Annotated in this window: 55 protein-coding genes, 1 tRNA gene and 1 pseudogene; 33 read left to right on the forward strand and 24 right to left on the reverse strand. The window is 66.2% G+C overall.

What is annotated here, in order from left to right:
• Window positions 1–269: 269 nt before the first annotated feature.
• Window positions 270–1496 (forward strand): IS110 family transposase, encoded by a 1227-nt coding sequence (locus tag O1Q03_RS23790; RefSeq protein WP_269506476.1) that lies wholly within the window; start codon window positions 270–272, stop codon window positions 1494–1496.
• Window positions 1497–1625: 129 nt separating this feature from the next.
• Here O1Q03_RS23790 and O1Q03_RS23795 read toward each other — a convergent pair whose 3' ends face one another.
• From O1Q03_RS23795 to O1Q03_RS23815, 5 genes are all read right to left on the reverse strand, one after another.
• Window positions 1626–2027, reverse strand: a complete 402-nt coding sequence (locus O1Q03_RS23795) for a YXWGXW repeat-containing protein (protein WP_269506477.1) — start codon at window positions 2025–2027, stop codon at window positions 1626–1628.
• A 161-nt stretch (window positions 2028–2188) separates the two neighbouring features.
• On the reverse strand, window positions 2189–2443 hold the full coding sequence (minE, locus tag O1Q03_RS23800) for a cell division topological specificity factor MinE (protein WP_006400798.1): 255 nt from the start codon (window positions 2441–2443) through the stop codon (window positions 2189–2191).
• A gap of 12 nt (window positions 2444–2455) precedes the next feature.
• Window positions 2456–3271 carry a septum site-determining protein MinD gene (minD, locus tag O1Q03_RS23805; protein WP_269506478.1) on the reverse strand — a complete coding sequence of 272 codons (816 nt, stop codon included), beginning with the start codon at window positions 3269–3271 and terminating at the stop codon, window positions 2456–2458.
• Window positions 3272–3330: 59 nt separating this feature from the next.
• Window positions 3331–4101 carry a septum site-determining protein MinC gene (gene minC, locus O1Q03_RS23810; RefSeq protein ID WP_269506479.1) on the reverse strand — a complete coding sequence of 257 codons (771 nt, stop codon included), beginning with the start codon at window positions 4099–4101 and terminating at the stop codon, window positions 3331–3333.
• Window positions 4102–4253: 152 nt separating this feature from the next.
• On the reverse strand, window positions 4254–4769 hold the full coding sequence (locus tag O1Q03_RS23815; RefSeq protein WP_332112550.1) for a GNAT family N-acetyltransferase: 516 nt from the start codon (window positions 4767–4769) through the stop codon (window positions 4254–4256).
• A 671-nt stretch (window positions 4770–5440) separates the two neighbouring features.
• On the opposite strand from O1Q03_RS23815, the gene O1Q03_RS23820 reads away from it, so the two are divergent.
• On the forward strand, window positions 5441–6601 hold the full coding sequence (locus O1Q03_RS23820) for an alkane 1-monooxygenase (protein ID WP_269506480.1): 1161 nt from the start codon (window positions 5441–5443) through the stop codon (window positions 6599–6601).
• 44 nt (window positions 6602–6645) lie between these two features.
• On the opposite strand, the pseudogene O1Q03_RS23825 reads toward O1Q03_RS23820, so the two are convergent.
• The 3 genes and pseudogenes from O1Q03_RS23825 to serS form a co-directional block, all read right to left on the reverse strand.
• Window positions 6646–8018, reverse strand: a pseudogene (locus O1Q03_RS23825) (methyl-accepting chemotaxis protein).
• Window positions 8019–8217: 199 nt separating this feature from the next.
• Window positions 8218–8308: transfer RNA gene (locus O1Q03_RS23830), tRNA-Ser, on the reverse strand.
• Window positions 8309–8425: 117 nt separating this feature from the next.
• The gene (gene serS, locus O1Q03_RS23835; RefSeq protein ID WP_269506481.1) at window positions 8426–9727 is read right to left on the reverse strand and encodes a serine--tRNA ligase; all 1302 of its coding nucleotides are present in this window, start codon (window positions 9725–9727) and stop codon (window positions 8426–8428) included.
• 254 nt (window positions 9728–9981) lie between these two features.
• On the opposite strand from serS, the gene O1Q03_RS23840 reads away from it, so the two are divergent.
• Complete coding sequence (locus tag O1Q03_RS23840; RefSeq protein ID WP_057928507.1) at window positions 9982–10248, forward strand: DUF2164 domain-containing protein; 267 nt, start codon at window positions 9982–9984, stop codon at window positions 10246–10248.
• A 49-nt stretch (window positions 10249–10297) separates the two neighbouring features.
• On the opposite strand, the gene O1Q03_RS23845 is transcribed toward O1Q03_RS23840, so the two are convergent.
• From O1Q03_RS23845 to O1Q03_RS23855, 3 genes are all read right to left on the reverse strand, one after another.
• Window positions 10298–11608 (reverse strand): replication-associated recombination protein A, encoded by a 1311-nt coding sequence (locus O1Q03_RS23845; RefSeq protein WP_269506482.1) that lies wholly within the window; start codon window positions 11606–11608, stop codon window positions 10298–10300.
• Window positions 11609–11757: 149 nt separating this feature from the next.
• On the reverse strand, window positions 11758–12453 hold the full coding sequence (lolA, locus tag O1Q03_RS23850) for an outer membrane lipoprotein chaperone LolA (RefSeq protein ID WP_269506483.1): 696 nt from the start codon (window positions 12451–12453) through the stop codon (window positions 11758–11760).
• Between the two features lie 46 nt (window positions 12454–12499).
• Window positions 12500–14809, reverse strand: coding sequence for a DNA translocase FtsK (locus tag O1Q03_RS23855; RefSeq protein ID WP_269506484.1), 2310 nt, complete (start codon window positions 14807–14809; stop codon window positions 12500–12502).
• A gap of 387 nt (window positions 14810–15196) precedes the next feature.
• On the opposite strand from O1Q03_RS23855, the gene trxB reads away from it, so the two are divergent.
• From trxB to O1Q03_RS23870, 3 genes are all read left to right on the forward strand, one after another.
• Window positions 15197–16159: a thioredoxin-disulfide reductase gene (gene trxB / locus O1Q03_RS23860; protein ID WP_269506485.1), complete on the forward strand. Its 963-nt coding sequence runs from the start codon at window positions 15197–15199 to the stop codon at window positions 16157–16159.
• A 135-nt stretch (window positions 16160–16294) separates the two neighbouring features.
• Entirely contained in the window at window positions 16295–17074 is a 780-nt protein-coding gene (locus O1Q03_RS23865; RefSeq protein WP_269506486.1) for a Smr/MutS family protein, read from the forward strand.
• Window positions 17061–17684, forward strand: a complete 624-nt coding sequence (locus tag O1Q03_RS23870; RefSeq protein WP_011544829.1) for a trimeric intracellular cation channel family protein — start codon at window positions 17061–17063, stop codon at window positions 17682–17684. The genes O1Q03_RS23865 and O1Q03_RS23870 overlap by 14 nt, the downstream gene beginning before the upstream one ends.
• Window positions 17685–17778: 94 nt before the next feature.
• On the opposite strand, the gene O1Q03_RS23875 is transcribed toward O1Q03_RS23870, so the two are convergent.
• The 4 genes from O1Q03_RS23875 to O1Q03_RS23890 form a co-directional block, all read right to left on the reverse strand.
• Window positions 17779–18897, reverse strand: coding sequence for an ABC transporter ATP-binding protein (locus O1Q03_RS23875; protein ID WP_269506488.1), 1119 nt, complete (start codon window positions 18895–18897; stop codon window positions 17779–17781).
• Window positions 18898–19009: 112 nt separating this feature from the next.
• Complete coding sequence (locus O1Q03_RS23880; RefSeq protein WP_269506489.1) at window positions 19010–19867, reverse strand: carbohydrate ABC transporter permease; 858 nt, start codon at window positions 19865–19867, stop codon at window positions 19010–19012.
• Window positions 19857–20795: a carbohydrate ABC transporter permease gene (locus tag O1Q03_RS23885; protein ID WP_269506490.1), complete on the reverse strand. Its 939-nt coding sequence runs from the start codon at window positions 20793–20795 to the stop codon at window positions 19857–19859. Before O1Q03_RS23885 ends, O1Q03_RS23880 begins: the two co-directional genes overlap by 11 nt.
• Window positions 20796–20932: 137 nt before the next feature.
• Window positions 20933–22180, reverse strand: a complete 1248-nt coding sequence (locus O1Q03_RS23890) for an ABC transporter substrate-binding protein (protein ID WP_269506491.1) — start codon at window positions 22178–22180, stop codon at window positions 20933–20935.
• A 430-nt stretch (window positions 22181–22610) separates the two neighbouring features.
• Here O1Q03_RS23890 and zwf point away from each other — a divergent pair, with 430 nt between their 5' ends.
• The 5 genes from zwf (at window position 22611) to O1Q03_RS23915 (ending at window position 27984) form a co-directional block, all read left to right on the forward strand.
• Window positions 22611–24080: a glucose-6-phosphate dehydrogenase gene (zwf, locus tag O1Q03_RS23895; protein ID WP_269506492.1), complete on the forward strand. Its 1470-nt coding sequence runs from the start codon at window positions 22611–22613 to the stop codon at window positions 24078–24080.
• An 88-nt stretch (window positions 24081–24168) separates the two neighbouring features.
• Window positions 24169–24849, forward strand: a complete 681-nt coding sequence (gene pgl / locus O1Q03_RS23900) for a 6-phosphogluconolactonase (RefSeq protein ID WP_269506494.1) — start codon at window positions 24169–24171, stop codon at window positions 24847–24849.
• Window positions 24827–26755 (forward strand): bifunctional transcriptional regulator/glucokinase, encoded by a 1929-nt coding sequence (locus O1Q03_RS23905; protein ID WP_269506495.1) that lies wholly within the window; start codon window positions 24827–24829, stop codon window positions 26753–26755. The genes pgl and O1Q03_RS23905 overlap by 23 nt, the downstream gene beginning before the upstream one ends.
• Before the next feature lie 337 nt (window positions 26756–27092).
• Window positions 27093–27449, forward strand: a complete 357-nt coding sequence (locus tag O1Q03_RS23910) for a DUF1493 family protein (protein ID WP_269506497.1) — start codon at window positions 27093–27095, stop codon at window positions 27447–27449.
• Window positions 27450–27522: 73 nt separating this feature from the next.
• The gene (locus tag O1Q03_RS23915; protein WP_269506498.1) at window positions 27523–27984 is read left to right on the forward strand and encodes a type VI secretion system amidase immunity protein Tai4; all 462 of its coding nucleotides are present in this window, start codon (window positions 27523–27525) and stop codon (window positions 27982–27984) included.
• 146 nt (window positions 27985–28130) lie between these two features.
• On the opposite strand, the gene O1Q03_RS23920 is transcribed toward O1Q03_RS23915, so the two are convergent.
• A complete protein-coding gene (locus tag O1Q03_RS23920; protein ID WP_269506499.1) occupies window positions 28131–29348 on the reverse strand; it encodes a Bcr/CflA family multidrug efflux MFS transporter in 1218 nt (405 codons plus the stop codon).
• A 235-nt stretch (window positions 29349–29583) separates the two neighbouring features.
• Between O1Q03_RS23920 and O1Q03_RS23925 the strand changes: the two genes are divergently transcribed.
• The 4 genes from O1Q03_RS23925 to O1Q03_RS23940 all read left to right on the forward strand — a co-directional run bounded on the left by O1Q03_RS23925 (window position 29584) and on the right by O1Q03_RS23940 (window position 33261).
• Window positions 29584–30036, forward strand: a complete 453-nt coding sequence (locus tag O1Q03_RS23925) for a hypothetical protein (protein WP_059448147.1) — start codon at window positions 29584–29586, stop codon at window positions 30034–30036.
• A gap of 160 nt (window positions 30037–30196) precedes the next feature.
• Entirely contained in the window at window positions 30197–31480 is a 1284-nt protein-coding gene (gene hemL, locus O1Q03_RS23930) for a glutamate-1-semialdehyde 2,1-aminomutase (RefSeq protein WP_175720514.1), read from the forward strand.
• Between the two features lie 15 nt (window positions 31481–31495).
• Window positions 31496–32617 carry a bifunctional diaminohydroxyphosphoribosylaminopyrimidine deaminase/5-amino-6-(5-phosphoribosylamino)uracil reductase RibD gene (ribD, locus tag O1Q03_RS23935; RefSeq protein WP_269506500.1) on the forward strand — a complete coding sequence of 374 codons (1122 nt, stop codon included), beginning with the start codon at window positions 31496–31498 and terminating at the stop codon, window positions 32615–32617.
• Between the two features lie 14 nt (window positions 32618–32631).
• Window positions 32632–33261: a riboflavin synthase gene (locus tag O1Q03_RS23940; RefSeq protein ID WP_269506501.1), complete on the forward strand. Its 630-nt coding sequence runs from the start codon at window positions 32632–32634 to the stop codon at window positions 33259–33261.
• Between the two features lie 43 nt (window positions 33262–33304).
• Here the strand turns inward: O1Q03_RS23940 and O1Q03_RS23945 are convergent, their stop codons facing one another.
• Window positions 33305–33688, reverse strand: coding sequence for a type II toxin-antitoxin system death-on-curing family toxin (locus O1Q03_RS23945; protein WP_269506502.1), 384 nt, complete (start codon window positions 33686–33688; stop codon window positions 33305–33307).
• The gene (locus O1Q03_RS23950) at window positions 33685–33912 is read right to left on the reverse strand and encodes a transcriptional regulator (protein WP_009889671.1); all 228 of its coding nucleotides are present in this window, start codon (window positions 33910–33912) and stop codon (window positions 33685–33687) included. Before O1Q03_RS23950 ends, O1Q03_RS23945 begins: the two co-directional genes overlap by 4 nt.
• A 56-nt stretch (window positions 33913–33968) precedes the next feature.
• Here O1Q03_RS23950 and O1Q03_RS23955 point away from each other — a divergent pair, with 56 nt between their 5' ends.
• The 7 genes from O1Q03_RS23955 (at window position 33969) to O1Q03_RS23985 (ending at window position 42411) form a co-directional block, all read left to right on the forward strand.
• The gene (locus O1Q03_RS23955) at window positions 33969–36404 is read left to right on the forward strand and encodes a TOTE conflict system archaeo-eukaryotic primase domain-containing protein (RefSeq protein WP_332112548.1); all 2436 of its coding nucleotides are present in this window, start codon (window positions 33969–33971) and stop codon (window positions 36402–36404) included.
• Window positions 36405–36482: 78 nt separating this feature from the next.
• Window positions 36483–37685, forward strand: a complete 1203-nt coding sequence (locus tag O1Q03_RS23960) for a hypothetical protein (RefSeq protein WP_269506503.1) — start codon at window positions 36483–36485, stop codon at window positions 37683–37685.
• A gap of 606 nt (window positions 37686–38291) precedes the next feature.
• Window positions 38292–38810 (forward strand): DUF1993 domain-containing protein, encoded by a 519-nt coding sequence (locus O1Q03_RS23965; RefSeq protein WP_175720516.1) that lies wholly within the window; start codon window positions 38292–38294, stop codon window positions 38808–38810.
• A gap of 190 nt (window positions 38811–39000) precedes the next feature.
• Window positions 39001–40143: a bifunctional 3,4-dihydroxy-2-butanone-4-phosphate synthase/GTP cyclohydrolase II gene (ribBA, locus tag O1Q03_RS23970; protein WP_269506504.1), complete on the forward strand. Its 1143-nt coding sequence runs from the start codon at window positions 39001–39003 to the stop codon at window positions 40141–40143.
• 53 nt (window positions 40144–40196) lie between these two features.
• Entirely contained in the window at window positions 40197–40712 is a 516-nt protein-coding gene (gene ribH / locus O1Q03_RS23975; protein WP_269506505.1) for a 6,7-dimethyl-8-ribityllumazine synthase, read from the forward strand.
• Window positions 40709–41146, forward strand: a complete 438-nt coding sequence (gene nusB / locus O1Q03_RS23980; RefSeq protein ID WP_014897817.1) for a transcription antitermination factor NusB — start codon at window positions 40709–40711, stop codon at window positions 41144–41146. Before ribH ends, nusB begins: the two co-directional genes overlap by 4 nt.
• Window positions 41147–41214: 68 nt before the next feature.
• Window positions 41215–42411 carry a pyridoxal phosphate-dependent aminotransferase gene (locus tag O1Q03_RS23985; RefSeq protein WP_269506506.1) on the forward strand — a complete coding sequence of 399 codons (1197 nt, stop codon included), beginning with the start codon at window positions 41215–41217 and terminating at the stop codon, window positions 42409–42411.
• 118 nt (window positions 42412–42529) lie between these two features.
• Here O1Q03_RS23985 and O1Q03_RS23990 read toward each other — a convergent pair whose 3' ends face one another.
• Window positions 42530–43657 (reverse strand): lytic transglycosylase domain-containing protein, encoded by a 1128-nt coding sequence (locus tag O1Q03_RS23990; protein WP_269506507.1) that lies wholly within the window; start codon window positions 43655–43657, stop codon window positions 42530–42532.
• Between the two features lie 593 nt (window positions 43658–44250).
• On the opposite strand from O1Q03_RS23990, the gene O1Q03_RS23995 reads away from it, so the two are divergent.
• Entirely contained in the window at window positions 44251–45807 is a 1557-nt protein-coding gene (locus tag O1Q03_RS23995) for a UbiD family decarboxylase (protein ID WP_269506508.1), read from the forward strand.
• A gap of 56 nt (window positions 45808–45863) precedes the next feature.
• A complete protein-coding gene (locus O1Q03_RS24000; protein WP_269506509.1) occupies window positions 45864–46535 on the forward strand; it encodes a LysE family translocator in 672 nt (223 codons plus the stop codon).
• A gap of 121 nt (window positions 46536–46656) precedes the next feature.
• On the opposite strand, the gene O1Q03_RS24005 is transcribed toward O1Q03_RS24000, so the two are convergent.
• Entirely contained in the window at window positions 46657–46950 is a 294-nt protein-coding gene (locus O1Q03_RS24005; protein ID WP_269506510.1) for a hypothetical protein, read from the reverse strand.
• Between the two features lie 539 nt (window positions 46951–47489).
• Between O1Q03_RS24005 and O1Q03_RS24010 the strand changes: the two genes are divergently transcribed.
• Both O1Q03_RS24010 and O1Q03_RS24015 read left to right on the forward strand, forming a co-directional pair.
• On the forward strand, window positions 47490–48419 hold the full coding sequence (locus O1Q03_RS24010; RefSeq protein ID WP_269506511.1) for a Rossmann-like and DUF2520 domain-containing protein: 930 nt from the start codon (window positions 47490–47492) through the stop codon (window positions 48417–48419).
• A 76-nt stretch (window positions 48420–48495) separates the two neighbouring features.
• Complete coding sequence (locus O1Q03_RS24015; protein WP_124496850.1) at window positions 48496–49059, forward strand: YggT family protein; 564 nt, start codon at window positions 48496–48498, stop codon at window positions 49057–49059.
• Between the two features lie 7 nt (window positions 49060–49066).
• On the opposite strand, the gene O1Q03_RS24020 is transcribed toward O1Q03_RS24015, so the two are convergent.
• The 4 genes from O1Q03_RS24020 to O1Q03_RS24035 form a co-directional block, all read right to left on the reverse strand.
• On the reverse strand, window positions 49067–49417 hold the full coding sequence (locus O1Q03_RS24020) for a DUF190 domain-containing protein (protein ID WP_269506512.1): 351 nt from the start codon (window positions 49415–49417) through the stop codon (window positions 49067–49069).
• Window positions 49418–49440: 23 nt separating this feature from the next.
• Window positions 49441–49827 (reverse strand): fluoride efflux transporter CrcB, encoded by a 387-nt coding sequence (crcB, locus tag O1Q03_RS24025; RefSeq protein ID WP_098549502.1) that lies wholly within the window; start codon window positions 49825–49827, stop codon window positions 49441–49443.
• A gap of 180 nt (window positions 49828–50007) precedes the next feature.
• On the reverse strand, window positions 50008–50889 hold the full coding sequence (locus O1Q03_RS24030) for an SIR2 family NAD-dependent protein deacylase (protein WP_269506513.1): 882 nt from the start codon (window positions 50887–50889) through the stop codon (window positions 50008–50010).
• An 84-nt stretch (window positions 50890–50973) separates the two neighbouring features.
• The gene (locus O1Q03_RS24035) at window positions 50974–51579 is read right to left on the reverse strand and encodes an NUDIX domain-containing protein (protein WP_269506514.1); all 606 of its coding nucleotides are present in this window, start codon (window positions 51577–51579) and stop codon (window positions 50974–50976) included.
• A gap of 81 nt (window positions 51580–51660) precedes the next feature.
• On the opposite strand from O1Q03_RS24035, the gene O1Q03_RS24040 reads away from it, so the two are divergent.
• From O1Q03_RS24040 to O1Q03_RS24070, 7 genes are all read left to right on the forward strand, one after another.
• Entirely contained in the window at window positions 51661–52416 is a 756-nt protein-coding gene (locus O1Q03_RS24040; RefSeq protein WP_269506515.1) for a DeoR/GlpR family DNA-binding transcription regulator, read from the forward strand.
• 155 nt (window positions 52417–52571) lie between these two features.
• Entirely contained in the window at window positions 52572–53183 is a 612-nt protein-coding gene (locus O1Q03_RS24045; RefSeq protein WP_269506516.1) for a chromate transporter, read from the forward strand.
• Window positions 53180–53716 carry a chromate transporter gene (locus tag O1Q03_RS24050; protein ID WP_269506517.1) on the forward strand — a complete coding sequence of 179 codons (537 nt, stop codon included), beginning with the start codon at window positions 53180–53182 and terminating at the stop codon, window positions 53714–53716. The genes O1Q03_RS24045 and O1Q03_RS24050 overlap by 4 nt, the downstream gene beginning before the upstream one ends.
• Before the next feature lie 466 nt (window positions 53717–54182).
• Window positions 54183–54467 carry a hypothetical protein gene (locus O1Q03_RS24055; RefSeq protein ID WP_269506518.1) on the forward strand — a complete coding sequence of 95 codons (285 nt, stop codon included), beginning with the start codon at window positions 54183–54185 and terminating at the stop codon, window positions 54465–54467.
• A 47-nt stretch (window positions 54468–54514) separates the two neighbouring features.
• Window positions 54515–54724, forward strand: a complete 210-nt coding sequence (locus O1Q03_RS24060) for a hypothetical protein (protein WP_269506519.1) — start codon at window positions 54515–54517, stop codon at window positions 54722–54724.
• Window positions 54725–54758: 34 nt separating this feature from the next.
• A complete protein-coding gene (gene rpsU / locus O1Q03_RS24065; RefSeq protein WP_269506520.1) occupies window positions 54759–54971 on the forward strand; it encodes a 30S ribosomal protein S21 in 213 nt (70 codons plus the stop codon).
• A gap of 9 nt (window positions 54972–54980) precedes the next feature.
• A complete protein-coding gene (locus O1Q03_RS24070) occupies window positions 54981–55187 on the forward strand; it encodes a hypothetical protein (protein WP_269506521.1) in 207 nt (68 codons plus the stop codon).
• Window positions 55188–55280: the final 93 nt, after the last annotated feature.

Consider the following 55280-nt stretch of genomic DNA (forward strand, 5'->3'; position numbering starts at 1 on the left):
CTCAGTAGTTGTCCATCGGGCCTGCCCGACTCCGAAGGATGAAGCGGGCTTACGGCCGGTGCTTTGCTGATTGGCGAAGCATAAGATGTCGGAAGGTATCGGTAACGAGGTCGGCCCGCTCTTGGTGCCCCGAGCCCGTTCAGTAGTTGGACCCGCAGCCCTGCGAGCACCCCGAATTGTGACCACGGGTGGCAACACCCTGGAGCACGCCTAGTAGATTTCGACGACGAGAGCTGCTGCCGGTGCCGTTGACTCTGGCAGGAGGCTCCATGCAAGTTCTCTATCCCCGCTGTGCCGGCCTGGATGTACACAAGGACACTATCGTGGCCTGCGTGCGCTGCGTTTCGGCGCCCACGCATCAGGAAGTACGCAGCTTTGACAGCACGACCGGCGGATTGCTAGCGCTGGCCGATTGGCTGGCCGCGCACGCCTGCACCCACGTCGCCATGGAAGCCACCGGGATCTACTGGAAGCCCGTGTGGCACATCCTTGAGGGCAACTTCGAACTGGTGCTGGCCAACGCCCAACACATCCGCAACGTGCCCGGGCGCAAGACCGATGTCAACGACGCGATGTGGATCGCCGATCTGCTGGCCCACGGGCTGATCCGCGCCAGCTTTGTGCCGCCGGCCGCCATTCAGGAGTTGCGCGATCTGACCCGGACTCGCAAGCAGCTCGTACGCGAGATCTCCCAGCACAGCCTGCGCATCCAGAAGGTGCTCGAAGACGCCAATCTGAAACTCGGCAGCGTGCTCTCGGATGTGCTCGGACAGAGCGGCCGCGCGATGCTCAAGGCGATTGTTGCCGGCGAGAGCGACCCGGAACGGCTCGCCGCGCTCGCCCAAGGCAACGCGCGGAAAAAGAGCGCCGAGTTGCGCGAGGCGCTGCGCGGTCACATCACGGAGCATCACCGCACCATGCTCAGGCTGCACCTGGAGGTAATCGGCGCACTGGAGCACACGCTGGCCGAACTCGACGCCGCGGTGGGAAAAGCGCTGACGCCGATCCGACAGCGTGCCCGCCTGCTGACCACGATCCCCGGGGTTAGCGACCTGACCGCTCAGGTCCTGTTGGCGGAGATCGGCGTCGACATGACGCGCTTCCCCGACGCTGGCCACCTGGTGTCCTGGGCTGGCCTGTGTCCGCGCAACGACGAGAGCGCGGGCAAGCGCCGCAGCACGCGTGTGCGCAAGAGCGGCACCTGGCTCAAGACCGCCTTGGTGACCGCCGCGTGGGCTGCCGTACGCGTGAAGACCACCTATCTGCGCGCCCAGTTCCTGCGCCTCAAGGCCCGACGCGGCCCCAAGAAGGCCATCCTCGCAGTCGCCGCCTCCATGCTCACGGCAGCCTACTTCATGCTCCGCGACGGCGCCGAATACGCCGATCTCGGCGCACACTACTTTGACCACCACGATGCACAGAAAACCATCAATCGGCTGCTCAAGCGCCTGGCCGACCTCGGCTGCCATGTCGAACCGATCGCTGAAATCCCCTAGCGCTTCCTAGTAGATCACCACCGGCGCCGGCCGGTAGTAGACGGGACGGGCCGGCACGATGACACAGCCGGCCAGCGTGATCGCGACGAGCGCGATGGCAATTGCGGTTCGCTTCATCGCACGCCTCCGTCAGGCCCAGTGGCCACGCGTCCAGAACCAGTTCGGGCCGCGCTGATCCCAATGGCCCGGCACCCAGTGCATGCCGATGCGCTCGGCTTCCCAGTGGCCGCCGATCCATACGTAGCGGCCATGATCCCAGCGCCAGTGGCCGCGCTCCCACACATAGCCGACGCGTGTCGCGGGCACGAGCTCGTAGCGCACGGGCGGCGGCGCATTCGGCGCGACGACGACGACTTCCTCGGTGCGCAGGGCGACAGGCTCGGCGACGACCATCCGGGCCGATTGCACCTGCACCGGCGCGCCGACGATGATCTCGTCCGCGCGTGCGGCGAGCGGGGCGGCAACCGCTGCCAGGCCCGCGGCGACCAGTGTGAGCGAAACGATACGACGTTGAACGATAGAGACAGCCATCACAACCTCCTGAGTGAACAATGGACGCGAGCGTATTCGTTCAATGCGGGAGGATGGCTGACGGCCGACAGACGCCGTGTTACGGCGAGCCCGAAAGTGCAACAGGGCGTAAGACGCGCACGGCGACACATGCCGCCGCGCGGTGGGACACCTTCAGAGGATCACGCTTGCGGGATCTCGATCTTGACTTCGAGCACTTCGAGATCGTCCTGGCGCTCGAGGCTCACGCGGATGTCATCGTTCGAAATCTGCACGTACTTCGAAATGACCGCGACCAGCTCCTTCTGCAGCGCCGGCAGGTAATCGGCCGGCGGCCGGCCGCCGACCCGCTCGTGCGCGATGATGAGCTGCAGGCGCTCCTTCGCGACCGACGCGGACTTCTTCTTCTCGCCGAGGAGAAACGAAAGGATGGACATGAGCGACCTCCGTTACTTGCTGCCGAAGAGGCGCTGCAGCAGGCCCGGCTTCTGGTATTCGGTGAAACGCAGCGGCTTGTCTTCGCCGACGAAGCGCGCAACGATGTCCTTGTACGCTTCGGCGACGTCGGTGCCGTCGAGGTGCACGGCCGGCAGACCCTGGTTCGATGCGTGCAGCACGGCTTCCGACTCGGGCACCACGCCGATCAGCTTGATGCGCAGGATCTCGCTGATGTCCTCGAGCGACAGCATCTCGCCTTCGCTCACGCGCTTCGGGCTGTAACGCGTGATCAGCAGGTGTTCCTTGATCGGATCCTTGCCTTCGGTCGCGCGCTTGGTCTTCGACGACAGGATGCCGAGAATGCGGTCCGAGTCGCGCACCGACGACACTTCCGGGTTCGTCACGATCAGCGCTTCGTCCGCGAAGTACATCGCGTGCAGCGCGCCCGCCTCGATACCGGCCGGCGAATCGCAGACGATGTATTCGAAGTCCATCGCGACCAGATCGTTCAGCACCTTCTCGACGCCGTCACGCGTGAGCGCATCCTTGTCGCGCGTCTGCGACGCCGGCAGGATGAACAGGTTCTCGCACTTCTTGTCCTTGATCAGCGCCTGGTTCAGGTTCGCTTCGCCCTGGATCACGTTCACGAGGTCATACACGACGCGACGCTCGCAGCCCATGATGAGATCGAGGTTGCGCAGGCCGACGTCGAAGTCGATCACGGCCGTCTTGTGGCCGCGCAGCGCAAGGCCGGACGCGAAGCTCGCGCTCGTCGTCGTCTTGCCCACGCCGCCCTTGCCCGAAGTCACCACGATGATTTTTGCCATTTACCCAATACCCTGTGTTCGTCAATGAGAGCCGATCGATCCGGAGCGTGCCGCGTGAATCACGTCAGGCGCAGCGGTTCGATCATCAGTTTTTCCTCTTCGAGCCGGATCTGCACCGATTTGCCCAGTACGTCGGCGGGCAACGGGTTCTCGGTTGTTCGATAGATACCCGCGATCGAAATCAGTTCCGGTTCGAGACACGTGCAGAAAATGCGCGCGTCGTGATTGCCGTGCACGCCCGCGAGTGCGCGGCCGCGCAACGGCGCGTAGATGTGGATATTGCCTTCCGCGATGATCTCCGCGCCGTGACTGACCGGCGCGAGCACCACGAGGTCTCCTTTCGCGTAAATCTGCTGCCCCGAACGCAGCGGCCGGTCGATCACCAGCGTCTGGCCGCCGGCCTGGGTCGCCGTCGGAGCAGCCTCGGACGTCGATTCGGCTGCCGCGGCAGCGGCGGGCGCCGCGGCGACGGGCGCCGGCTCGGCGTCCTCGGCCGGTTTCGCGGCCGACCCGCGGCGGTCGCGCGCTTCGAGCAACGGCAGGCCGGCAGTGGCCGCCCAGCCCTGCGTCGGCAGTGCGACGACGCCCACCGGGCGCATCCGCACGTCGTTCAGCATCTTGCGGATGTCGGCGAGCGCGACGCGTTCGCCGTCCGCGAGGCGGCGGACGTCGATCGCGACGACATCATCGGCGAAAAACTCGGGAGTCGCTTCGAAGCGCTTGACCAGTTCGGTACGCAACGCGTCGAGATCGGTCGTCTTCACGGTGAACAACAACGTATCGACCGATCCGCTGCGCAGCTCGAAGAATGGCGATTTTTTAAGCGACATGGACACTCTGCAAAAAATTTTTGCGTATTTTACAGGCGTCCACGCGTGCAGCCATTATTTTTGGGACCTCGGTGGCGGCGAGCACGCCACCGGCAGGCGGGCCGGCGCACGGCAACGCGTTCATCGCGCCGGGCGGCCCGCACGTTGTTCCATCAGGGTGTGTTGACGCGCGACACGAACAGCGACTTCATCGCGCCGGGCATCCGCGCGATCGGCGCATGCTCGCCGGTATTGCCGAAACCCGCGCGCTCGTAGAAACGGATCGCGTTGCGGTTCGCGTCGGCGATCCATGCATAGACGTCCTTCGCACCACGTTCGGCCAGCCACTCGGTGGCCGTTTCGAGCAGCAGCACGCCGCCGCGCAGGTGCCGGACCGCGTGCGCGACCCACAGCTCGCTGACGAATGCGCGCCGCTCGGGCGTATTGTCGAAATACGCGCCGATCATGCCGGCCGGATGGCCTTCGGTGTAAAGCAGGAAAGTTGTCGAGTCGTCGGATGCGGCGCGCAGCGCGGCGATGGCCGCCGCCGCGTCGGAATCGACGGTCAGCAATTCGGCCTCCGGCGCTTCGCCGGGCGCGTAGGGCTCACGCAGCGATGCAGCGCGGAGTTCGCGATACACGCCACCCTGGGTGGCAGCGATACGACGAACGGTCAAGGTCGAACTCATGCAGGCACAGCCCCCATCGGACAGCAAGTTACTAGCTTCAACCGAAAGCGGGGCATGAGTCAAATCGTTATTTTCAAATGGCAGCGCGGATCGAAAGACGGCAGGCAACGCGGCACGCGCGCGTGTGCAGGTGCAGCATTCGCGGTCGATCGACTGCAACGCATGCGAGCGCGAAGTGCGATCCGGACAGGTCGCCCCGCTCGCCTTTGTCGTGCATGACATTCGCACGGCGCGTGTCCGGTATTTCGCCGCCGCGATCGTAATGATCCGTAATAGATGTGTCAGCTCGCGCCGCTCAGCAACGCGCTGCTGCGCACGAATTATTGCATTGCAACATTCGTTGCGGTCCGCGCGTGCCGAAAACGAGCATGCATCGCCCGCGCATTCGTCAGACCAGACCGAAGGTCGTGCGAGCCGATCCGGCTCGGGTGGCGCTGTTTCAATCCCCCTCGTCGGCCCCTTCCGACCTGCGTCCCGCGCAGCCCGCCGTTTGGAGCTTCATGCCTAGCGGCGGGGTTTGGAAAGCGTGCGCGACGGTCGTATAACTGGCACTAGCGGACCACCGAGCCGCGGCTGCGCGCAGTGTCGCGCACCGACAACGATTCGAACGACTACCTACATGCGGCCGCCCGACGTCCCGCGCGTCGGAGACGGTACAAAGGAGGGAGACAATGGCAATGACGGACGGATCGGCCTCGAGCTGGTCGGATGGCAAACGTTATCTGTGGCTCCTCGGCGCGCTGACGATCACGCTGCCGATCCTCGCGGCGCAGCTCGCGCTTGCGACGGGACTTCACGTGTTCTGGTGGTTCGGGCCGCTGTTCGCATTCGGCGTGATTCCGGTCCTCGACACGCTGATCGGCGACGATCGGGACAACCCGCCGGAAACCGTCGTTCCGCAGCTCGAACGGGAGCGCTACTACCGCTTCATCGTCTACCTCGCGACGCTCGTCGAATACGTCGCGTTCTTCACCTGCGTGTGGATCGTCGGCACGCATGCGCTCGCGTGGTACGACTACGTCGGCTTCGCGCTGTCGCTCGGCGCCGCGACGGGCATCTCGATCAACACCGCGCACGAACTCGGCCACAAGACCAACCGCTTCGAGCGCTGGCTCGCGAAGATCACGCTCGCGCCCGTCGCGTACGGGCACTTCTTCGTCGAACACAACCGCGGCCATCATGTGCGCGTCGCCACGGCCGAGGACCCCGCGAGCGCGCGCTACGGCGAATCGTTCTGGGCGTTCCTGCCTCGCACGGTGGCGGGCAGCATCCGCTCGGCTTGGCGGCTCGAGAAGGCGCGCCTCGCGCGGCTCGGGCATTCGCCGTGGACCTGGCGCAACGAGGTGCTGCACGCGTGGGCGATGACGGTAGTCGTGTGGGCCATCGCGATCGCGATGGGCGGCAGGATCGTGATCGCGTTCCTCGTGATCCAGGCCGTCTACGGCGCGTCGCTGCTCGAAGTCGTCAATTACGTCGAGCACTACGGCCTCGGTCGCCGCAAGCTGCCGAACGGCCGTTACGAGCGTTGCACGCCGCAGCATTCGTGGAACAGCAATCACGTCGTCACGAACCTGTTCCTGTATCAGTTGCAGCGGCACGCCGACCATCACGCGAATCCGACCCGCTCGTACCAGGCGCTGCGCCACTTCGACGATTCGCCGCAACTGCCGGCCGGCTACGCGACGATGATCCTGTTCGCGTACGTGCCGCCGCTCTGGTATCGCGTGATGAATCCGCGCGTCGTCGCACACTACGGCGGCAACATGGCGCAGTCGAACATCAAGCCGTCGATCCGCGACCGCGTGCTCGCGCAGTATCCGGCCGCGGCATGACGCAACGCGGCACGGCGAGCCGCGCGCCGTCGCCGGCGATGCCGCTACGCGGCTTGCGGCAGCCTGAACACGGCGACCGCCTGCCGCAGCGCACTCGCCTGTTCGGCCAGCGCCTGCGTCGCCGCCGACGCCTGCTCGACCAGCGCGGCGTTGCGCTGCGTCGCTTCATCCATCTGCGTGACCGCGAGGTTCACCTGCTGGATGCCGCCGCTTTGCTCCTGCGCTGCGCGAGCGTGCGCACCTCGGCCGCGACGACCGCGAAGCCGCGACCCTGTTGCCCGGCACGCGCCGCCTCGACCGCCGCGTTCAACGCGAGGATGTTGGTCTGGAACGCAATGCCGTCGATCACCGCGATGATCTCGCCGACCTGCGCCGCGCTGGCGGCAATCCCGCTCATCGTGTCGACCGCCTGCGCCATCACGCTGCCGCCCGCGGAAGCAATGCCCGACGCATCGTGCGCGAGCTGCGCCGCATGCGTCGCGTGCTCGGCCGACTGGCGCACGACGCCCGTCAGCTCGGCCATGCTGGCCGCGGATTCCTCGAGCGATGCAGCCTGCGCCTCGGTACGCGCCGACAGGTCGTGATTGCCCGATGCGATCTGCGCGCTCGCCGTCGCGACGGACTCGGCATGCGAGCGCACTTCGAGCACGACGCCCGACAGGCTCGCCTGCATCGCCTGCAACGCGCGCAGCAGATCGGCGATCTCGTCACGGCCTGCGGCGTCGACGTCGCGCGTCAGGTCGCCGCCCGCCACCGCCTGCGCACAGGCCACCGCACGATCGAGCGGCCGCAGGATCGCGCGACTGAACAGGAACGCGCCGATCATCGCGACGCCGAGCACGATCAGCATCAGCACGACGCTCGCCGTGCTCGCGTGCTGCGCGTCGCGGCTCGCGCGGGCCGATACGGCAGCGCTCTCGTCGGCGATCGCCTTCGCGGCACGCTCGAGCAGCGCGGCCGGCGCGCGATCGACGCCCGCCACGGCCGTATCGCCCGCCGTCGGATCGAAGCCCGCTGCCTTGAACGCGTCGAAACCGCGACGATAGCCGTCGCCCATTGCCGCATGCGCACGCACGAACTGCTCGACGAGCGTGCGGCTTACGCCGGGCGGCAAGCGGTTGACGAGTTGCGCGGCGAGCGTATCGACCATGCGCTCGCGCGTCTGGAATGCCTGCCAGTATTTGTCGAGTTTGTCGGGCTGCTTGCCGCGCAGCAGCGTGTCCTTCCATTCCTGGACCTGCAGCTTGAACTGCACGAGCGTGGCCGACACGAGCCGCTCGTCGGCAACGTGCGTCTGCACGTCGTTCGCGAACGTATCGATCGACCGGTTGAGGATGCGGATGCCGTACAGCGCGCCGCACAACATCAGCAGCAACGCGACGGCGAATGCGAAGGGAATCTTGTAGCTTAGCTTCATGGGCCCTTGAATCGACGGGAAACGGCGCCGGCGCAGGATGGCGCCCGCCGCCGCCCCGTGTTAACGGCGCGCGATACGAAGGCTGAAGCTGAAAAAGTAGCGGCGAATTGCCGCGATCACGTCGGCGGAATGGCGACGCGCGGCGGGCGACCAAAACGAAAAACCCCATGATCCTTTCGAATCACGGGGCTTCGTATTTTGGCGGAGAGGGTGGGATTCGAACCCACGGTACGGGGAAACCGTACGCCTGATTTCGAGTCAGGTACATTCGACCACTCTGCCACCTCTCCTTCCTTGCTGCATTTCGCGGCTGGTCGTTTCCGCGAGAAAAAGATTATAAGACGATCGCTTCGCGGCTGACAAGCCCTTTCTGCAAATTTTTTTGCGAGGGCTTCGAAAGGCCCGCGTTACGACGCCTGTGCAGGCGCGTCGATGCGCTCGATGCCGCCCATGTACGGACGCAGCGCCTCCGGCACCGTGACCGAACCGTCGGCGTTCTGGTAGTTCTCCAGCACCGCGACCAGCGTGCGGCCGACCGCGAGGCCCGAACCGTTCAGCGTGTGCACGAGTTCCGGCTTGCCCTGCGCGTTGCGGAACCGCGCCTGCATCCGGCGCGCCTGGAACGCCTCGGTGTTCGAGCAGCTCGAGATCTCGCGATAGGTGTTCTGCGCCGGCAGCCATACTTCGAGGTCGAACGTCTTCGCGGCGGAGAAACCCATGTCGCCCGTGCACAGCGTGATCACGCGGTACGGCAGGCCGAGCTTCTGCAGGATCGCTTCAGCGTGACCGACCATCTCGTCGAGCGCCGCATACGATGCGTCCGGCGCGACGACCTGCACCATTTCGACCTTGTCGAACTGGTGCTGGCGGATCATCCCGCGCGTGTCGCGGCCGTACGAGCCGGCTTCCGAGCGGAAGCACGGCGAGTGCGCGGTGAGCTTGATCGGCAGCGCGGAGCCTTCGACGATCGATTCGCGCACGGTGTTCGTCAGCGAAATTTCCGACGTGGAGATCAGGTATTGCGTGATCGTGTTCTCGGCGCCGCCCTTCTCGACGCGGAACATGTCGTCCGCGAACTTCGGCAGCTGGCCCGTGCCGTACAGGATTTCGGGGTTCACGATGTACGGCGTATACGTCTCGGTGTAGCCGTGCTGCTGCGTGTGCGTATCGATCATGAACTGCGCGAGCGCGCGGTGCAGACGCGCGATCGCGCCGCGCAGCATCGTGAAGCGCGCGCCGGCGAGCTTCGCGCCGGTTTCGAAATCGAGGCCGAGCGGCGTGCCGACGTCGACGTGATCCTTCACCTCGAAGTCGAACTGGCGCGGCGTGCCCCAGCGGCGCACCTCGACGTTGTCGGCTTCGTCCTTGCCGACCGGCACGCTGTCGTGCGCGATGTTCGGCATGCCCAGCATCAGGTCGGACAGGCGCGTCTGGATTTCGCCGAGCTTGGCTTCGGACGCCTTCATCTCGTCGCCGATCCCGCCGACTTCGGCCATCACGGCCGACGTGTCCTCGCCCTTCCCCTTCATCGCGCCGATCTGCTTCGACAGGCTGTTGCGGCGCGCCTGGAGCTCTTCGGTACGGGTCTGGATCGCGCGGCGTTCCGCTTCGAGAGCGGAGAACGCGGCGACGTCGAGGGTGTAGCCGCGATCGGCGAGGCGCTTGGCGACGCCGTCGAGGTCTTTGCGCAGCAACTGGATGTCGAGCATGGGAGGACTTGGAAAATCGTTGTGTAGGACGGGAATTCTAACGCACCGCGGGGCCGCCACGGCATTGGCCGGACGGACAATGGCGCAACCTCCGGCCGGAGTGGCAGTATCGCGTGAGCGGCCCGTGCGTCGGCCGAGGGTCGATCGGCTCGCGCCGCGCCGCCGCGAAGCGCCGGACAATCGCGCCGGCCCGACGCCCTGCGGCGGGCCACGCACGCGCTTTCGCATCACCGTCACCTTCACCGAGGAACCCGATGGCCATCGAACTGGACAAGGATGTCCGCGACCGCGCAATCGCGTCGCTGCAACGCTATTTCACGGAAAACATGGACGAGCCGATCGGCAACATCCAGGCCGGCGCACTGCTGCATTTCTTCGTCGAGGAGATCGCGCCGGCGATCTACAACCTCGCGATCGCCGATGCGCAGGAGCGCCTGCATGCGCGGGTCGCGGAGCTCGACATCGAATGCCACGAAGAGCCGTTCGAGTACTGGAAGAAACAGCCGGGCCGCAAGCGCTAGCGAACCGCAGGCAGCGCAGGCAGCGCCGGCCGCGCTCATGCGCTGCCGGTCAGCCCTTCTTGCCGGCCTCGCGGTCGAGCTCGCGCAGCCACGCGAGCTTCTCGGCGATCTTCGACTCGAGCCCGCGCGGCACCGGCTTGTACCAGTGCGGCTCGCGCATGCCTTCCGGCAGATACGTCTCGCCGGCCGCATACGCGTTCGGCTCGTCGTGCGCGTAGCGATACGCGTGGCCGTAGCCGAGTTCCTTCATCAGCTTGGTCGGCGCATTGCGCAGATGCACAGGCACCTCGCGCGACTTGTCCTGCTTCACGAACGCCATCGCCTGGTTGAACGCGTTGTAGCCCGCGTTGCTCTTCGCCGCGCACGCGAGATAGATCACCGCCTGCCCGAGCGCGAGTTCGCCTTCGGGCGAGCCGAGCCGCTCGTAGGTCGCGGCGGCGTCGTTCGCCATCTGCAGCGCGCGCGGGTCGGCGAGGCCGATGTCTTCCCACGCCATCCGCACGATCCGCCGCGCCAGATATTTCGGATCCGCGCCGCCGTCGATCATCCGGCAGAACCAGTACAGCGCGCCATCCGGGCTCGACCCGCGCACCGACTTGTGCAGCGCCGAGATCTGGTCGTAGAAATTGTCGCCGCCCTTGTCGAAGCGTCGCGCATTCAACGTCATCGCGCTGCTGACGAAATCGGCATCGATCGTCGTGACGCGGGCGGACGATGCGGCCGTCTGCGCCTGCTCGAGCAGGTTCAGGAAGCGGCGTGCGTCGCCGTCCGCGTAGCCGATCAGCGTGTCGATCGCCTTGTCGTCGAATGCGAGGCCGTCGAGCGCGATTTCCTGCGCGCGCGCGAGCAACTGGCGCATCTCGTCGTCGTTCAGCGACTGCAGCACATAGACCTGCGCCCGCGACAACAGCGCCGAGTTCACTTCGAAGCTCGGGTTCTCGGTCGTCGCGCCGATGAAGGTCACGAGCCCCGACTCGACGAACGGCAGCAATGCATCCTGCTGCCCCTTGTTGAAACGGTGGATCTCGTCGACGAACAGGATCGTGTGGCGGCCGGTGCGGTTCAGCGTGTCCTTCGCCTGCTCCATCGCCTCGCGGATGTCCTTCACGCCGCCGAGCACCGCGGACAGCGCGATGAACTCGCAGTCGAACGCGAGCGCGGTGAGGCGCGCAAGCGTCGTCTTGCCGACGCCGGGCGGCCCCCACAGAATCATCGAATGCGGCTTGCCGGATTCGAACGCGAGCCGCAGCGGCTTGCCTTCGCCCAGCAGATGCGTCTGGCCGATCACCTCGGCGAGCGTCTTCGGCCGCAGCGCCTCGGCGAGCGGCCGGCGCGGCTCGACTTGAAACAGGTCGGACATGAACCCTCGCTCCACATCAAACAATGGCGGCCGACCCGGCCGCCTGACTCCACATTATGACAGCCGCGCGAACCCGCCGCCGCGCCCGAAAGCGACAAGGGCCTGCCGTCGCCGGCAGGCCCTTGTCAGCGAGAACGGCGCGGCGCCGTTCAGCCGGCGATCACGTCGGCGCCCTTCGGCACGACGAACTTGAACGTGTCGCTCTTCAGCGGCGGATTCGTCTGGATGTTGGTGAACGTCAGCAGCGTGACGTTGCCGAACACGTCGTGCAGCTCCATCGCGGCAAGCGTGCCGTTGCGGAAACCGATGCCGATCCGCTGGAACTGCGTGTCCTGCGCCTTCGGCAACATCTCGAGCCACTCGATGCCACCCTTCTCGCCGGCATCGCGCAGCGTGTAGTTCTTGTCGAGATCGTTGCTGCCGAACAGGATCGCGGCCGGGCTCGCGCCGAGCGCGCCGTTCAGCTTGCGCTCGGTGACCTGGTTCAGGTCGCGGTCGTACACGTAGAGCTTGTCGCCGTCGGCCTGCAGGACCTGCTGGTACGGCTTCTGGTACGTCCAGATGAACTTGCCCGGACGCGAGAACACGAACGTGCCGCTCGAATTGTCGTTCGGCTTCGGTGCGGGCTGCGCCGCGCTGGCACTCGCGCCCTTGCTCGGCGCCTTGACGATCTGCTGCGTGAAATCGCCCTTCGCCGAACGCACCTGCGACACGAAGGCCTTCAGTTGCTCGGTGCCGCCCGCGAACGCGTGCGTCGCCGCGAGCATCAGCGATGCGCCGGCGAACGCCGCGCCGAGCCAGCGCCGCGTCGAACGAAGGGAAGGGACGAACGAAAGTTGCTGCATGGTGCGGTTTTCTCCCTGGGTGGCCGGCGCTGCGGGCGCCGCGGACTCATTCCGCGTCGCGCACCGGCACAAGAATTTCGCGGTTGCCGCTCGACGACATCGCCGACACGAGCCCCGACTGCTCCATCTGCTCGAGGAGCCGCGCCGCGCGGTTGTAGCCGATCCGCAGATGGCGCTGCACGAGCGAAATCGACGCGCGGCGGTTCTTGATGACGATCTCGACCGCCTGGTCGTACAGCGGATCAGACTCGTCGCCGCCTTCGCCGGTTCCCGCGCCGGCCGAGCCCTCGTCGCCGTCGACGGTGCCGCCTTCGAGCAGCCCTTCGACGTAGTTCGGCTCGCCCTGCTCCTTGAGCTTCTCGACGACGCGATGCACTTCGTCGTCGGCGACGAACGCGCCGTGCACGCGCACCGGCAACCCGGTGCCGGGCGCCAGGTACAGCATGTCGCCCATCCCGAGCAACGACTCGGCGCCCATCTGGTCCAGAATCGTGCGCGAGTCGATCTTCGACGACACCTGGAACGCGATCCGCGTCGGCACGTTCGCCTTGATCAGGCCGGTGATCACGTCGACGGACGGACGCTGCGTCGCGAGGATCAGGTGGATGCCGGCCGCACGCGCCTTCTGCGCGATCCGCGCGATCAGCTCCTCGACCTTCTTGCCGACGACCATCATCAGGTCGGCCAGCTCGTCGATCACGACGACGATGTTCGGCAGGCGGCCAAGCGGTTCAGGATCGTCCGGCGTCAGGCTGAACGGATTCGGAATCTTTTCCTCGCGCTTCGCCGCGTCGTCGATCTTGTTGTTGTAGCCCGCGAGATTACGCACGCCGAGCTTGCTCATCAGCTTGTAGCGCCGCTCCATCTCGGCGACCGTCCAGTTCAGCGCATGGCCCGCCTGGCGCATGTCGGTGACGACCGGGCACAGCAGGTGCGGAATGCCTTCGTAGACGCTCATTTCGAGCATCTTCGGATCGATCAGGATCAGGCGCACCTGCTCGGCGGTGGCCTTGTACAGCAGCGACAGGATCATCGCGTTGATCCCGACCGACTTGCCCGAGCCGGTCGTGCCGGCCACCAGCAGGTGCGGCATCTTCGCGAGATCCGCGCACACCGGCTTGCCGCCGATGTCCTTGCCGAGGCTCAGCGTGAGCGCCGACGCGGCCGCTGCATAGACCTCGGAACCGATGATCTCGGACAGGTGCACCGTCTGGCGTCGCTGGTTCGGCAGCTCGAGCGCCATGTAATTCTTGCCGGGGATCGTCTCGACCACGCGGATCGACACGAGCGACAGCGATCGCGCGAGATCCTTCGCGAGGTTGACGATCTGGCTGCCCTTCACGCCGGTGGCCGGCTCGATCTCGTAGCGCGTGACGACCGGGCCCGGATACGCGGCCACGACGCTCGCCTCGACGCCGAAGTCCTTCAGCTTCTTCTCGATCAGGCGCGACGTGAATTCGAGCGTGTCGGCGGAGATCGCTTCCTGCGTCTTCGGCGCGGGATCGAGCAGCGCTACCGGCGGCAGCGTCGAGTCGCCCGGCAGGTCGGTGAACAGCGGCACCTGGCGCTCGCGCTCGACGCGCTCGGACTTCGCCGGCGTGACGACCGGCGGCACGATGGTCACCGGTTCGTGATCCTCGATGCGCACGCGCTCCTCTTCGACCTTGCCTTCACGGCGCACGGCAGCGGCCTCGCCCAGCTTGCGATCGCGCTCGGCTTCGCGACGCAGCTTCGCGACCGTGACGGCGGACAGGATCGCGCCGCCGACGCGCTCGCACACCGACAGCCACGAGAAGCGGAAATACAGCGAAAGACCGATCGCGAGCAGGATCAGCAGCAGCAGCGTGCCGCCGGTGAAGCCGAACGCATGCGACATCGCGCCCGCGACGGCCTCGCCGATCACGCCGCCCGGCGCGCGCGGCAGTTGCACCTTCAGCGACCACATCCGCATCGCCTCGATGCCGTCGCACGCGAGCACGACGAGCACGAACGACAGGATTTCGGTGAGCCAGCCGATCGGCCGCTCGGGCTCGTCGGCGACCGCCTCGTGACGCGTGATGCGCCGGTAGTTGACGGCGATGCGCCGCCCGAGCGGCACGATCAGCCAGTAGGCCGACAGGCCGAACAGCAGCAGGATGATGTCGGCCGTCCACGCGCCGACACGCCCGGCCCAGTTCGAGATGTGGTCCACCTGTGCTGCGTGCGTCCAGCTCGGATCGCGCCGGCTGTAGCTCAACAGGGCCATCACCAGAAACGCGCAGAGCGCAACCTGGAGAATCCAGCGGATCTCCGTGAGGAGCTTCGACATCCGGTGCGGCAACGCCTGTGCCTGGGCGGAATAAGGAGCTTTTGCCATGAATCCGTATAAAGAGGACGGGCCGCGCGCCCGCCTGTCGTTCGATCGCGCTTATTGTAAACGCTGCATCGGGCCGTCAAGTGTAAATGACGGTTACATAACGGGGACGGGGCGCCGCACCGGCGCCGCCAGCGGCCGCGAGCCGGCCGGATGCGCGCCCCTGCGACAACGCGCCACCGCATGGCAGACCGCCGCCCGGCCCGCTGCCCCGGTACGGACGGTGCGCCGCGAAACGCTATCGCGACGATTGAAACTCTCGTTCGGCAGCGCAGCAACGGGGCCTTTATAATGCGCGTCTGATACCCATCTATGACGGCATCCCGGTCAACCCGGACCGTCCGGCGAGCCTTATCCCGCCCGCCGCAGCCGCCTTTTACGGATTCGCACATGTCCACGCCCAAACACGCCAAAGTCCTGATTCTCGGTTCCGGCCCCGCCGGCTACACGGCTGCCGTCTATGCGGCACGCGCCAACCTGTCCCCGGTGCTGATCACCGGCATCGCGCAGGGCGGCCAGCTGATGACCACGACCGACGTCGAAAACTGGCCGGCGGACGCAAAGGGCGTGCAAGGCCCGGAACTGATGGCGCGCTTCCAGGAGCACGCCGAGCGCTTCAACACCAAAATCGTGTTCGACCACATCCATACCGCGAAGCTGCACGAGCAGCCGATCCGCCTGATCGGCGACTCGGGCGAATACACGTGCGACTCGCTGATCATCGCGACCGGCGCGTCCGCGCAGTATCTCGGCCTGCCGTCCGAGGAAGCATTCATGGGCAAGGGCGTGTCGGCCTGCGCGACCTGCGACGGCTTCTTCTATCGCAACCAGGAAGTTGCGGTGATCGGCGGCGGCAACACGGCCGTCGAGGAAGCGCTCTACCTGACCGGCATCGCGAAGAAGGTCACGGTGATCCACCGTCGCGACAAGTTCCGCGCGGAGCCGATCCTGATCGACCGCCTGCTGGAGAAGGAAAAGGAAGGCGTCGTCGACATCAAGTGGGATCACGTGCTCGACGAAGTGACGGGCGAGGACTCGGGCGTGACCGGCCTGCGCATCAAAAACGTGAAGACCGGCGAGAAGCAGGACCTCACCGTGCAGGGCGTGTTCGTCGCGATCGGCCACAAGCCGAACACCGACCTGTTCCAGGGCCAGCTCGAGATGAAAGACGGCTACATCCTGACGAAGAGCGGCCTGCAGGGCAACGCGACGTCGACGAGCGTGCCGGGCGTGTTCGCCGCCGGCGACGTGCAGGACAACGTGTACCGCCAGGCGATCACCAGCGCCGGCACGGGCTGCATGGCCGCGCTCGACGCGCAGCGCTACCTCGAAAGCCTGCACGACAAGAAGTAAGCCGGGAGCCTCGCCGCGGCCGGCGCTACAATGGCGTCCGCTGCCGCGCAGCGGGCTCGACCGGAAAGCCGCTGCCGCCGCGCAGCGGCTTTTTTGTGTCCGCGCGCCCGAACGCGCCTGCCCCGTTACCGAATCATGGCGAAGAACCAGCCCCATCCGAGCGATCCCGCGAAGCGGAAGATCGCTGCCCGCCCCGTGACCCCGGCGCCTGAAACGCCGCCGCCCGCGCCCGATGCGGCCGCGTTGCGCGGCCAGGGCCTCGCGGGCCTCGGCGCATTGCGCAAGTCGCTGCAAGGCGAAGCCGAGCGCCGCGAGCGCGCGCGCATCGAAACCGCGAAGGCCGAGCGCAAGGCAGAGGCCGACGCGAATCTGTTCCGCAACGAAATCGGCGCGATCCGGCCGCTGAACGCGCCGCCGCGCGCGAAGTCCGGCCGCACGCCGCCCGATCCGGTACCGAAGCAGACGCAGCGCGACGAGGAAGCCGTGCTGAACGCGACGCTGTCCGACGAATTCGATCCCGAGACGCTGCTCGACAGCGACGACTCGCTGTATTACCACCGCCCCGGCATCAGCCGCGACGTCGTGCGCAAGCTGAGGAGCGGCGCGTGGATCGTGCAGGCGCAGATCGATCTGCACGGCATGCGGCGCGACGAAGCGCGCGATGCGCTCGCGGAATTCATCCGCGAGGCCGGCAAGAAGGGGCTGCGCTGCCTGCGCGTGATCCACGGCAAGGGGCTCGGCTCGATCGGCAAGGAGCCGGTGCTGAAGGGCAAGGTGCGCGCGTGGCTCGTGCAGAAGGAAGAAGTGATCGCATTCTGCGAGGCGCGCGGCCACGACGGCGGCGCGGGCGCGGTGCTCGTGCTGCTGCAGCCGCACGCGGCACCGGCCGACCGGGGGCCGCGTGCCGCATCCTAGGCTGACGCTCGCGATCGCGATACTCGAGGCGATCGCGACGCTGGCCTTCGCGATCTCGGGCTTCATCGAGGCGCGCAAGAACCGGCTCGACTCGGTCGGCACGTTCGTCGTCGCGCTCGCGACCGCGTTCGGCGGCGGCACGCTGCGCGACATCCTGCTCGAGCGCCGGCCGTTCTACTGGGTCGTGCACGACGACTACGTGATCGCGATCTTCGTGCTCGCCTTGTTCGCACCGTTCGTGCTGCGGATGCTGTCGCGGCTGTCGGCCGAACGGCTGCTGCTGATCGCCGATGCGATCGGGCTCGGCATCTTCAGCATCTCGGGCACGTCGATCGCGCTCGACGCCGAAATGCCGCGCTTCATCGCGGTGATGATGGGCGTGATCACCGGCGTGGTCGGCGGGATCGTCCGCGACGTGCTGTGCAACGACATCCCGCTGATCCTGCGCGATTCGCGGCCGTACGCGACCTGCGCGTTCGTCGGCTGCTGGTTCTACCTGCTGCTCGTGTGGCTGCAGTTCGACTCGGTGTACAGCGTGCTGCTCGCGACCGGCTTCATCCTCGTCGCACGGCTCGCGACGTTCAAGTTCGACGTGCGGTTGCCGCACTGACCGGCGCATCGCGGACGCGTCAGCCGCATCGCCGAAACGACAAAGGGGCCGTTCATCGAAACGGCCCCTTCTTTCATTCAGCGCAAGCGCCGCGTCACGCGATCCGCTCTTCCGACGCCGGATCGAACAGCACGGCCTTCGACACGTCGAACAGCAGCGACTGCGTCTGCCCCGGCTGCGGGTTCGCGGCCGGATGCACGCGGCTCACGATCCGCTTGCCGTTCACCTGTGCGAACACGTGCGTGTCCGGCCCGGTCGGCTCGGTCACGTCGACGCGCACGTCGATCGGCTGCAGCTTCGACGCCTCGCCGTTGTGCGCGTTGCGCGCGTCGGTGATGCGCTCCGGGCGCAGCCCGAGGATCACCTCGCGGCCGACGTGCGACTTCAGCTTCACCGCGTCGAACGGCAGGTTCAGCGCGCTGCGCGCGAGGCCCGTGTCGATCTCGAGCGCGATCCCGCTGCCCTGCTCGACCAGCTTGCCATTGATGAAGTTCATCGGCGGCGCGCCGATGAAGCCCGCGACGAACAGGTTCGACGGCGAATCGTAGATCTCCTGCGGCGCGCCGAACTGCTGGACCACGCCATCCTTCATCACCGCGATCCGGTCGCCGAGCGTCATCGCCTCGATCTGGTCGTGCGTCACGTAGACGATCGTCGTGCCGAGGCGTTGGTGCAGCAGCTTGATTTCCGCGCGCATCTCGATGCGCAGCTTCGCGTCGAGGTTCGACAGCGGCTCGTCGAACAGGAACAGCGACGGATCGCGTGCGAGCGCGCGGCCCATCGCGACGCGCTGGCGCTGGCCGCCCGACAGCTGCCCCGGCTTGCGGTCGAGCAGATGCTGGATCTGCAGCATCGCCGACACGCGGTCGACGATCTGCTGCTGTTCGTTCTTCGGCACCTTGCGGATGTTCAGGCCGAACGAGATGTTCTCGCGCACCGTCATCGATGGATACAGCGCGTACGACTGGAACACCATCGCGATGTCGCGATCCTTCGGCGACAGGTTGTTGACGACCTTGCCGTCGATGCAGATCTCGCCGCTCGTGACCGTCTCGAGCCCGGCGATCATGTTGAGCAGCGTCGATTTCCCGCAGCCCGAGCCGCCGACCAGGATCAGGAACTGTCCGTCCTCGATCTCGATGTCGACACCCTTCAGGACCGGCACCCCGTTCGGGTAGGTCTTGTACACGTCACGGATGGAAAGGCTTGCCATGCTGTGAATCCTCTGTCTCGTCTCGCGCGGCGCACGCAGGCGCCGCGTCGGGTTCGTTTCGATGCGCCGCGCGTGCTGCGCGGCCGGTTCGTCGTATCGGATGAAGCCGCGCTTACCCCTTCACCGCGCCCGCCGTCAGCCCGCGCACGAAGTAGCGGCCGGCGACGATGTAGACGAGCAGCGTCGGCAGCGCGGCGATGATCGCGCCGGCCATGTCGACGTTGTATTCCTTCACGCCCGTCGACGTGTTGACGAGGTTGTTCAGCGCAACTGTGATCGGCATCGAATCGACGCCGGAGAACACGATCCCGAACAGGAAGTCGTTCCAGATCTGCGTGAACTGCCAGATCAGGCACACCATGAAGATCGGCAGCGACACCGGCAGCAGGATCTTCGTGAAGATCGTGAAGAAGCCGGCGCCGTCGATGCGCGCGGCCTTCACGAGTTCGGCCGGCACGCTCACGTAGAAGTTGCGGAAGAACATCGTCGTGAACGCGATCCCGTACACGACGTGCACGAACACGAGGCCCGGAATCGTGTTCGCGAGGCCGAGCATCCCCTGCAGGCGCGCCATCGGCAGCAGGATCACCTGGAACGGGATGAAGCAGCCGACCAGCATCATCGTGAACAGCGCGTCCGCGCCGCGAAAGCGCCAGTGCGTGAGCACGTAGCCGTTGAACGCGCCGACCAGCGACGAGATCAGCACGGCCGGAATCACCATCTGCAGCGAGTTCAGGAAGAACGGCTTCATCCCGTCGCAGCGCACGCCGGTACACGCGCCGCTCCACGCCTTCACCCACGGGTCGACGGTCCACGAGGTGGGCGGCGTCAGCAGGTTGCCGGTGCGCAGCTGGTCGAGGTCCTTGAACGACGTCGACAGCATCACGTAGATCGGGAACAGGAAATACAGCGCGAACAGGATCAGTGCCGCATAGATCACGGCCCGGCTGATTGTCATCTTAGGCTGCATTGCGGGTGCTCCTCGATTCCATATACATCAGCGGCACCAGCACCGCGACCACGGTCGCGAGCATCATCACCGACGACGCGGCACCCAGCCCGAGCTGGCCGCGGTTGAACGAAAACGTGTACATGAACATGGCCGGCAGCGACGACGACGTGCCCGGGCCGCCCGCCGTCAGCGCGACGACGAGGTCGAAGGTCTTGATCGTGATGTGGCAGAGGATCAGCAGCACCGAGAAGAACACCGGGCGCATGCTCGGGATCACGATCTTGCGGTAGATGGTCGGCAGCGTCGCGCCGTCGACCTGCGCGGCCTTGAAGATCTCGCCGTCGACGCCGCGCAGCCCCGCGAGGAACAGCGCCATCACGAAGCCGGTCGACTGCCACACGGCCGCGATCACCACGCAGAAGATCGCCTTGTCCGGATCGTCGAGCCAGCCGAACGAGAAGCTCGTCCAGCCCCAGTCGTGCATCACCTTCTCGAGGCCGAGGCCCGGGTTCAGGATCCACTGCCACGCGGTGCCGGTCACGATGAACGACAGCGCCATCGGGTACAGGAAGATCGCGCGCAGCGCGCCTTCGTTGCGAATCTTCTGGTCGAGCAGGATCGCGAGGAACAGGCCGAGCCCGACGCAGATCGCGATGAACGGAATCCCGAACCAGCCGAGGTTCGCGGCGGAGGTCCACCACACGTCGTTCTGGAACAGGTCCGTGTAACGGCCGAAGCCGTCGAATTCGTAGTTCGGCAACAGCCGCGATTTGGTCAGCGACAGATAGCCGGTAATCAGGATGAAGCCGTAGATGAACACCACGGCGATCGCGATGCTCGGCGCGAGCACGAGCTTCGGAATCCAGCGATCGGCGAAGGCCGACATCGGCGACGTGCGCCGCGCGACGGCAGCGCCGGATCCGTTTCCGCTAAGAGGGGCAGCCACTTGATTCGACTCCTGGAACGAGGGCGACGCAGGCCGGGCCGGCGCCGCTACGGCGCGGGCCCGCGGGCGAGCCCGTTTGCTGCACATGCAAGAGCGCCCGGCCGATCGTGCGTGTCCGGCCGGGCGCCCGTCGCGTTTTACTTCACCTTCGCGGCCTTCGCGAGCGCGGCCACCGCGCTCTTCGAATCCTGCTGCGAGTTCATGAACTTCGTCACGACGTCGGTGATCGCGCCGGCCGTCGCGTCGTTCTGCGCCATCCCGTGCGCGAGCGACGGCACGTAGCCGCCGGACTTGATCGCGACCTGCTCGTCGGCGTACGACTTCTTCGCGCAGTCGTCGAACTTGTCCATCTTCACGCCGAGGCGCACCGGGATCGAGCCCTTCAGCAGGCTGAACTGTTCCTGGAACTCCGGCGTCATGATCGTCTTCGCGAGCGCGAGCTGGCCCGGCGTCGCGGCCTTCTGGCCCTTCTGCTCGAAGAACACGAACGAGTCGACGTTGAACGTGTACGCGTTCGCGGTGCCCGGCACCGGCGCGCAGACGTAGTCCTTGCCCGCCTTCTTGCCGGCGGTCTCGAACTCGCCCTTCGCCCAGTCGCCCATGAACTGCATGCCGGCCTTGCCGTTGATGACCATCGCGGTCGCGAGGTTCCAGTCGCGGCCGTTACGGCCCGTGTCGAAGTAGCCCTGGATCTTGCGCACCGTGTCGAACACCGACACCATCTGCGGCGACGTCAGCGTCGCCTGGTCGAGATCGACCAGCGCCTTCTTGTAGAACGCCGAACCCTGCGACAGCACGACGTCTTCCCACAGCGTCAGGTCCTGCCACGGCTGGCCGCCCATCGCGACCGGCTGGATGCCGGCGGCTTTCAGCTTGTCGGCGACCGCGAAGAATTCGGGCCAGGTGGTCGGCACCTTCGCGCCGACCTTGTCGAGCGCGGCCTTGTTGATGTAGAGCCAGTTCACGCGGTGCACCGAGAACGGCGCGGCGACGTAATGGCCCTTGTACTGCACGATCTTGTCGATTTCCGGCGGCAGGTTCTTCTTCCAGTCGCCGGCGACGGAATCGATGTTGACGAGCACGCCCTGGTCGGCCCAGTCCTGGATCAGCGGGCCCTTGATCTGCGCGGCCGACGGTGCGTCGCCGCTGATCACCTTGGTCTTCAGTGCGGTCATGGCCGCCGCGCCCGCGCCGCCCGCGACCGCGAAGTCCTTCCATACGTAGCCCTGCTTCTGCACGTCGTCCTTCAGCACGCCGACGGCTTTCGACTCGCCGCCCGAGGTCCACCAGTGCAGCACCGTCACGTTCTCGGCCGCCTGCGCCGCCCCGGCGCCAGCCATCAGACCCGCGGCGCAGAGCGCGCCCATGATCGAGCGAACTTTCATTACTTATCTCCTCCAGACTGAATCAACTCGTGAGGTTCCCTGGACGGGAACCGGCTTCTTGATAAACGACGGGGAAATCGAGCCGCGGGACGCATGCAGCGTACGGGGCCGATGACCGGCCGGGCTCTTACAGAAAGCGTGAATCGAGATTCAACGGCGTGTCTCCTCTTTGTGTTTCTGGCCCGCCGCGATGCTGCGACGCGAGCCCGGGGCGACGGCGCGCGGACGATGCGCGCCGTCAATGTCCGATAACATTCGGCACAAGGCGTTCCCGAAGGCGAAGCTCGCGCAGCTCATCGACCGCACTTCTTTTTTTCTTCACCCAGGTGCTACCCCTTGCGGCGGATTGTAGTTAAACTACAATTCAGTGTCAAAAATATTTTTATCGCACTACGGATTCGCTTCCCAGCCCCCAACACGGCGGAGACACATGCATACCGATTCCAGTTTTACCTTCGTACTTTTCGGCGGCACCGGCGACCTGTCGATGCGCAAGATCCTGCCCGCGCTGTTCGAAGCGCACCGCGGCCACATGCTCGCGGAAAGCGGCCGGATCGTTGCCGTCGCACGTCACGAATCGGATCGGGCCGGCTATCTCGAATGGGTCGACACGCACGTGAAGCCGCACGCGGCGAAGGCGGCCGGCAACGCATTCGACGACAGCGCGTGGAAATCCTTCCTCGAGCGCATCGAATACGTGAAGCTCGACCTCGGCCGCGCGGAAGACTACGTCGTGCTGCGCGACGCGGTCGCGCAGCTGCCCGGCATCCGCGTGTTCTATCTCGCGACGGGCCCGTCGCTGTTCGTGCCGATCTGCAAGGCGCTTGCATCGGTCGGCCTCAACGAAGGCTCGCGCATCGTGCTCGAGAAGCCGCTCGGCTACGACCTGAAGTCGTCGAATGCGATCAACGACGCGGTCGGCGAGATCTTCGCGGAAGGCCAGATCTACCGGATCGACCACTACCTCGGGAAAGAGCCGGTACAGAACCTGCTCGCGCTGCGCTTCGGCAACGCGTTGTTCGAACCGCTGTGGCGCCGCGAATGGGTCGAGAGCATCCAGATCACGATCGCGGAAGAGCTCGGCGTCGAGGCGCGCGGCGATTTCTACGACAATACGGGCGCGCTGCGCGACATGGTGCAGAACCACCTGTTGCAGCTGCTGTCGATCGTCGCGATGGAGCCGCCGCACTCGATGGATTCCGACTCGGTGCGTGACGAGAAGCTGCGCGTGCTGCGCGCGCTGAAGCCCGTCGATCCGCGCGACATCGGCAAGGTCGCGGTGCGCGGCCAGTATCATGCAGGCGTGATCAAGGGCGCGCAGGTGCCGGCCTACGCAACCGAGCCGGGCGTGAAGCCCGACAGCCAGACCGAAACCTTCGTCGCGCTGAAGGTCGAGATCGAGAACTGGCGCTGGGCCGGCGTGCCGTTCTTCCTGCGCACCGGCAAGCGGCTGGCCGATCGCGTCGCGGAGATCGTCGTCAACTTCCGCCCGGTGCCGCACTCGGCGCTCGGGCCGACCGCGCTGCGCCCCGGTGCGAACCGTCTCGTGATCCGGCTGCAGCCGAACGAGACGATCCGCCTGTACTGCCTCGCGAAGCAGCCGGGCGAAGGGATGAACCTCGCGAGCGTGCACCTCGACCTCGCGTTCGACCAGTTCTTCAAGGAAGGACAGATGGAGGCGTACCAGCGCCTGCTGCTCGACGTGATCAACGGCCGGCTCGCCCTGTTCGTGCGTCGCGACGAACAGGAAGCCGCATGGCAATGGGTCGAGCCGATCCTGAACGAATGGGCGCGCACGCTGAAGCCGCCGAAGCCGTATGCGGCAGGCACGTGGGGACCGGCCGCGTCGAGCGCGATGCTCGCGCAGCACGACACCTGCTGGCTCGAAGAAGAAAACTGATGCAAACCGTTGCCGCGTGCGCGAATGCGCGCGGCAACGTGCCCCACGATTCGCACGAATTGAACAGACAAAGCAGTCCGGAGGAGATGTGATCGAGATCCACGCTTTCGACACCCAGGAAGCGCAAAGCGAAGCGCTCGCGCGCGCCGTCGGCGATGCGCTGCGCGCCGCGGTCGGCGGCCCCGTGCGCCCCACGCTTGCGGTGTCCGGCGGCACGAGCCCGCGCCCGTTCCTGCAAACGCTGTCGCACGCGGCGCTCGACTGGGCCGGCGTCGACGTCACGCTGGTCGACGACCGCTGGGTGCCGGAGGACGACGCGGCCAGCAATGCGCACCTCGTGCGCGACACGCTGCTGCAGCACGCGGCGGCCCCCGCCCGCTTCCTGCCGCTCGTCGACACGCGCGTGTCGCTCGACGCGCACGTCGCCGCGCTCAACGCGAACGCCGACTACCGCGTGCCGACCGTCGCGGTGCTCGGCATGGGCGAAGACGGCCATACCGCGTCGATCTTCGCCGACGCGCCCGAATGGGACCACGCGATCACGACGCCCGAACGCTTCGTCGCCGTGCATCCCGGCACCGCGCCGCATGCGCGCGTGAGCTATTCGCTCGATGCGCTGAAGCGCGTCGACTGGCTGTTCCTGCTGATCGCGGGTGCCCGCAAACGCGACGTGCTCGACGCCGCGGCCGCGTCGCTGCAGAAGAACGCGATTTCCCAACTGGCCAACGACAAGGGGACCCAGCTCGATGTCTACTGGTGCGCAAAGTAAGGCGGTCGTCGCGGGTCAGCATGCCGACGGCCCGCGCCTGCTCGCGGACGTCGGCGGCACCAACGCGCGCTTCGCGCTGGAAACCGCCCCGGGCGAGATCACGCAGATCCGCGTCTATCCTGGCGCCGACTATCCGACGATCACCGACGCGATCCGCAAGTATCTGAAGGACGTGAAGATCAGCCGCGTGAACCACGCGGCGATCGCGATCGCGAACCCGGTCGACGGCGACCAGGTCACGATGACCAACCACGACTGGAGCTTCTCGATCGAGGCGACGCGCCGCGCGCTCGGCTTCGACACGCTGCTCGTCGTCAACGACTTCACCGCGCTCGCGATGGCGCTGCCCGGCCTGACCGATGCGCAACGCGTGCAGGTCGGCGGCGGCGCGCGCCGCCAGAACAGCGTGATCGGGTTGCTCGGGCCCGGCACCGGGCTCGGCGTGTCGGGGCTGATTCCGGCCGACGACCGCTGGATCGCGCTCGGCAGCGAAGGCGGTCACGCGTCGTTCGCGCCGCAGGACGAGCGTGAAGACCTCGTGCTGCAGTACGCGCGCAAGAAGTTTCCGCACGTGTCGTTCGAGCGTGTGTGCGCCGGCCCCGGCATGGAGATCATCTATCGTGCGCTCGCCGCGCGCGACAAGAAGCGCGTGGCCGCGACCGTCGACACGGTCGAGATCGTCGAGCGCGCGCATGCGGGCGACGCACTCGCGCTCGAAACGGTCGAATGCTTCTGCGGGATTCTCGGCGCGTTCGCGGGCAGCGTCGCGCTGACGCTCGGCGCGCTCGGCGGCGTGTACATCGGCGGCGGCGTCGCGCTGAAGCTCGGCGAATTGTTCACGCGCTCGTCGTTCCGCGCGCGCTTCGAGGCGAAGGGCCGCTTCACGCACTATCTCGAGAACATCCCGACCTACCTGATCACCGCCGAATACCCGGCGTTCCTCGGCGTGTCGGCGATTCTCGCGGAGCAGTTGTCGAACCGTTCGGGCGGTGCATCGTCGGCCGTGTTCGAGCGGATCCGCCAGATGCGCGACGCGCTGACGCCGGCCGAGCGCCGCGTGGCCGATCTCGCATTGAACCATCCGCGCTCGATCATCAACGACCCGATCGTCGACATCGCGCGCAAGGCCGACGTGAGCCAGCCGACCGTGATCCGGTTCTGCCGCTCGCTCGGCTGCCAGGGGCTGTCGGACTTCAAGCTGAAGCTCGCGACCGGCCTCACCGGCACGATCCCGATGAGCCACAGCCAGGTGCATCTCGGCGACACGGCCACCGACTTCGGCGCGAAGGTGCTCGACAACACGGTGTCCGCGATCCTGCAACTGCGCGAGCATCTGCATTTCGAGAACGTCGAGAACGCGATCGAGATCCTGAACAGTGCGCGCCGCATCGAGTTCTACGGGCTCGGCAATTCGAACATCGTCGCGCAGGACGCGCACTACAAGTTCTTCCGCTTCGGGATTCCGACGATCGCGTACGGCGACCTGTACATGCAGGCCGCGTCGGCCGCGCTGCTCGGCAAGGGCGACGTGATCGTCGCGGTGTCGAAGTCGGGACGCGCGCCCGAGCTGCTGCGCGTGCTCGACGTCGCGATGCAGGCCGGCGCGAAGGTGATCGCGATCACGTCGAGCAACACGCCGCTCGCGAAGCGCGCGACCGTCGCGCTCGAGACCGATCACATCGAGATGCGCGAATCGCAGTTGTCGATGATCTCGCGGATCCTGCATCTGCTGATGATCGACATCCTCGCGGTCGGCGTCGCGATCCGGCGTGCGTCGACCAACGGCGAGCTGCCGGAGGCCGTTGCGCAGGCGCGGGCACGTGCCAGCGACGACGAAACGGCCGACGTGCTCGACTGGTTGAGCCACGGTGCGTCGTCGGGGGCGAAGGACGTCGCGCGGGATTGACGCTTCGGCGAAAATCCGTCGATCCACGGCACCCCGAACGCTGGTTTCAAGCCCGGCGTTCGGGGTGTTTTGCATGAGCGGCCCCGCCCCGAACAACAGCGGCCCGGCAATCGTCGATGAGCATTCCATCCATCGCGGCACGTGACGTCATACGTTCGTACACGCTCACATTTTCGAACAAGTCCGATTGTCAGTGGATGTCCAGACTCGGTAACTTCCTTCACTCCGAGTGATGCCGCCGTCTCGGTCCGACGCGATACATGACGCGTTTCTCACAGAACTCCGATTGGTATCGACGGCATCACGTTCAAACAGTTTGCGGAGAGGGGGTGCTCCGATGAGCCAGCTTACATGGAACGAGTTTGAGGATTTCGTGAAAAGGGAGGCCGGTGTGAGTCCCGAAAAAATTCTCACAAAAGGCCATGCCGTCGAAGGCGAATTGGATATCACTGACGACGATGCGGTCGAGTTCATGGAGAGCTTCTTCGATAAATTTCCGGTGCAAGTTGAAGACTTCGAGCTCAATCGCTACTTCTCAGGAGAGGGCTTCAGCCTGATTGAAGTGGCACTGATGGCTTTCTCCAGAAAACGCCGAGAAAAATATGACAAAGTGCCACTGACTCTAGGCATGCTCTATCAGGCTATTTTGGATGGAGAGTGGAACAATCAGCGCTTGGAAAGTCTGCCGCGGTGATTGCACCTCGCCAAATAGACCGGTTTATTTTTTAGGCGATGTGTTCGCTCCGTACACACCTGTGGAATCTGCCATGAGACAAAATCCGCTGCTCCGGTGTGTGATGTTTGGGGTACTGACGTTAGCGGCACAACCGGGCCACGCAATGGACGCAACGCCGTCGCCGCAGGCCGGCACCCGAACCTACGCGCAGAACGACAAGGACATGGTGCTCGCCGAATGCATCGCGACCGCTTATCGGAGTGAACCGTCCGCTGCGATGGACGCGGGAAGCAGCGCCAGCGCACTGATGGACTGGACCGACTTCGATCTGGAACGGAACCCCGACGCGGGCAAATCGCTGGTCAATCGTTTTCTTGCACGCGACTATCGCAATCCGGTCGTCGAGTCCGAAATCAAAGGCATCCGGTTTGATTTCTTGAAATGCCTGGACCTGTACCACAGCCAGGAACTCGATGCGCAGGTCAAACGGTTCGTGATCAACCCGAAGCGCAGCTATCGACTCGACAATCGCTCGTCAGACCGCTCCAAGTGACGCAGACGTCGAAATCAATGCATGACGCGCATTGCCGGTTGGCGGGGTTCCATCGACGTGGTGTTCGCTTGTGTTATCGCTTCGGCGAATACCGTCGATATACGCCCGCCCTATCAGCCGCCCCTCCGCCAGCTCCGCCGCGCCGCTCAAGCGTCGGCGCTCACCGGCCGTCCATGCCAGCGCAGCACGAGATAGCGCCCGACGAAGCACAGCACGCCGGTAACGCCGATCGTCACGCCCATCGCGAACGGCGTGCCGTCGGCCAGTGCACCGATCGCGACGCTCGCGATTGCGCCGAGCGCAAGCTGCATCGCACCGAACACCGCCGCCGACGCGCCCGCGTTGTGCGGATAGCGATGCATCAGGTCGGTCGTGCAGTTCGCGGACAGGATCCCGACCACGCCGACCACGAAGAACAGGCACACGACGATCGACCACAGCCCGCCCCACCCTGTCAGCGCGACGAGCGCGACCGCGAGCGACGCGATGCCGCTGACGAGCGATGCCGCCGAGATGATACGGAGCGAGCCGAGGCGGCCGACGAGCCGCGTGTTGGTGAAGTTGCCGATCATGATCCCGACGACGTTCAGCCCGAACAGCAGCCCGTAGTGTTGCGGCGACACGTGGAAATATTCGATGTACACGAACGGCGTCGCGGTGATGTACGAGAACATCGACGCGAACGCCATCCCGCCGCACAGCATGTGCCCCCATGCGACGGGATCGGACAGGATGCGCCCGTACGACGCGAATGACGCGAGCACGGCCGCGCTCTTGCGACGCTCCTTCGGCCAGGTTTCGGGTACGCGCAGATACGCGGTCGCCGCGCACAGCGCGCCGAACACGGCGAGCACGACGAACACGCCGCGCCAGCCGGCAAAGCGCAGGATCTGGCCGCCGATCAGCGGCGCGAGCAGCGGCCCGACGGCGGTGACGATCGCGACCATCGACAGCACCTTCGCCGCATCGGTCGGCTCGTGCGCGTCGCGCGCGATCGCGCGGGCGAGCACCGACGCGGCGCCCGCGCCGAGCGCCTGCAGAAAGCGCACGAAGATCAGCATGTCGATCGAGCCCGACACGAAGCAGCCGATGCTGGCGAGCGTGAACAGCGCGATGCCGCCGAGCAGCACCGGGCGGCGCCCCCACGTGTCGGACAACGGGCCGTACAAGAGCATGCCGATCGAGAAGCCGGCCATGAAGCTCGTCAGCGTGCGCTGCGCGGCGCCGGGGCTCACGGAGAAACCTGCGGCAATCGACGGCAGGCTCGGCAGGTACATGTCGGTAGCGATCGGCCCGCAGGCGGCGAGTGCGCCGAGCAACAGGATCAGCCGGGCATCGGGCCGGCGCCGGACGACGTGGGACATGGGTATCCGGATTGGGGCCCGCGCGCATCGGGGCACGCGTGGCGGTGAAGACGGGAGGCCGCGCCGCAGGCGGCACGATCAGGCCCATGATTGTACGCGCAACTTTCTCGCATGCCGCCGGGCCTATGCGGCGCAAGGCGGGCGAGCGCCTCGCATGCGGGTCGCGAGCGGATTCGATTAAGCTTGCTGCTCTACCGCGCTTTCGTCTGACCAATTCAACCGCACGACCGAACCGATGACCGCTTTCCTGCTGATCTGGAGCCCCAAGAAATGGCCGTGGCCCGAGCTCCCCGACGTCGCCGCGCGCGTGAAGGCCGGCGAGGCCGTGCATGACGTGTGGGGCTGCGGCTTCGCGCGCGGCATTCTGCCGGGCGACCGCGTGTTCCTGCATCGCGTCGCGAAGGAGCCGAAGGGCGTGTTCGGCTCGGGCTACGTGACGCGCGCGCCCTATGAAGTGCCCGATCCGGCGACCAAACGCGGCTACCGGCTCTGCATCGACTTCGTGTACGACTGGCTGGTCGACGCGCATCAGGACGTCGTGATCCCGCGCGACGCGCTGCGCGTGCATCCGTACTCGGTGCAGACGTGGGACGCGCAGAGTTCCGGCACGTCGATCAAGCCGATGGTCGAAGGGCCGCTCGAGAAGCGCTGGGCCGAGCTGACCGGCAAGCGCAAGCCGCCAAGATAAACGGGCCGAATCGACACACCACTCGTTTCCTCACGCGCCGAAAGGCCGCAGACCCCGCCGCGGGCCCGCCGCGCGCGTCTCCGGTACAATCGGACGATCGTTCCGCAGGCGCCGCGGCCCGTGCACAGGCCCCCGCGCCCTTCTCTCGCAGGTTTCGCTCATGTCCAACAATCAGATCCTCTTCGAACGCGCCCAGAAGACCATTCCGGGCGGCGTCAACTCGCCGGTGCGCGCCTTCCGTTCGGTCGGCGGCACGCCGCGCTTCGTGTCGCGCGCGCAAGGCCCGTATTTCTGGGATGCCGACGGCAAGCAGTACATCGACTACATCGGCTCGTGGGGCCCGATGATCGTCGGCCACGTCCATCCGGAGGTGCTGTCGGCCGTGCAGAACGTGCTCGCCGACGGCTTCTCGTTCGGCGCGCCGACCGAGGCCGAGATCGAGATCGCCGAGGAAATCTGCAAGCTCGTGCCGTCGATCGAGCAGGTGCGGATGGTGTCGAGCGGCACCGAAGCGACGATGAGCGCGCTGCGTCTCGCGCGCGGCTTCACGGGCCGCAGCCGCATCGTGAAGTTCGAGGGCTGCTACCACGGCCACGCGGACAGCCTGCTGGTCAAGGCCGGCTCGGGCCTGCTGACGTTCGGCAACCCGACGTCGGCCGGCGTGCCCGCCGACATCGCGAAGCACACGACCGTCCTCGAATACAACAACGTCGCCGCGCTGGAAGAAGCGTTCGGCGCGTTCGGCGACGAGATCGCCGCGGTGATCGTCGAGCCGGTCGCCGGCAACATGAACCTCGTGCGCGGCACGCCGGAATTCCTGAACGCGCTGCGCGCGCTGTGCACGAAGCACGGCGCCGTGCTGATCTTCGACGAAGTGATGTGCGGCTTCCGCGTCGCGCTCGGCGGCGCGCAGGCGTATTACGGGATCACGGCCGACCTCACCTGCCTCGGCAAGGTGATCGGCGGCGGGATGCCGGCTGCCGCGTTCGGCGGCCGCCGCGACATCATGGCCCACCTCGCGCCGCTCGGCGGCGTGTACCAGGCCGGCACGCTGTCAGGCAACCCGATCGCGGTCGCCGCGGGCCTGAAGACGCTGCAGCTGATCCAGGCGCCGGGCTTCTACGACGCGCTCACCGCGCAGACGAAGCGCCTCGCCGACGGCCTCGCGGCCGAAGCGCGCGCGGCCGGCGTGCCGTTCGCGGCCGACTCGATCGGCGCGATGTTCGGCCTGTACTTCGCCGAGCGCGTGCCGACCAGCTTCGCGGAAGTCACGAAGAGCGACATCGAGCGCTTCAACCGCTTCTTCCATCTGATGCTCGACGAAGGCGTGTACTTCGCGCCGTCCGCGTACGAGGCCGGTTTCGTGTCGAGCACGCACGACGACGCGGTGATCGACGCGACGCTCGCGGCCGCGCGCCGCGCGTTCGCGGCACTCGCCGCCTGACCCGGGTCCGCGCGCATGTTCTCGGATACCGATTTCGCCCACATGGAGCGTGCGCTCGCACTGGCGGCGCGCGGCATGTATACGACGGCGCCGAATCCGCGCGTCGGCTGCGTGATCGTCAAGGACGGTGTCGTGATCGGCGAAGGCTTCACGCAGCCGGCCGGCCAGGACCACGCGGAAGTGCAGGCGCTGAAGGATGCGCGTGCGCGCGGCCATGACGTCGCGGGCTCCACCGCGTACGTGACGCTCGAGCCGTGCAGCCACTTCGGCCGCACGCCGCCGTGCGCGAACGCGCTGATCGAAGCGCGCGTCGCGAAGGTCGTCGCGGCGATGGAAGACCCGAACCCGCAGGTGTCGGGGCGCGGCCTCGGAATGCTGCGCGATGCCGGCATCGACGTGCGCTGCGGGCTGCTGGCGAGCGAAGCGGGCGAACTGAACATCGGTTTCGTATCGCGGATGACGCGCGGCCGCCCGTGGGTGCGGATGAAGACGGCCGCGTCGCTCGACGCGCGCACCGCGCTGCCGTCCGGCGAAAGCCAGTGGATCACCGGCGAGGCCGCGCGCCTCGACGGTCACGCGTGGCGCGCACGCGCGTGCGCGATCCTCACCGGTATCGGCACCGTGCGCGAGGACAATCCGCTGCTGACCGTGCGCGGCATCGACACGCCGCGCCAGCCGCAACGCATTCTGGTGGACAGCCGCCTCGACTTGCCGCTCGATGCACGCCTGCTCGAAGGCGCGCCGCTGCTGATCTTCTGCGGCCGGCTCGATGCGGCCGGCGAGGTCCGCGCGAACGTGCTGAAGTCGCGCGGCGCCGAAATCGTGCCGCTCGCGAACGCGCACGGCAAGGTCGACCTGCCCGCGATGCTGGCGGCGCTCGGCGCGCGCGGCGTCAACGAACTGCACGTCGAAGCCGGCCACAAGCTGAACGGCTCGCTGCTGCGCGAACAGTGCGTCGACGAGCTGCTCGTGTATCTCGCGCCGAGCCTGCTCGGCAGCGACGCGGCCGGCATGTTCGACCTCGCCGCGCCGGCGAACCTCGACGCCAGGACGCGGCTCGCGTTCCACAGCGTCGAGCGGATCGGCGACGATCTGCGGATCCTGGCGCGTATCGCGCCGTCCCCCGCCACTCACTGAACGGGATCGCCACGATGTTTACCGGAATTGTCGCGGCCGTCGGCCGCATCGAATCGATCAATCCGCTGGGCGCGTCGGCCGACGCGGGCGTGCGCCTGACCGTGCAGGCGGGCGGCCTCGACCTCGCCGATGTCGCGCTCGGCGACAGCATCGCGATCCAGGGCGCGTGCATGACGGTGATCGAAAAGACCGCCACCGGCTTCGACGTCGACGTGTCGCGCGAAAGCCTGAACCGCACGGTCGGCCTCGCGCAACCGGGCGAAGTGAACCTCGAGAAGGCGCTGCGCGCGCACGACCGGCTCGGCGGGCACATCGTGTCGGGCCACGTCGACGGCCTCGGCACCGTGACGCGCTTCGCGCCGATCGGCGAATCGCACGAACTGCGGATCGTCGCGCCGCGCGAGCTCGGCCGCTATCTCGCGTACAAGGGTTCGATCACGGTCAACGGCGTGAGCCTGACGGTCAACACGGTCGACGATCGCGCGGACGGCTGCGAATTCTCGATCAACCTGATTCCGCATACGGTCGACGTCACGACGCTGCGGCACGTAAAGGTTGGCGACAAGGTCAATCTCGAAGTCGACATGATTGCGCGGTATGTCGAAAGGATGCTGTCATCGACGTCGCTTATGGGACGCTCGTAATTGGTTCAACCAGCGCGAGTTTGGAATGTGATTGCTCGCCGACTTACTCGGCGATCCGCTGGCGGAACCACTCTGCCAGGGCGGCTTCGTCGAGCGCACCAGCAGCAACCGTTTCCATGGTCCTGACGGCATCGGCCGGGTCAAACTTCAGCCGATAGCCATTGTCTGCCAGGAAAAGGCGCGCAACGACCCAGGCGGTTCTCTTGTTGCCGTCTGTAAAGCCGTGGTTCCGCGCTAACCCATAGGCATACGCAGCGGCCAGCGCCGCCGCGTCCGCACTTGCATAGACATCGAGATTCTGCGGCCGCGCCAGTGCCGACTCCACCGCGCCTTTGTCACGCACGCCATCAAGCCCGCCATGCTCAGCAAGCTGGCGATCGTGGATTGCGTAGGTTAGATCCGCACGGACCCAGCGCCATTCAGTCATTTAGCCAGTGCCCGCAAAATGTCGCGGTCATCGTGCATGATCTCTTCCGCCAGCTTCATCTGGCGTTCAAAATCCGGGTTGTACGGCGTAATCCGGTAGCCGCCTTCGGGCGCCTCGGTCAAGTATACGGTGTCGCCCTTCTGCACCTTGAGCCGCGCCATCGCCTCCTTGGTAAGGATGAAGCCAGCCGAAGCCCCGACCGTTGTTACCTTGAATGTAAGCATGATGCCCTCCTCGCTATATAATTTTCATTATATAGTAATTGCTCGAAGGACAAGGATTGAACCGCGCCCCCACAGTTGGTGTTCAGGGACAGAAAGGTGTCCGCAACCTTCGCGACGCGACATCGGAAACTGGCGAGCTGAAGTATTTGCGCGCTGAAAACGCGCGGCTCCGGGCCATGCTAGATGCGCACGGCATCGACTTAGAAGGTTCGTTGGCCCAGGCCGAGCCAGTAGCCCTGCAGCCGTCCGGGGCGTCCCGGCTTAGCACGGACGAGAAAGTCGCTTTGTTTCGCCGGCTGTTTCAAGGGCGTACCGACGTTTATCCGGTCAGATGGCAAAGTAAGGCTGGCAAATCAGGCTACTCACCCGCTTGTGCCAACGAGTGGAGACCCGGTATTTGTGAGAAACCCCGGATCAAATGCTCCGACTGTGGCCACCGCCTCCTGATACCGTTGTCCGACGAGATCGTCTATGACCACCTTGCTGGCAGGCACACGATCGGCGTCTACCCCCTGCTGGCTGACGATACCTGTCATTTTATTGCCGTCGATTTCGATGACGCCGACTGGCGGGAAGATGCCCAGGCTTTCAGATCGTCATGTACTGAGCTAGGCATACCAGCCGCGCTGGAAATCTCACGATCCGGCAATGGCGCGCACGTCTGGATTTTCTTCCGATCAGCCGTACCAGCACGGGATGCGCGACGCTTAGGCACCGCGATCATCAGCCACACATGCGCGCGAACCCGGCAATTGAAGCTAGCATCCTACGACCGCCTCTTCCCCAATCAAGACACGATGCCGAAGGGTGGCTTCGGCAATCTAATTGCACTTCCGCTGCAAAAGACGCCTCGCGAGCAGAATTGCAGCATTTTCGTCGACGAGGACTTCCAACCCTACACCGACCAGTGGGCCTACCTGGCATCGCTCCAGTCGATGGCGACCAACTCCGTCGAGCAGGCCATTATGGACGCTACGGGTGGCACGCATCCTCTCGACGTAACCTTCATCGCCGAGGAGGACCAAGCGAAACCGTGGAAAGGCCGCAAAAGCCAGCAAGACACACTACCGGGTCCGATGCCGGCTTCGCTCTCTGTCACCGCAGCCAATCTCCTCTATTTCGAGAAAACATGCCTCCCCCAGCCTCTGCTAAACCGGCTGGTCCGCCTCGCCGCCTTTCCAAATCCCGAATTTTTTAAGGCCCAGGCCATGCGCTTCCCTGTCTGGGACAAACCACGAATTATCGGCTGTGCGGAAAACCATCCGAAGCACATCGCGTTGCCGCGCGGATGTCTCGACGCCGCCTGCAAGTTGCTTCGTGACAACAGAATTAAGTGCGAACTTCACGACGAGCGGTTTTCGGGCAAACCCCTTGATGTCGCCTTTTCAGGTACGTTACGAGCCGATCAGGAAGAGGCTGTCACGGCGATGCTTCGGCACGATACCGGGGTGCTATGCGCGCCAACCGCGTTTGGCAAAACAGTGACCGCGGCAGCCCTGATCGCTCGACGCGGTGTTAACACATTAGTCCTTGTGCACCGAACCGAGCTACTTCGGCAATGGCAGGAGCGACTACAGGCATTTCTCGGTGTCGGCAAAGGCGTTGTCGGAACGATTGGAGGCGGAAAGGCGAAGCCCAGCGGAAGAATCGATATTGCCGTCATGCAGTCGCTCTCACGCCGTGGGGACACGAGTGAGCTGATCGAGCAGTACGGGCATGTGATCGTGGACGAATGCCACCACCTCTCCGCAGTCTCATTCGAAGGATTGCTGAAGCGGGCTCGACCGAAATATGTACTCGGGCTGACTGCGACACCAATCCGCAGAGACGGCCAACATCCGATCATATTCATGCAGTGCGGACCTATCCGCCATACTGCCTCGCGGCCAGACACCGCACCACACGACCTTGAGGTCATTCCCCGAATCCAGTCTGCGACGATTGACCTACCCGCCGAAGCAGGTATTCAGGATGTATTCCGGCATGTCGCTACCGATCCGCACCGGACGGCCGCCATCGGGGATGAGGTGGTCGGTGCGCTTTCCAGCGGGCGCAAGGTTCTCGTTCTCACCGAGCGCACCGAACACGTCGCGGCCATCGAACAAGTTCTGACCGGAAAAGTCGGGAAGATTTTCACACTGCATGGGCGCATGTCGAAGAAACAACGAAATCTCGTAATCGCCGAACTCGAAGCGTTGCGGGCAGATGCTCCGCGAGTGGTTCTGGCAACCGGCAAGCTTGTGGGCGAAGGCTTCGACCATCCCCCGCTTGATACGCTCGTACTCGCAATGCCCATCTCGTGGAAAGGGACGCTTCAGCAATACGCTGGAAGGCTGCACCGAGAGCACGCAACGAAAGCCGATGTTCGTATCCTCGATTTCGTCGACACAGGACATCCGGGCTTGCTTCGGATGTGGGACAAGCGCCAGGCAGGTTATCGCGCAATGGGATATCGGGTGGAACACACTAACCCGACCCATCGGCTTCTGTAGTGGCCGGTCAACGGCAGGAAAGTTCTGCGAGCCACAACCTGGCACGGCAACTGCCGCCCCCGAAATGAAGATTGAAACGTGAGCGAATACCAATACTACGAATTTGCCGCAATCGACAGACCGCTTACCGGTCAACAGCAGGCTGAGTTGCGAAGCCGCTCCACGCGGGCGACGATCACGGCCTCGAGCTTCGTCAATGAATATCACTGGGGCAACCTCAAAGGCAATCCGCTCGAATGGGTAGAGCGCTATTTCGACGCGCATGTCTATTGCGCCAACTGGGGGAGCTGCCGCCTTCTGTTGCGACTGCCGCGGGCAATATTCAATGCTCGGTCGCTACACGATTACACCGGTCGCAAGCGGCGCGGGACTCGGTCGCAATTTGCAGCAAAGGCGTTCGATGCCATCGACACTGGCGAACATTGCCTCCTCGACTGGTGGTTCAACGACGACTCCGGAGAACACCTTCGCTTTTCGGAAGAAGCTGACGGCGCAGGGTGGATGGCACGGCTGCTGCCCATCCGCGATGAACTGCTCAGAGGCGATACACGTCCGCTTTATCTCGGCTGGCTAGCCCGGGTAGGCAATGGCGAGTTGCGCGACGATGACCGTGAACCGCCATTGCCAGACGGACTCAAGACACTGACGCCTGCGCAGAATGCCCTTGCTGAATTCCTGATGCTCGATCCGGACTGGCTCGCCGCCGCGGCAGAAACGAGCTCTCCACCGGCTGCCGGGTCCGACGATACGGGCCGATTCGATCCTTGGCTATCCGAGTTGACGGAAGATGAAATGCGGGCTGTGCTGCGCACGCTGCTCGAAGGGGAAAGTCAGGAAGCCGAACGTACTCTTCGGCGCGGCTTCCTCGCGTGGGAGCAGGCGCGGGTGCCCAATCGCGTCGTACACCCAAAACCCCGATGTATAAGTGAAATTGCAGCCCGGGCCAGCTTTCATCGTGGCGTTCGGGAACAACGGGAACGCGAGGCCTGCGACGCCGCTGAGGCGCGACGCAAAGCAGAGCGCTCACGCTACCTTACGTCACTCCTTGAAGACGAAGACAGCGCCTGGTCCGTCATCGATTCAAAGCTCCAACGAGGCTCAGGATCGTCCTACGACCAAGCTTTCCGGGCGCTGCAGGATCTTGCCGAAGCTTATGCAGGAATCAAACGCGATGCGACATTTCGACGTCGGCTTGTACGACTGATGGCAGAGCACGGAAAACGCGGCGCCTGGGTTACCCGGTTGACGAAAGCTGGATATATGTGGGAGCCAAAACGGTGAGCGACGGGAGTAGTCATCGCCCTCGGTGCAGACCGAGTGAAGCAAGACACCGTGCATCTTGTGAAGCGTCTCATGGCACCCATCGCAATCTCGCTACAATCACGACTAGGCGACGGTATTTCTGACAGTATACACACGCATCGGCAACGCCCTCGGCTTGCAGGCCAAGCGTTTCCCCGCCAGACTCAACATGATTGCGCGGTATGTCGAAAGGATGCTGTCGGCGTCGCAGGGTGTGCATCAGGACTGATCGCGCCGTACGCGTCGCGACGGCGGCTGACCGCCAGTCCTGAACGGCCGCGGCTTTTGCTAAGCCGCGCGCCGGCTGTTGGCGGCGACGTTCCTCGGACGCTCCGGCATCTGCCCCTCGCGGCCCGCCGACCACGTGTCGCAATCGCCTGCCAATATCGCGGATCGGTACCGCCGGATGCTCGAATGGCTGCGGCGCGCGTGATCGGATAGCGCCCGTACGCAGCGGCTATCCAGCGCCATCGGCCGGATGGCCAACGGTGCGCACGCGCGGTGCCGTCGCGCTAAGATGCGTCGACAGCAGTTTGAACGTCGCAACGCACGGTGCCCTGCCCTCTTCCACAAGGAGTCGTCCCCATGTCCATCTCGATGTACCAGGCTTCGCTGCCCGTCCTGATCCGCGGTCTCACCAACCTGCAGCACATCCTCGGCAAGGCGCAGGCGCACGCGGCCGAGAAGCAGATCGACCCGTCGGTGTTCATCGGCGCGCGCCTCTATCCGGACATGCTGCCGCTCGTCCGTCAGGTCTACATCGCGACCGACACGGCCAAGGGCTGCGCCGCGCGGCTCGCCGGCACCGACATCCCGAGCTATCCGGACGTCGAGCAGACGTTCGACGAGCTGCACGCGCGCATCCAGAAAACGATCGACTATCTGAAGGGTTTCGACGCCGCGCAGATCGACGGCAGCGAAACGCGCCAGATCGTGCTCAAGATGCGCGTCGGCCCGATCGAATTCACCGGCCAGTCGTACCTGCTGAACTTCGTGCTGCCCAACTTCTTCTTCCACGTGACGACCGCGTACGACATCCTGCGCCACAGCGGCGTCGAACTCGGCAAGCTGGACTATCTCGGCGGCCGCAACGAGCACGCGTGACGCACCGCCCGGGCCCGGCCCGGCTCGTGGCTGCCCGCTTGCGCGGGCAGGCCGCGACAGCCCGACCACGCCCGTGCCGGAGGCCGGTCGCACCGCTTCGCGGCGCGCTCGCCGGCCGCGCGCACCCCGTGCCAGCCGAAACGCCGTCCGGCTGGCGTAAAATACGCACTTTCCTCTTTCTCGCCCCCTTATGACGCTCGCCTCCACGCTCGACATCATCGCGGAGTTGAAAGCCGGCCGGATGGTGATCCTGGTCGACGAAGAAGACCGCGAAAACGAAGGCGATCTCGTGATCGCCGCCGAATTCGTCACGCCGGAAGCGATCAACTTCATGGCCAAGTACGGCCGCGGCCTCATTTGTCTGACGTTGACGCAGGAACGCTGCAAGCAGCTGCACCTGCCACTGATGACCTATCGCAACGGCACCCAGTACGGCACCGCCTTCACGGTCAGCATCGAAGCGGCCGAAGGCGTGACGACCGGCATCTCGGCGGCCGACCGTGCGCACACGATCGCCACGGCAGTCGCGCACGACGTGCGCCCCGAGCACATCGTGCAGCCGGGCCACGTGTTCCCGATCATGGCGCAGCCGGGCGGCGTGCTCGTGCGCGCCGGCCACACCGAGGCCGGCTGCGACTTCACCGCGCTCGCCGGCCTCACGCCCGCCGCGGTGATCTGCGAGGTCATCAAGGACGACGGCACGATGGCGCGCCTGCCCGACCTGCTCGAGTTCGCGAAGGAGCACGGTCTGAAGATCGGCACGATCGCCGACCTGATCCAGTACCGCAGCCGCACCGAATCGATCATCGAGCGGATCGCCGAGCGTACGATGCAAACCGCGCACGGCGAATTCCGTGCAGTGCTGTACCGCGACCAGCCGAGCGGCTCGCCGCACATCGCGCTCGTGCGCGGCACGCCGTCGCCCGACCTCGATACCCCGGTGCGCGTGCACGAGCCGCTGTCGGTGCTCGATCTGCTCGAGACAGGCATCTCGACCCACTCGTGGACGCTCGACGCCGCGATGCGCGACATCGCGCAACGCGATCTCGGCGTGATCGTGCTGCTCAACTGCGGCGACACGAAGGAACACCTGATCGACGTCTTCAAGGCGTTCGACGAGGAAGAAAAAGCGGCTGCGCTCAAGCGCCGGCCGGTCGATTTCAAGACGTTCGGCATCGGCGCGCAGATCCTGCGCGATGTCGGCGTCGGCAAGATGCAGGTGCTGTCGAATCCGCGCAAGCTGGGCAGCATGTCCGGCTACGGCCTCGAAGTCACGGGCTTCATCCCGATGCCCGGCGCAGAAGCCAAGTCCTGCCCGGCGTCCCACGCGTAACCCGCCACGGCGCTTTCGCCCTATAACCGTTCATCCACACCACGGACCAGATCATGGAAATCGGACAATACCAACCGAATCTCGAAGGCGACGGCCTGCGTATCGGCATCGTGCAATCCCGCTTCAACGAACCCGTCTGCAACGGCCTCGCCGATGCATGCGTCGAAGAACTCGAGCGCCTCGGCGTCGCCGGTGAAGACGTGCTGCTCGTGTCGGTGCCCGGCGCGCTGGAAATCCCGCTGGCGCTGCAAAAGCTCGCCGAAAGCGGCCAGTTCGACGCACTGATCGCGCTCGGCGCGGTGATCCGCGGCGAGACGTACCACTTCGAACTCGTGTCGAACGAAAGCGGCGCGGGCATCACCCGCATCGGCCTCGACTTCAACCTGCCGATCGCGAACGCGGTCCTGACGACCGAAAACGACGAGCAGGCCGTCGCGCGCATGACCGAAAAGGGTCGTGACGCCGCACGCGTCGCCGTCGAGATGGCCAACCTGACGATGGCCCTCGACCAGCTCGGCGACGATGAGGACGAAGACGAGGAAGACGACGAAGAAGAGGAGCGCGCATGAAGAAGAGCGCCCGCCGACAATCGCGCGAGCTGGCGACGCAGGGCCTGTATCAGTGGCTGCTGTCGAACGCGTCCTCCGGCGAGATCGACGCGCAACTGCGCGGCGCGCTCGGTTACGACAAGGCCGACAAGGAGCTGCTCGACGCGATCCTGCATGGCGTGATCCGCGAGCACGCAACGCTCGTCGAAGCCCTCACGCCGTCGCTCGACCGCCCGGTCGACCAGCTGTCGCCGGTCGAACGCGCCGTGCTGCTGATCGCGACGTTCGAGCTCACGCACCATGTCGAAACGCCGTATCGCGTGATCATCAACGAAGCAGTCGAACTCGCGAAGACGTTCGGCGGCTCCGACGGCTACAAGTACGTCAACGGCGTGCTCGACAAGCTCGCCGCGAAGCTGCGCCCCGCTGAAACGCAGGCACGCCGCAACGGCTGATTCCGTAGTGGGACGGGCGCGCAAGCGCCCGTTTTTCGTTTTCCCTCGCTCTCCGCCCCGCCCGACCCATGAATACCACCGCCGATTCGCTCATCACGCTCGCCGCACGCGTCGACGCGATCCAGCCCTTCTACGTGATGGAACTGATGAAGGAGGCACAGCAACTCGAGTCCTCCGGACGCGATGTTATCCACATGGGGATCGGCGAGCCGGACTTCACCGCGCCGGAGCCCGTCGTCGAGGCGGCCGCGGCCGCGCTGCGCCGCGGCGTCACGCAGTACACGAGCGCGCTCGGCATCGCGCCGCTGCGCGAAGCGATCGCCGCGCACTATGCGCGCGCCTACGGCCTCACGATCAGCCCCGAGCGGATCGTCGTGACGGCCGGCGCGTCGGCCGCGCTGCTGCTCGCATGCCTCGCGCTCGTCGGCCGCGACGACGAGGTGCTGATGCCCGACCCGTCGTATCCGTGCAACCGGCACTTCGTCGCGGCAGCCGAAGGGCGCCCGGTGCTCGTGCCGAGCGGCCCGGACGCGCGCTTCCAGCTCACCGAGAACGACGTCCGCACGCACTGGAACGACCGCACGCGCGGCGTGCTGCTCGCGTCGCCGTCGAACCCGACCGGCACGTCGCTCGAACCGGACGAGCTCAAGCGGATCGTCGAAGCCGTGCGCGCACGCGGCGGCTTCACGATCGTCGACGAGATCTACCAGGGGCTCAGCTACGATGCGGCGCCGGTGTCAGCGCTGTCGTACGGCGACGACGTCGTCACCGTGAACAGCTTCTCGAAATACTTCAGCATGACCGGCTGGCGGCTCGGCTGGCTGGTCGTGCCGCCGGCGCTCGTCGGCACGTTCGAAAAGCTGTCGCAGAACCTGTTCATCTGCCCTTCCGCGCTCGCGCAGCACGCGGCGCTCGCCTGCTTCGAACCGTCGACGCTCGAGATCTACGAAGCGCGCCGCCTCGAATTCAAGCGGCGCCGCGACTTCATCGCGCCGGCGCTGGAGCGGCTCGGCTTCACGGTGCCCGTGATGCCGGACGGCGCGTTCTATGTCTATGCGAAGTGCGGCGGCGTCGCCCACCCGGCGGCAGGCGACAGTGCGGCGCTCACGCACGCGATGCTGCACGACGCAGGCGTCGTGCTGGTGCCGGGCATGGATTTCGGCGTGCATGCGCCGCACGACTATATCCGGCTGTCCTATGCGACGGCGTACTCGCGTCTCGAAGAGGCCGTCAAGCGGCTCGCGACGCTGTTCGGACAGCGCTGACGCGGGGTCCGCAGCGCGGCCATCGCGGCCGGCATGCCGTCCTGCGGCACGCGCAAAAAAGAAAGGCACCCGAATCGGGTGCCTTTCTGCTGTGTCGTCCAGCCGGCGCTGCGTGGCGTTACGCGCCCAGCTCCGAATGATCGCCGTGCGCCTGCTTCGCGGTATCGACGCTCGCGTCGTCCTGCTGCGGCGCGCCCTTCGGCGCAGCGGCGCCCTTCGCGGCGAGCGGCTGGGCCGAGTCGAGCGTCGCATGCATGCGCTTCGCGCCGCCTGCCGCTGCCGTCACGGCCGCGGTCACGATCGGCTTCGACGACTGGACCGGCGCCTGCGGCGCATTGAGCGGCACGCGGCGGCCGTGCGCGACGTCGCGCAGGCGGCCACGCTCGGCCATGACCTTCGCGCCGTATGCGGTGTCGTCGGGGTTCGTCGAACCGTTATATAGACGCAGGCCGGTCGCGAGCGAGCCGCCGCGTGCGATGCAGTCCTTCAGCACGAGCGCGCCGACCTGCAGATTCGCGAGCGGCTGCAGGGCCGTGTCGGTACCGCCGAAATATTCGAATTTGTCGGAATGGACCTTCGACATCACCTGCATCAGGCCTTGTGCGCCGACGCCGCTTTCCGCGTACGGGTTGAAGCCCGATTCGATCGCCATCACGGACAGCAGCAGCAGCGGATCGAGGCCGACGTCGTGGCCGGTCTGGAATGCCGCCTTGACGAGCTGGCCGACCGGCTCCTGAGCGACGCGATAACGGCGCGACAGGTAGGTCGCGACGAGCGCCTGTTCGCGGTTCGACGCGAGCGCACGATCGTCGCGCGCATCGACCGGGACCCGCTGGGCCGGAATCCGCTTCGCCAGCGCAACCGGCGACGGGCCGTTGCGGGCCGAATCGGACGCGTCGTTTTGCGCGGCGGGTTCCGCTGCGACGTCGAGGCCGACTGCGAGCGCATCCGTTTCGGGCGGATCGTCCTGCTGGGGCTGCACGCCGGCGGGCGCGAAGTTCGGCAGCGGGTGGCCGGTCAGCAGACGGGCCGGGCCGGCCTGCACGGCCGCGGACACGACCGGCATCAGCTTCGCCGCGAGCGAACCGCGTACGGTCGGCAACAGCCACAGGGCAAGCGCAACCGCGACAGCGAAACAGCCGACGACGCTGAATAGATGGTGACTGACACGCGTCCCACGACGCAGCACACCGCGCACGAACTGCGCATGCTGCTCATTGGGACGCCACGATAACCAAGCGTTCATTCAGATCATCTCCCATGAACATGACTCGTGCGGCTCGCTCAGCTCGGTGGCGAGACAGAATACGCGCCGCGGAATCACGACGCCGCACGCCTTGGTTGGGACGCGCAGGCATCGGAGAAACGGTTAAGACCGTTCGAGGCCAGGCTGTAAGACGGCCGGCACCTTCGCACAATGGGCGAGGCGGGCATACGCGATGGCACTCACGCAAAAAACCAGCGTCTGGTGGCGCTGGCTGGGACTACTACAAGGCCGTCGATACGCCGTGCAGGTTTCGGCGGACGGTGACGCGCTGCGTCAAAGATCGGTGATTGGCGGCTCGAAGCCGTTTACCCTGCAGCCAATGTGAGCGGATTCTAGCAGGGTTTTATAGATCGTCAACACTATAAAAAGTCAAATCTATAACAAAAAGTAATTTTGAATCACCCTTCAGAACGTCAGTCCCCCTGCCGTAGCGGCTTTGCGCGCGGTCCACTTTTTTCTGTGCCCGACGTGTGCGCGGCACCGCGGGTAAAATCGTCGGTCGATTCCGGGCCGCAGCCGGCCGCTGCGCCCGCCCATTGCCGCCCGTCATCGGGGTGGTCCGGACCTTTTTCATGAAATACAAAGACTTACGCGATTTCATTCAGCGCCTCGAGGCGCTCGGCGAGCTGCGGCGCGTCACGCAACCGGTGTCGCCCGTGCTCGAAATGACCGAGCTGTGCGACCGCGTACTGCGCGCCGGCGGCCCGGCACTGCTGTTCAACGCGCCGCCCGGCAACGCATTTCCGGTGCTCGGCAACCTGTTCGGCACGCCGCGCCGCGTCGCGCTCGGGATGGGCGTCGATGCGGGCGACGAGGCCGCGCTCGGCTCGCTGCGCGATCTCGGGCGGCTGCTGTCCGCGCTGAAGGAGCCGGATCCGCCGAAGAGCCTGAAGGACGCCGGCAAGCTGCTGTCGCTCGCGAAGGCCGTCTGGGACATGGCGCCGAAATCGGTGTCGTCGCCGCCGTGCCAGGAGATCGTCTGGGAAGGCGCCGACGTCGACCTGAACAAGCTGCCGATCCAGACCTGCTGGCCGGGCGATGCGGGGCCGCTCGTCACGTGGGGGCTGACCGTCACGCGCGGCCCGAACAAGTCCCGCCAGAACCTCGGTATCTATCGCCAGCAGCTGATCGGCCGCAACAAGCTGATCATGCGCTGGCTCGCCCATCGCGGCGGCGCACTCGACTTCCGCGAATTCGCGCTGAAGAACCCGGGCAAGCCGTATCCGGTCGCGGTCGTGCTCGGCGCGGATCCGGCCACGACGCTGGGCGCCGTGACGCCCGTGCCCGATTCGCTGTCCGAGTATCAGTTCGCCGGCCTGCTGCGCGGCAGCCGCACGGAGCTCGCGAAGTGCCTGACGCCCGGCGTCGACACGCTGCAGGTGCCTGCACGCGCGGAGATCGTGCTCGAAGGCTTCATCCATCCGCAGGAAGGCACGCCCGCCGCTGCGCCGGCCGGCGCGCCGCCGCGTCCGTCCGGCAACGCATCCGCCGCGTACGAGCATGCGCTCGAAGGCCCGTACGGCGACCACACCGGCTACTACAACGAACAGGAATGGTTTCCGGTGTTCACCGTCGAGCGCATCACGATGCGCCGCGATGCGATCTATCACTCGACCTATACGGGCAAGCCGCCCGACGAGCCGGCCGTGCTCGGCGTCGCGCTCAACGAAGTGTTCGTGCCGCTGCTGCAGAAGCAGTTCGCGGAGATCACCGACTTCTATCTGCCGCCGGAAGGCTGCAGCTACCGGATGGCCATCGTCCAGATGAAGAAGAGCTACGCGGGCCACGCGAAGCGCGTGATGTTCGGCGTGTGGAGCTTCCTGCGGCAGTTCATGTATACGAAGTTCATCGTGGTCGTCGACGAGGACGTGAATATCCGCGACTGGAACGAGGTGATCTGGGCGATCACGACGCGCGTCGACCCGGTACGCGACACGGTGATGGTCGACAGCACGCCGATCGACTATCTCGATTTCGCGTCGCCCGTCGCCGGCCTCGGCTCGAAGATGGGGCTCGACGCGACCAACAAGTGGCCCGGCGAGACGAACCGCGAATGGGGCCGCCCGATCGAGATGGACGCCGCCGTGAAGGCGCGCGTCGACAAGCTCTGGCAGGAGATCGGACTGTAAGCCCGCGTGGCCGGCCCTCGACGGCCCGCGCACTGAACGCACCAACAAGAACGACGATGAGCTTTCCCCCCGCCTCGATGCTGTCCGATGGTTTTTTCCTGTCGCTGTCGCTGTGTCTCGACATCGGTCTCGTCAACGTCGCGATGCTGTCGCTGACGCTGTCGCACGGCTTCCGGCCGGGCTTCTGGCTCGGCGTCGGCTCGTGCGTCGGCGATCTCGTCTACGCGGCGCTCGCGCTCGCCGGGATGGCCGTGCTGCTGCAGTTCGAGGCCGTGCGCTGGATCGTATGGATCGGCGGCGGCGCGGTGCTGCTGTTCCTCACGTGGAAGATGGCGCGCGAAGCGCTCGCGCCGGCCGGAGCGGCCAGCGACGGCGATGCGGAAGATGCGCCGCAGCCGCGCGCCAGCGCCCGGCGCAGCTTCATGCGCGGCATGCTGCTCGCGATGTCGTCGCCGAGCGCGATCCTGTGGTTCGCGGCGGTCGGCGGCGCGCTGATCGCGAAAGCGGGTGCGACGACGCCCGCGACGGCGTCGGTGTTCCTGTCCGGCTTCTTCCTCGGCGGTCTCGCATGGACGCTCTTCATGTGCACGCTCGCGAGCCAGGGCCGCAAACGCGCGGGCGCGGGGATGATGCGCGCATGCCACGTGGCGTCCGCGCTGCTGTTCGCGTATTTCTCGTACAGCGTGATCGTCGGCGGCTATCGCGACCTGATCGTGCACGCGGTGTAATCGCCGCCGCGCTGCGTCGCCGGCCACGGCACCGGACGGCCGCCGCAATGAAAAACGGCGCAGCGCCCCTCACGGGACGTTGCGCCGTTTTGCCACGCGCGGTCAGGCCGCGCGGGACGAATCAGCGACGCCAGTAGCCGTGGTGGCCCCAGCCGCCATAACCATGGTGCCAGTACGGGCGACCGTAGTAGCCACCGACGACCACCGCAGGCGGCGCATAGTAGGCCGGCGCCGGTGCGTAATAGACCGGCGGAGGCGGCGGCGCGTAGTACACCGGCGGCGGCGGTGCGTACACCGGATAAGCGGGTGCGACCGGGACACCGATGCCGACCCCGATCGACACGTGGGCCTGCGCGGCGCTTGCGGCACCCAGGCCCAGCGCGGCGGCGGCGATGAACGGAATGAACTTTTTCACTTCGATTCTCCTGCTGGAGCGGTAATTTATGCGCTCCGGTCGGCAACGGCGGGCGTGCACGTCGCATGGATGCAATGTAGCGAAAACCCGCCCCGCGCGTATCCCGCATTTGTTGCAAATTGCAATTGCGCGCGGTGGCGGCCGGGCCGCCGAGCGGGGCTGCACATTCGCTGCAAGCCTTGCCGGACGTGCGATTCCGTCCGACCAGCGGGATCGCGACACGCCGGCCGGTCAGTCTTACCGGAACCGGTGCATGGCACGCGGGCGCGTCAGTAATGAACGATTACAAATTCGAGACAAGCCGCCCACAATTCAAGGCGGACGCGGCGCGCAGCCTGATTCGGGGCCGGATAAAGGGCCTTGATTTGGCCTTGATTCGGCCTTGATTCGGCCGTGATGCCGATCCACGAACCGCGGCGCGAACGTATCGCGCGGACCAACCTCGAGCGCCGCGCACCGGCCCCGGAGCCGCCGTTTTATGGCCGCTTCACCATTCCTGCGATACTGGCGGCTGCCCCGTTTCCGGTTCGTGACCCGCCATGTCCCTTTCCGATACATCCCGCCTCGGTTTCATCGGCGCCGGCCGCCTCGCGCGCTGCGTCGCACGACGTTTCGCACAGGCCGGCTTTCCGGTCGCCGCGATCGCGAGCCGCACGGCCGGATCGGCCGCGGCGCTCGCCGCGGAGATCGACGGCTGCCGGGCAGTCGACACGCCGCAGCAGGTCGTCGACGCCGCCGACCTGATCTTCGTGACCGTTCCGGACGACCATCTCGCGGCGGCCGCCGCGGCGCTGCGTTTCGACGCGTCGCGCGCGGCCGGCCAGGCGCTCGTCCACTGCAGCGGCGCATCGTCGGTCGACCTGCTCGATCCGGCGAAACGGCAAGGCGCGGCCACCGGCGGCTTCCATCCGCTCTACCTGTTCGGCGGCACGGACGCCGACCTCGCCCGCATCGACGGCTGCTCCGTCACGATCGAAGCCGACGGCGCGCTGCACGCGACGCTGCTGCGACTTGCCGCCGCGCTGGGTTGCCATCCGCTGTCGATTCCGGCCGGCGGCCGGATGCTCTATCACGCGGCCGCGCACTACGCGGCGAGCTTCGCGCTGTGCGGGCTGTCGGAAGCGGTCGAGCTGTGGCGCGGCGTCGGCTTCGACGAGCAGGCCGCGCTGCGCGCGCTGCTGCCGATGCTCGCCGGCACGATCGAGACCGCGCGCGACAAGGGCCTCGCGAATGCACTCGCCGGCCCCGTCTCGCGCGGCGACACCGGCATCGTCGAGCGCCAGCTCGCGTTGCTCGAGGCGCGCGGCGGCGATCACGCGACGCTGTATGCGCTGATGACCCGCCGCGCGGTCGCGCTCGCGGCGAAACGCGCCGCGCCGCCGGCATCGCTGCCGGCGCTCGCCGAGGCCGTCGAAACGTCGCTCGCGCGCACGATCGGGCACCGCTCCCCGTCGCAAGACGAGGCGTGATAAGGTGTCGGCCGATGCGCCGCCATCCGGCGTTGGCGGCCGCACGCTACCCGACCGTATAAAAAGGATGCCAACGATGTTCGGCGAGATCGCCCGTTTTCTGCTCAATACCCTCTTCACGCTGTTCGGCGCCGCGCTGATCCTGCGCGTCTGGATGCAGGCCGTCCGCGTGCCGCCGTACAACCCCGTCACGCAGGCCGTGCTGCAGGCGACCAACTGGCTCGTGCTGCCGCTGCGGCGCGTGATCGCGGGCGTGCGCGGCATCGACTGGGCAAGCGTCGTCGCCGCGCTGCTCACCGCGCTCGTCTACGTGGTGCTGATGGTCGTGATGGCCGGCTTCGATCCGGCGTCGGTGATCGCGACGCTCGTCGTGGTTGCGCTGCTCACCGTCGTGAAATGGGCGCTCAATCTCGTGATCTGGATGACGATCCTGATGGCGCTGCTGTCGTGGCTCAACCCGCGCTCGCCGGCAATGCCGATCCTCTATCAGCTCACCGCGCCGTTCCTGAACCCGCTACGCCGCGTGATCCCGAACCTCGGCGGCATCGACCTGTCGCCGATCCTGCTGTTCGTGATCGTGCAGGTGCTGCTGATGATCGTCACGCGCGCCGCCGTGTCGCTGACGATGTTCGGCATCTGATCGCGGCTCACGCCGCCGGCCCCTGCGCCGGCGGTGCGTCGAGCGTGTCGATCACGCCGAAGCGCGCCGGGATCATCGCGTAGCACACGCGCACCTTCTCCCGCGACAGCCGCTCGAGCAACTGCTGCGCTTCGTCTTCGGTGACGATGAATTCGACCTCGATCGCGAGCGACCCCTGCAGTTCGAAAAAACGGTCCTCGTGCAGCACGCGATGCCGGCCGAAGCCGGCCATCGCGCGAAACGCGGAACCGCCCGCGACACCCATCCGGTTCGCTTCCTCGAGCAAGTATTCCCACAGCGGCTTCCAGTGCAGCCGATCATGCTCGTGCACGTAGAAGCGCAAGAAAATCCTGTCCATCGCCTCCTCCGGTGCCGGCGCGCTCACGCGGCCGCGAACCACGCGCGCGCGGTCCACATGCCGAGCGCCGTCAGCGTGAACGATCCAGTCAAGTGTAGGGCAGCCACCGCAAACGCCCATCCGAATTCGCCCTGCACCGCGTGCGTCATCACTTCGACCGAATACGTCGAGAACGTCGTGAGCCCGCCGAGGAAACCCGTGATCACGAACAGCCGCCACTCGGGCGGCAGCCCGACGCGGGTCGTGAAGACGACGGCAGCGATGCCGATCACATAGCCGCCGATCAGGTTCGCGGCGAGCGTGCCGAGCGGCACGGCGGGAAAGAACGCGTTGAGCGCGAGGCTCAGAAACCAGCGCAGCAACGCGCCGAGCCCGGCGCCGACGAAGATCGCGACGATCGAATAGAACACGGGCGCTCCCGGTCGGTCATGCGGCTGGGTTCAGCCGCCGGCCCCGGTCGTCCGGGGGCAATGCCGGTGCGCGGACGCACACGGCGCACGCACGGTCGGCACTGGCTGAACTGTATGCGGATTCGCGGCGCGCCGGCAACGACCGTGCGCGCAACAGCGCCCGCCGCGCCGCGGGCCGGTTCATTCGCGCTGCCACGCCGCATCGAGCGCGGCGAGCGTCGCGAGCGCACCGCCCTTCAGCCCGATCACGTCCGCGCGGCGCGCATGGGCTTCGCGTGCGTTGATCCGGATCACGTCGGCGCCGACGCGTTCGCTCAACATGCGCACCGTCGGAATCGCGGTGCCCGCGCCGATCTCGACGACGGTCACCCGCCCCGCCTGCGCGACCCAGCTGTCCAGCGCGCGCTCCTGCGCTTCGTAGTGCGCGCCGAGCCAGCCCCGGTCGCCGAACATCAGGATGTTCGGCCGCGCGAGGCCGCCGCAACGCGGGCAGCGCGGCAGCTCGCCGACCAGCCGGCACGTGGCGGCGTCGACGTCCGGCGCAAATGGCGCCGCGCTCCACGTGTCGTCCGAGCACGGGCGCAGGCACTGCATCGCATGAATCGAGCCATGGATTTCGACGATCCGCGCCGGATCGAAACCGGCCTTCTGGAACTGGCCGTCGACGTTGCTCGTCAGCACGAAGCCGCCCTTGGGCATCGCGTCGATCCAGCGCCGCAGGATCGCGAAGCCCGCATGCGGGACGGTGTCCCGGTAAAGGCCGAGTCGGTGTCCATAGAATCCCCACGCGAGGTGCGGATGCGCACGAAACGCCTGCGGCGACGCGATCTCGTGAAACTCGAAACGCTCGTGACGCAGCGCCGGATACGCACGCCAGAAGCCGTCCGTGCCGCGAAAGTCCGGCAGTCCGGAATCGACGCCGATGCCCGCGCCGGCCGTCACGAGCAGCGCATCGGCGCGCGCGAGCGCGTCGACGGCGGACGCGATCAGTTCGGCGGGCAATTGCGTGGCGGCGCTGCCGTCGGTGCAAGCGCCGGAATGGGTGGAATCGGAGAGCGGCATGATGGAGCTGCGGTAGCGTCGAACGGGGTGCGCGAATGGCGTCGCGCGATCATACGCCTGTTCGAGCGCCGTGCCGCGGCTTCGTCACACGGTCGCGGCGCGCGCGCCCGCGGACTCCCGCAGCGCGACGTACTGCAGCAGCATGATCGTCTTCGCGTCGACGATCTCGCCGCGCTCGACGGCATCCAGCGCCGCCTGCAGCGGCATCTCGACGACTTCGAGATCCTCGCCCTCGTCGGCGATGCCGCCCCCGTCGCCCGTGCGCAACGATGCATCGTATTCGCCGACGAAGAAATGCAGCTTCTCCGTGACCGAACCCGGGCTCATGAACGCCTCGAACACCTTGCGCACGCCGCGCACGCGATAGCCGGTTTCCTCTTCGGCTTCCGCGCGAATGCGCGCGTCGGGCGTCGCATCGTCGAGCAGGCCGGCGGCGGCTTCGAGCAGCATCCCGTCGTGCCCGTTGACGAACGCCGGCATCCGGAACTGCCGCGTGAGCAGCACGTCGCCCGTCGCGGCGTTGCGCAGCAGGATGGTCGCGCCGTTGCCGCGATCGTAGGTTTCGCGGCTCAGGCGCTGCCACGTGCCGTCGCGGCGCAGGAAATCGAACGTCACCTTGTTCAGCACATACCAGTCATCGGACAGCACCGTCGTATCGACGATGCGGACGCGGTCCCGCGTTGCGGCCATGGCGGCCTCCCATTCGACAAGTGACGGCACGCATGGTAACGTGCACATTCGTGCAATTTCAAGAAATTTCGTGCAATCCCGATGCTGACGACCCAACGCAAGAAGGTGATCCTCGATGCGCTCGCGCGCGACGGCCAGGTGCTCGCCGCCGAACTCAGCGCGCAATTCGGCGTGTCCGAAGACACGATCCGCCGCGACCTGCGCGAGCTGGCAGCCGAGGGCCTGCTACAACGCGTGCACGGCGGGGCGCTGCCGGCGTCGCCGGCCATCGCGCCGTTCGCGCAGCGCGAGGCGCTCGAACCCGAGGAAAAGCGGCGCATCGCGCGCCGGGCCGCACAAATGATCGCGCCCGGGCAGGTCGCGATCGTCGACGGCGGTACGACATCGGCGCTGCTCGTCAGCCAGTTGCCGCCCGAGCTGCGCGCGACGATCGTCACGCACAGCCCGAGCGTCGCGGTCGCGCTGGCCGCGCATCCGTCGATCGACGTGATCCTGATCGGCGGACGGCTGTACAAGCATTCGATCGTGTCGGTCGGCGCCGCGGCGATGGAAGGCATCGCGCGCATCCACGCAGACCTGTATTTCATGGGCGTCACCGGCGTTCATCCGGTCGCGGGGCTGAGCACCGGCGATTTCGAGGAGGCGGCGATCAAGCGTGCGCTCGCCGAGCGCGCGGGCGAGACGGTCGTGCTGGCCTCGCAGTCGAAACTGCGCGCGGCGTCGCAGTTCGTGATCGGCGAGCTTGCGCTCGCGCACACCATCGTGGTCGAACGGGAAACCGATGCGGCGCTGACCGAGCCGATCGAGGCGGCGGGCGTGACCGTCGTGCGTGCCTAGTACCTGCTTCCACCGACAACGGACTCGCGCTCGCGACACGACAGCGTCGCGCTCCAGATCGTTGCGCACACAACCTCCCAGCGCCGATGTCAGCGGGCTGACAGGCACCGCTTGCTACCATCGGCCATTGCCCAACCGTTGCGCCAGCCCGTCCGATGCTTCCGCCCACCACTCCGACTTCGTCCGCGCCGCCCGACGGCGATCCGCCCGTGCCCGGCGTCCTCGCGCTGTTCATCGCGTTCGCGCAGATCGGCCTGACCAGCTTCGGCGGCGGGCTCAGCGGGCGCATGTTGCGCGACTTCGTGCACGAGCGGCGCTGGATCGACGAGGAAGCGTTCCTCAACGGGCTCGCGCTGTCGCAGGCGCTGCCGGGCGTCAACGTGAAGAATCTCGCGATCTGGATCGGCTACCGGCTGGCCGGATGGCGCGGCGCGGTGGCCGGCTTCATCGGCATCATCGCGCCGCCGGCCGTGCTGATCGTGCTGTTCGGCGTCGCGTTCTCGACTCTCACGCGCTTTACGCTCACGCACGTCGCGCTCGCCGGCGCGGCCGCCGCCGCGATCGGGCTGTCGATCTCGATGGCGATCACCGCGGTGCGCCGGCTGCCGCGTCGCGTGCTGCCCTTCGCGGTGATGACGCTCACGTTCGTATCGGTGGCCGTGCTGCACTGGCCGCTCGTGTGGACCGTGCTGATCGGCGGCACGCTGAGCGTTGCGCTCGAATATCGCCGTGCGGCGCCCTCCTCCACGGGGAGCGACGACCGATGAACGCCACATCGAGCTACGCCGCGCTCTTCGGCGTGTTCGCGCCGCTGTCGATCGCGACGATCGGCGGCGGGCAAGCGATCATCGCCGACATCCAGCGCCAGGTCGTCGACGTCCATCACTGGATGACAGCCACGCAGTTCGTGAACGACTTCGCGATCGCGCGGATGGCGCCGGGCCCCGGCTCGTTGCTCGCGACGCTGATCGGCTGGCAGGTCGCGGGCTTCTGGGGCGCGGTGATCGCGACGCTCGCGTTGTTCGGGCCGCCCGCGTTCCTCATCTACGGCGTCGCGCACCTGTGGCGACGGCATCAGGGCGCGCGCTGGCAGATCGCGCTCGAGGCCGGCCTGCGCCCGGTCGCGGCCGGCATGATCGTCGCGTCGGTGTGGGTGCTGCTGCAGGCGCTCGACGGCGGTTGGCCCGCGAAGGCGATCGCGGTTGCATCGACGGTGTGCGTGATGGTCACGCGCATCCACGCGCTGCTGCTGATCGTCGTCGGCGCGTTGCTGCTGATCGGCGTACACGCGCTCGGCTGACCGAAAGAGCGCTCGCGTCGAGATGCGCTTCGCGATCGACGCGTGTTGAAGACGACGGCACCGATCGAGGCCGATCGCTTGCATGATGGCCTTCTCGCGCTGATCGACACACGCCCATGAAATCACGCGACATCGTTCGACGTCCCTCGAGTGCCGCATATCGTCGGCGTACCGACGACCATTTCGTCGTACGCAATGTGCAACGAACACCGCGAAGACGGACGTCAAACATCGTCGGCACGACCGAGAATAAGATGGACTTCCGACGCGAAGCGCGTATGATCAATTCGTCCGAGAACGCGTCATTTCATCGACCCCTCGCCCCGCCATCTGCGCCCTCGTTGCGTCGCGTCTTCATCCGCACGCATTGCCGCCCCTTTCACCTGTCCCGTCGCACCGCGCTGCGGTGATACCGGTCGGTTGCGTTCGTCTGCGCGATTCGTCGCGATCGAACCAGGAGTCCATCATGAGCATGCATCTGTATCGTGGCTTCGAAATCTATCCGCTGATTTATCCGCACGCTTCATCGCAGAACGGCAACGCGCACAATTACGAAAGCGGTTTCGACGCGGCCGTGAAGATCTGTCTGCGCGGCACCGCCGACACGCTGACACGCAGCGAAACGTTCCGGTTGCGCGACAACGCGCCGTTCATCTCGGCGGGCGATGCACGCCGCGCTTCTCTTCGCTATGCGGAGGAGATCATCGACGGCGATCACGGCACACAACTACTCTTCGCCGATACGCACTGACACTTGCTGTTTCGCCCGCTCTCCCACCATTCGATCCGGAGCACGAAATGATTATCGATGAACTCATCGGCCTGATCAGACGGCACGAAGTCACGTGGGCCGACGGCGTGCCGTCCAATGGCCTCGACGGTTCGGCGTTGCGCCACCAGCCCGAGTTGCAGATGTTCGCCGCCGTACGCGCGCTGTCGCTCGGCGCCGGATACTCGGAATTCGAATCCGACGAGATAGCGAGCGCCGTCATGACGCGGCTCGGCTAGCTCTTTTCTTACGCAGTTTCAGAACAGGATCTACATGACCACCATCATTCTCAAGCCCAACGAACCTGTCGATGTCGCGCTGCGGCGCTTCCGGCGAGACATCGAGAAGACGGGCTTGATCAAGGAATTGCGCAGTCGCACCGGCTATGAAAAGCCGACGACGGAGCGCAAGCGAAAGAAAGCGAGTGCCGTCGCAAGACAACGCCTGCGAGCAAAGCGGCTGCTGCCGCCGCGCAAGCTGTACTAGGAGAAGATCGTGTACCAGCCGCCCGTCGAAGACCCTGCATTTTTTCCGTTGACGAAATGCGAAGTCGATTTCGATCGACAGAACGATGCAGTCACGCTTCTGCCGAGCTTCTACGCGTTCGGCTGCGAGTACACGAGTCGCGGCCTGCTGATCGGCCGCGACGATGCATTCAAGCTGATTGCCGCGATCGAGAAGGCACTCAGCATTGCGCAGTGAGCTTCTCGATCGGCTGCAACCGGGTCATCCGCTCGCCGATCACTCTTCTTCTGCCGAGGATCGCGTAACACCACGCGCGTCCGCCGGCAGCGC

This window comes from Burkholderia sp. IMCC1007 (genome assembly GCF_027257875.1).
Taxonomy (GTDB): domain Bacteria; phylum Pseudomonadota; class Gammaproteobacteria; order Burkholderiales; family Burkholderiaceae; genus Burkholderia.

What these genes read in the sequence shown, in the direction of transcription:
- O1Q03_RS23790 (WP_269506476.1), top strand. Translation starts at nt 270, where the DNA reads ATGCAAGTTCTCTATCCCCGCTGTGCCGGCCTGGATGTACACAAGGAC.
- O1Q03_RS23795 (WP_269506477.1), bottom strand. Translation starts at nt 2,027, where the DNA reads ATGGCTGTCTCTATCGTTCAACGTCGTATCGTTTCGCTCACACTGGTC.
- minE (WP_006400798.1), bottom strand. Translation starts at nt 2,443, where the DNA reads ATGTCCATCCTTTCGTTTCTCCTCGGCGAGAAGAAGAAGTCCGCGTCG.
- minD (WP_269506478.1), bottom strand. Translation starts at nt 3,271, where the DNA reads ATGGCAAAAATCATCGTGGTGACTTCGGGCAAGGGCGGCGTGGGCAAG.
- minC (WP_269506479.1), bottom strand. Translation starts at nt 4,101, where the DNA reads ATGTCGCTTAAAAAATCGCCATTCTTCGAGCTGCGCAGCGGATCGGTC.
- O1Q03_RS23815 (WP_332112550.1), bottom strand. Translation starts at nt 4,769, where the DNA reads ATGAGTTCGACCTTGACCGTTCGTCGTATCGCTGCCACCCAGGGTGGC.
- O1Q03_RS23820 (WP_269506480.1), top strand. Translation starts at nt 5,441, where the DNA reads ATGGCAATGACGGACGGATCGGCCTCGAGCTGGTCGGATGGCAAACGT.
- serS (WP_269506481.1), bottom strand. Translation starts at nt 9,727, where the DNA reads ATGCTCGACATCCAGTTGCTGCGCAAAGACCTCGACGGCGTCGCCAAG.
- O1Q03_RS23840 (WP_057928507.1), top strand. Translation starts at nt 9,982, where the DNA reads ATGGCCATCGAACTGGACAAGGATGTCCGCGACCGCGCAATCGCGTCG.
- O1Q03_RS23845 (WP_269506482.1), bottom strand. Translation starts at nt 11,608, where the DNA reads ATGTCCGACCTGTTTCAAGTCGAGCCGCGCCGGCCGCTCGCCGAGGCG.
- lolA (WP_269506483.1), bottom strand. Translation starts at nt 12,453, where the DNA reads ATGCAGCAACTTTCGTTCGTCCCTTCCCTTCGTTCGACGCGGCGCTGG.
- O1Q03_RS23855 (WP_269506484.1), bottom strand. Translation starts at nt 14,809, where the DNA reads ATGGCAAAAGCTCCTTATTCCGCCCAGGCACAGGCGTTGCCGCACCGG.
- trxB (WP_269506485.1), top strand. Translation starts at nt 15,197, where the DNA reads ATGTCCACGCCCAAACACGCCAAAGTCCTGATTCTCGGTTCCGGCCCC.
- O1Q03_RS23865 (WP_269506486.1), top strand. Translation starts at nt 16,295, where the DNA reads ATGGCGAAGAACCAGCCCCATCCGAGCGATCCCGCGAAGCGGAAGATC.
- O1Q03_RS23875 (WP_269506488.1), bottom strand. Translation starts at nt 18,897, where the DNA reads ATGGCAAGCCTTTCCATCCGTGACGTGTACAAGACCTACCCGAACGGG.
- O1Q03_RS23880 (WP_269506489.1), bottom strand. Translation starts at nt 19,867, where the DNA reads ATGCAGCCTAAGATGACAATCAGCCGGGCCGTGATCTATGCGGCACTG.
- O1Q03_RS23890 (WP_269506491.1), bottom strand. Translation starts at nt 22,180, where the DNA reads ATGAAAGTTCGCTCGATCATGGGCGCGCTCTGCGCCGCGGGTCTGATG.
- zwf (WP_269506492.1), top strand. Translation starts at nt 22,611, where the DNA reads ATGCATACCGATTCCAGTTTTACCTTCGTACTTTTCGGCGGCACCGGC.
- O1Q03_RS23905 (WP_269506495.1), top strand. Translation starts at nt 24,827, where the DNA reads ATGTCTACTGGTGCGCAAAGTAAGGCGGTCGTCGCGGGTCAGCATGCC.
- O1Q03_RS23910 (WP_269506497.1), top strand. Translation starts at nt 27,093, where the DNA reads ATGAGCCAGCTTACATGGAACGAGTTTGAGGATTTCGTGAAAAGGGAG.
- O1Q03_RS23915 (WP_269506498.1), top strand. Translation starts at nt 27,523, where the DNA reads ATGAGACAAAATCCGCTGCTCCGGTGTGTGATGTTTGGGGTACTGACG.
- O1Q03_RS23920 (WP_269506499.1), bottom strand. Translation starts at nt 29,348, where the DNA reads ATGTCCCACGTCGTCCGGCGCCGGCCCGATGCCCGGCTGATCCTGTTG.
- O1Q03_RS23925 (WP_059448147.1), top strand. Translation starts at nt 29,584, where the DNA reads ATGACCGCTTTCCTGCTGATCTGGAGCCCCAAGAAATGGCCGTGGCCC.
- hemL (WP_175720514.1), top strand. Translation starts at nt 30,197, where the DNA reads ATGTCCAACAATCAGATCCTCTTCGAACGCGCCCAGAAGACCATTCCG.
- ribD (WP_269506500.1), top strand. Translation starts at nt 31,496, where the DNA reads ATGTTCTCGGATACCGATTTCGCCCACATGGAGCGTGCGCTCGCACTG.
- O1Q03_RS23940 (WP_269506501.1), top strand. Translation starts at nt 32,632, where the DNA reads ATGTTTACCGGAATTGTCGCGGCCGTCGGCCGCATCGAATCGATCAAT.
- O1Q03_RS23945 (WP_269506502.1), bottom strand. Translation starts at nt 33,688, where the DNA reads ATGACTGAATGGCGCTGGGTCCGTGCGGATCTAACCTACGCAATCCAC.
- O1Q03_RS23950 (WP_009889671.1), bottom strand. Translation starts at nt 33,912, where the DNA reads ATGCTTACATTCAAGGTAACAACGGTCGGGGCTTCGGCTGGCTTCATC.
- O1Q03_RS23965 (WP_175720516.1), top strand. Translation starts at nt 38,292, where the DNA reads ATGTCCATCTCGATGTACCAGGCTTCGCTGCCCGTCCTGATCCGCGGT.
- ribBA (WP_269506504.1), top strand. Translation starts at nt 39,001, where the DNA reads ATGACGCTCGCCTCCACGCTCGACATCATCGCGGAGTTGAAAGCCGGC.
- ribH (WP_269506505.1), top strand. Translation starts at nt 40,197, where the DNA reads ATGGAAATCGGACAATACCAACCGAATCTCGAAGGCGACGGCCTGCGT.
- nusB (WP_014897817.1), top strand. Translation starts at nt 40,709, where the DNA reads ATGAAGAAGAGCGCCCGCCGACAATCGCGCGAGCTGGCGACGCAGGGC.
- O1Q03_RS23985 (WP_269506506.1), top strand. Translation starts at nt 41,215, where the DNA reads ATGAATACCACCGCCGATTCGCTCATCACGCTCGCCGCACGCGTCGAC.
- O1Q03_RS23990 (WP_269506507.1), bottom strand. Translation starts at nt 43,657, where the DNA reads ATGAACGCTTGGTTATCGTGGCGTCCCAATGAGCAGCATGCGCAGTTC.
- O1Q03_RS23995 (WP_269506508.1), top strand. Translation starts at nt 44,251, where the DNA reads ATGAAATACAAAGACTTACGCGATTTCATTCAGCGCCTCGAGGCGCTC.
- O1Q03_RS24000 (WP_269506509.1), top strand. Translation starts at nt 45,864, where the DNA reads ATGAGCTTTCCCCCCGCCTCGATGCTGTCCGATGGTTTTTTCCTGTCG.
- O1Q03_RS24010 (WP_269506511.1), top strand. Translation starts at nt 47,490, where the DNA reads ATGTCCCTTTCCGATACATCCCGCCTCGGTTTCATCGGCGCCGGCCGC.
- O1Q03_RS24015 (WP_124496850.1), top strand. Translation starts at nt 48,496, where the DNA reads ATGTTCGGCGAGATCGCCCGTTTTCTGCTCAATACCCTCTTCACGCTG.
- O1Q03_RS24020 (WP_269506512.1), bottom strand. Translation starts at nt 49,417, where the DNA reads ATGGACAGGATTTTCTTGCGCTTCTACGTGCACGAGCATGATCGGCTG.
- O1Q03_RS24030 (WP_269506513.1), bottom strand. Translation starts at nt 50,889, where the DNA reads ATGCCGCTCTCCGATTCCACCCATTCCGGCGCTTGCACCGACGGCAGC.
- O1Q03_RS24035 (WP_269506514.1), bottom strand. Translation starts at nt 51,579, where the DNA reads ATGGCCGCAACGCGGGACCGCGTCCGCATCGTCGATACGACGGTGCTG.
- O1Q03_RS24040 (WP_269506515.1), top strand. Translation starts at nt 51,661, where the DNA reads ATGCTGACGACCCAACGCAAGAAGGTGATCCTCGATGCGCTCGCGCGC.
- O1Q03_RS24045 (WP_269506516.1), top strand. Translation starts at nt 52,572, where the DNA reads ATGCTTCCGCCCACCACTCCGACTTCGTCCGCGCCGCCCGACGGCGAT.
- O1Q03_RS24050 (WP_269506517.1), top strand. Translation starts at nt 53,180, where the DNA reads ATGAACGCCACATCGAGCTACGCCGCGCTCTTCGGCGTGTTCGCGCCG.
- O1Q03_RS24055 (WP_269506518.1), top strand. Translation starts at nt 54,183, where the DNA reads ATGAGCATGCATCTGTATCGTGGCTTCGAAATCTATCCGCTGATTTAT.
- O1Q03_RS24060 (WP_269506519.1), top strand. Translation starts at nt 54,515, where the DNA reads ATGATTATCGATGAACTCATCGGCCTGATCAGACGGCACGAAGTCACG.
- rpsU (WP_269506520.1), top strand. Translation starts at nt 54,759, where the DNA reads ATGACCACCATCATTCTCAAGCCCAACGAACCTGTCGATGTCGCGCTG.